This is a genomic window from Nocardiopsis sp. CNR-923, assembly GCF_001942255.1.
Taxonomy (GTDB): Bacteria; Actinomycetota; Actinomycetes; order Streptosporangiales; family Streptosporangiaceae; genus Nocardiopsis.
The window spans coordinates 1-50,537 of sequence record NZ_MKKC01000084.1 but is presented as its reverse complement, the minus strand read 5'-3'; the positions used below and the strand labels follow the sequence as shown (position 1 = coordinate 50,537).

43 protein-coding genes, 2 tRNA genes and 6 pseudogenes are annotated in these 50,537 nt (G+C 71.6%); 30 read left to right on the top strand and 21 right to left on the bottom strand.

Annotated elements, in window-relative coordinates:
- The first annotated feature begins 109 nt into the window (after nucleotides 1-109).
- From BJF83_RS13510 to BJF83_RS13490, 5 genes and pseudogenes are all read left to right on the top strand, one after another.
- The gene (locus BJF83_RS13510; RefSeq protein WP_075926586.1) at nucleotides 110-529 is read left to right on the top strand and encodes a (deoxy)nucleoside triphosphate pyrophosphohydrolase; all 420 of its coding nucleotides are present in this window, start codon (nucleotides 110-112) and stop codon (nucleotides 527-529) included.
- 109 nt (nucleotides 530-638) lie between these two features.
- Nucleotides 639-2,531 (top strand): translational GTPase TypA, encoded by a 1,893-nt coding sequence (gene typA / locus BJF83_RS13505; RefSeq protein WP_075926578.1) that lies wholly within the window; start codon nucleotides 639-641, stop codon nucleotides 2,529-2,531.
- A gap of 87 nt (nucleotides 2,532-2,618) precedes the next feature.
- Nucleotides 2,619-3,275, top strand: coding sequence for a DUF6758 family protein (locus BJF83_RS13500; protein WP_075926577.1), 657 nt, complete (start codon nucleotides 2,619-2,621; stop codon nucleotides 3,273-3,275).
- Between the two features lie 33 nt (nucleotides 3,276-3,308).
- Nucleotides 3,309-4,184, top strand: coding sequence for a PHP domain-containing protein (locus tag BJF83_RS13495; RefSeq protein ID WP_075926576.1), 876 nt, complete (start codon nucleotides 3,309-3,311; stop codon nucleotides 4,182-4,184).
- A 108-nt stretch (nucleotides 4,185-4,292) separates the two neighbouring features.
- Nucleotides 4,293-5,173, top strand: a pseudogene (locus BJF83_RS13490) (MBL fold metallo-hydrolase).
- Between the two features lie 177 nt (nucleotides 5,174-5,350).
- Here BJF83_RS13490 and BJF83_RS13485 read toward each other — a convergent pair.
- Both BJF83_RS13485 and BJF83_RS13480 read right to left on the bottom strand, forming a co-directional pair.
- Nucleotides 5,351-6,257 (bottom strand): annotated as a pseudogene (locus tag BJF83_RS13485) (alpha/beta fold hydrolase).
- 68 nt (nucleotides 6,258-6,325) lie between these two features.
- Nucleotides 6,326-7,855, bottom strand: coding sequence for a DEAD/DEAH box helicase (locus BJF83_RS13480; protein WP_075926574.1), 1,530 nt, complete (start codon nucleotides 7,853-7,855; stop codon nucleotides 6,326-6,328).
- Between the two features lie 590 nt (nucleotides 7,856-8,445).
- Between BJF83_RS13480 and BJF83_RS13475 the strand changes: the two genes are divergently transcribed.
- The 3 genes from BJF83_RS13475 (at nucleotide 8,446) to BJF83_RS13465 (ending at nucleotide 10,087) form a co-directional block, all read left to right on the top strand.
- Complete coding sequence (locus tag BJF83_RS13475) at nucleotides 8,446-9,141, top strand: ferritin-like fold-containing protein (RefSeq protein WP_075926585.1); 696 nt, start codon at nucleotides 8,446-8,448, stop codon at nucleotides 9,139-9,141.
- Between the two features lie 137 nt (nucleotides 9,142-9,278).
- Nucleotides 9,279-9,590 carry a DUF6401 family natural product biosynthesis protein gene (locus tag BJF83_RS13470; protein WP_075926573.1) on the top strand — a complete coding sequence of 104 codons (312 nt, stop codon included), beginning with the start codon at nucleotides 9,279-9,281 and terminating at the stop codon, nucleotides 9,588-9,590.
- Nucleotides 9,591-9,844: 254 nt separating this feature from the next.
- Nucleotides 9,845-10,087 (top strand): hypothetical protein, encoded by a 243-nt coding sequence (locus BJF83_RS13465; protein ID WP_075926572.1) that lies wholly within the window; start codon nucleotides 9,845-9,847, stop codon nucleotides 10,085-10,087.
- Nucleotides 10,088-10,200: 113 nt separating this feature from the next.
- On the opposite strand, the gene BJF83_RS13460 is transcribed toward BJF83_RS13465, so the two are convergent.
- The 3 genes from BJF83_RS13460 to BJF83_RS13450 all read right to left on the bottom strand — a co-directional run bounded on the left by BJF83_RS13460 (nucleotide 10,201) and on the right by BJF83_RS13450 (nucleotide 12,520).
- Entirely contained in the window at nucleotides 10,201-10,986 is a 786-nt protein-coding gene (locus BJF83_RS13460; RefSeq protein ID WP_075926571.1) for a hypothetical protein, read from the bottom strand.
- Nucleotides 10,987-11,489: 503 nt separating this feature from the next.
- The gene (locus BJF83_RS13455) at nucleotides 11,490-12,137 is read right to left on the bottom strand and encodes a TetR/AcrR family transcriptional regulator (protein ID WP_075926570.1); all 648 of its coding nucleotides are present in this window, start codon (nucleotides 12,135-12,137) and stop codon (nucleotides 11,490-11,492) included.
- Nucleotides 12,138-12,292: 155 nt separating this feature from the next.
- Nucleotides 12,293-12,520: a hypothetical protein gene (locus BJF83_RS13450; protein WP_075926569.1), complete on the bottom strand. Its 228-nt coding sequence runs from the start codon at nucleotides 12,518-12,520 to the stop codon at nucleotides 12,293-12,295.
- 285 nt (nucleotides 12,521-12,805) lie between these two features.
- Between BJF83_RS13450 and moeZ the strand changes: the two genes are divergently transcribed.
- The 5 genes and pseudogenes from moeZ (at nucleotide 12,806) to BJF83_RS13425 (ending at nucleotide 21,861) form a co-directional block, all read left to right on the top strand.
- Nucleotides 12,806-13,966, top strand: a complete 1,161-nt coding sequence (gene moeZ / locus BJF83_RS13445) for an adenylyltransferase/sulfurtransferase MoeZ (RefSeq protein ID WP_075926568.1) — start codon at nucleotides 12,806-12,808, stop codon at nucleotides 13,964-13,966.
- Between the two features lie 172 nt (nucleotides 13,967-14,138).
- Nucleotides 14,139-14,549, top strand: a complete 411-nt coding sequence (locus BJF83_RS13440) for an SPW repeat protein (RefSeq protein ID WP_075926567.1) — start codon at nucleotides 14,139-14,141, stop codon at nucleotides 14,547-14,549.
- Between the two features lie 250 nt (nucleotides 14,550-14,799).
- Nucleotides 14,800-15,123 carry an MGMT family protein gene (locus BJF83_RS13435; protein ID WP_143831883.1) on the top strand — a complete coding sequence of 108 codons (324 nt, stop codon included), beginning with the start codon at nucleotides 14,800-14,802 and terminating at the stop codon, nucleotides 15,121-15,123.
- Between the two features lie 93 nt (nucleotides 15,124-15,216).
- Nucleotides 15,217-18,381 (top strand): annotated as a pseudogene (locus BJF83_RS13430) (ATP-dependent helicase).
- Nucleotides 18,374-21,861: pseudogene (locus BJF83_RS13425) on the top strand (ATP-dependent helicase). Before BJF83_RS13430 ends, BJF83_RS13425 begins: the two co-directional pseudogenes overlap by 8 nt.
- Nucleotides 21,862-21,951: 90 nt before the next feature.
- Here the strand turns inward: BJF83_RS13425 and BJF83_RS13420 are convergent.
- On the bottom strand, nucleotides 21,952-22,497 hold the full coding sequence (locus BJF83_RS13420) for an EF-hand domain-containing protein (RefSeq protein ID WP_075926566.1): 546 nt from the start codon (nucleotides 22,495-22,497) through the stop codon (nucleotides 21,952-21,954).
- A 187-nt stretch (nucleotides 22,498-22,684) separates the two neighbouring features.
- On the opposite strand from BJF83_RS13420, the gene BJF83_RS13415 reads away from it, so the two are divergent.
- Both BJF83_RS13415 and nudC read left to right on the top strand, forming a co-directional pair.
- On the top strand, nucleotides 22,685-24,067 hold the full coding sequence (locus BJF83_RS13415) for a dipeptidase (RefSeq protein ID WP_075926565.1): 1,383 nt from the start codon (nucleotides 22,685-22,687) through the stop codon (nucleotides 24,065-24,067).
- A gap of 100 nt (nucleotides 24,068-24,167) precedes the next feature.
- The gene (gene nudC / locus BJF83_RS13410; protein WP_075926564.1) at nucleotides 24,168-25,118 is read left to right on the top strand and encodes an NAD(+) diphosphatase; all 951 of its coding nucleotides are present in this window, start codon (nucleotides 24,168-24,170) and stop codon (nucleotides 25,116-25,118) included.
- A 153-nt stretch (nucleotides 25,119-25,271) separates the two neighbouring features.
- Here the strand turns inward: nudC and BJF83_RS13405 are convergent, their stop codons facing one another.
- Complete coding sequence (locus BJF83_RS13405) at nucleotides 25,272-25,727, bottom strand: ANTAR domain-containing protein (RefSeq protein WP_075926563.1); 456 nt, start codon at nucleotides 25,725-25,727, stop codon at nucleotides 25,272-25,274.
- 159 nt (nucleotides 25,728-25,886) lie between these two features.
- The gene (locus BJF83_RS13400) at nucleotides 25,887-26,147 is read right to left on the bottom strand and encodes a mycoredoxin (protein WP_075926583.1); all 261 of its coding nucleotides are present in this window, start codon (nucleotides 26,145-26,147) and stop codon (nucleotides 25,887-25,889) included.
- 252 nt (nucleotides 26,148-26,399) lie between these two features.
- Here BJF83_RS13400 and BJF83_RS13395 point away from each other — a divergent pair, with 252 nt between their 5' ends.
- The gene (locus tag BJF83_RS13395; protein ID WP_075926562.1) at nucleotides 26,400-28,535 is read left to right on the top strand and encodes an ATP-dependent DNA helicase UvrD2; all 2,136 of its coding nucleotides are present in this window, start codon (nucleotides 26,400-26,402) and stop codon (nucleotides 28,533-28,535) included.
- 25 nt (nucleotides 28,536-28,560) lie between these two features.
- A complete protein-coding gene (gene tesB, locus BJF83_RS13390; RefSeq protein WP_075926561.1) occupies nucleotides 28,561-29,451 on the top strand; it encodes an acyl-CoA thioesterase II in 891 nt (296 codons plus the stop codon).
- 53 nt (nucleotides 29,452-29,504) lie between these two features.
- On the opposite strand, the gene BJF83_RS13385 is transcribed toward tesB, so the two are convergent.
- The 3 genes from BJF83_RS13385 to BJF83_RS13375 all read right to left on the bottom strand — a co-directional run bounded on the left by BJF83_RS13385 (nucleotide 29,505) and on the right by BJF83_RS13375 (nucleotide 30,799).
- On the bottom strand, nucleotides 29,505-29,816 hold the full coding sequence (locus BJF83_RS13385; protein WP_075926560.1) for a hypothetical protein: 312 nt from the start codon (nucleotides 29,814-29,816) through the stop codon (nucleotides 29,505-29,507).
- Between the two features lie 87 nt (nucleotides 29,817-29,903).
- Complete coding sequence (locus BJF83_RS13380) at nucleotides 29,904-30,275, bottom strand: hypothetical protein (RefSeq protein WP_075926559.1); 372 nt, start codon at nucleotides 30,273-30,275, stop codon at nucleotides 29,904-29,906.
- 200 nt (nucleotides 30,276-30,475) lie between these two features.
- The gene (locus BJF83_RS13375; protein ID WP_075926558.1) at nucleotides 30,476-30,799 is read right to left on the bottom strand and encodes a hypothetical protein; all 324 of its coding nucleotides are present in this window, start codon (nucleotides 30,797-30,799) and stop codon (nucleotides 30,476-30,478) included.
- A 299-nt stretch (nucleotides 30,800-31,098) separates the two neighbouring features.
- Here BJF83_RS13375 and BJF83_RS13370 point away from each other — a divergent pair, with 299 nt between their 5' ends.
- From BJF83_RS13370 to BJF83_RS13360, 4 genes are all read left to right on the top strand, one after another.
- The gene (locus BJF83_RS13370; RefSeq protein WP_075926582.1) at nucleotides 31,099-31,476 is read left to right on the top strand and encodes a hypothetical protein; all 378 of its coding nucleotides are present in this window, start codon (nucleotides 31,099-31,101) and stop codon (nucleotides 31,474-31,476) included.
- A 203-nt stretch (nucleotides 31,477-31,679) separates the two neighbouring features.
- Nucleotides 31,680-31,958: a WhiB family transcriptional regulator gene (locus tag BJF83_RS13365; RefSeq protein ID WP_075926557.1), complete on the top strand. Its 279-nt coding sequence runs from the start codon at nucleotides 31,680-31,682 to the stop codon at nucleotides 31,956-31,958.
- A gap of 51 nt (nucleotides 31,959-32,009) precedes the next feature.
- Complete coding sequence (locus tag BJF83_RS27475; protein ID WP_158070368.1) at nucleotides 32,010-32,171, top strand: hypothetical protein; 162 nt, start codon at nucleotides 32,010-32,012, stop codon at nucleotides 32,169-32,171.
- 317 nt (nucleotides 32,172-32,488) lie between these two features.
- Nucleotides 32,489-33,061 carry a M48 family metallopeptidase gene (locus BJF83_RS13360; protein ID WP_075926556.1) on the top strand — a complete coding sequence of 191 codons (573 nt, stop codon included), beginning with the start codon at nucleotides 32,489-32,491 and terminating at the stop codon, nucleotides 33,059-33,061.
- Nucleotides 33,062-33,423: 362 nt separating this feature from the next.
- On the opposite strand, the gene BJF83_RS13355 is transcribed toward BJF83_RS13360, so the two are convergent.
- The gene (locus tag BJF83_RS13355) at nucleotides 33,424-33,594 is read right to left on the bottom strand and encodes a DUF397 domain-containing protein (RefSeq protein WP_075926555.1); all 171 of its coding nucleotides are present in this window, start codon (nucleotides 33,592-33,594) and stop codon (nucleotides 33,424-33,426) included.
- Nucleotides 33,591-34,355, bottom strand: coding sequence for a Scr1 family TA system antitoxin-like transcriptional regulator (locus BJF83_RS13350; protein ID WP_075926554.1), 765 nt, complete (start codon nucleotides 34,353-34,355; stop codon nucleotides 33,591-33,593). The genes BJF83_RS13355 and BJF83_RS13350 overlap by 4 nt, the downstream gene beginning before the upstream one ends.
- Before the next feature lie 168 nt (nucleotides 34,356-34,523).
- Here BJF83_RS13350 and BJF83_RS13345 point away from each other — a divergent pair, with 168 nt between their 5' ends.
- Nucleotides 34,524-34,823: a hypothetical protein gene (locus BJF83_RS13345; RefSeq protein ID WP_143831882.1), complete on the top strand. Its 300-nt coding sequence runs from the start codon at nucleotides 34,524-34,526 to the stop codon at nucleotides 34,821-34,823.
- A gap of 325 nt (nucleotides 34,824-35,148) precedes the next feature.
- On the opposite strand, the pseudogene BJF83_RS13340 reads toward BJF83_RS13345, so the two are convergent.
- Nucleotides 35,149-35,737 (bottom strand): annotated as a pseudogene (locus BJF83_RS13340) (NUDIX hydrolase).
- 3 nt (nucleotides 35,738-35,740) lie between these two features.
- Nucleotides 35,741-37,156 (bottom strand): zinc-dependent metalloprotease, encoded by a 1,416-nt coding sequence (locus BJF83_RS13335; protein ID WP_075926552.1) that lies wholly within the window; start codon nucleotides 37,154-37,156, stop codon nucleotides 35,741-35,743.
- A gap of 123 nt (nucleotides 37,157-37,279) precedes the next feature.
- Between BJF83_RS13335 and BJF83_RS13330 the strand changes: the two genes are divergently transcribed.
- From BJF83_RS13330 to BJF83_RS13320, 3 genes are all read left to right on the top strand, one after another.
- The gene (locus tag BJF83_RS13330) at nucleotides 37,280-38,338 is read left to right on the top strand and encodes an NAD-dependent epimerase/dehydratase family protein (RefSeq protein WP_075926551.1); all 1,059 of its coding nucleotides are present in this window, start codon (nucleotides 37,280-37,282) and stop codon (nucleotides 38,336-38,338) included.
- 139 nt (nucleotides 38,339-38,477) lie between these two features.
- The gene (locus tag BJF83_RS13325; protein ID WP_075926550.1) at nucleotides 38,478-38,915 is read left to right on the top strand and encodes a molybdenum cofactor biosynthesis protein MoaE; all 438 of its coding nucleotides are present in this window, start codon (nucleotides 38,478-38,480) and stop codon (nucleotides 38,913-38,915) included.
- 101 nt (nucleotides 38,916-39,016) lie between these two features.
- Nucleotides 39,017-40,099: a PDZ domain-containing protein gene (locus BJF83_RS13320; RefSeq protein WP_187347142.1), complete on the top strand. Its 1,083-nt coding sequence runs from the start codon at nucleotides 39,017-39,019 to the stop codon at nucleotides 40,097-40,099.
- A 57-nt stretch (nucleotides 40,100-40,156) separates the two neighbouring features.
- Here the strand turns inward: BJF83_RS13320 and BJF83_RS13315 are convergent, their stop codons facing one another.
- On the bottom strand, nucleotides 40,157-40,702 hold the full coding sequence (locus BJF83_RS13315) for a PPA1309 family protein (RefSeq protein WP_262391521.1): 546 nt from the start codon (nucleotides 40,700-40,702) through the stop codon (nucleotides 40,157-40,159).
- Between the two features lie 293 nt (nucleotides 40,703-40,995).
- On the opposite strand from BJF83_RS13315, the pseudogene BJF83_RS13310 reads away from it, so the two are divergent.
- The 3 genes and pseudogenes from BJF83_RS13310 to BJF83_RS13300 all read left to right on the top strand — a co-directional run bounded on the left by BJF83_RS13310 (nucleotide 40,996) and on the right by BJF83_RS13300 (nucleotide 44,682).
- Nucleotides 40,996-44,006 (top strand): annotated as a pseudogene (locus BJF83_RS13310) (UPF0182 family protein).
- Nucleotides 44,007-44,202: 196 nt separating this feature from the next.
- Nucleotides 44,203-44,279 (top strand) — tRNA-Met (locus BJF83_RS13305).
- 326 nt (nucleotides 44,280-44,605) lie between these two features.
- A tRNA-Met gene (locus BJF83_RS13300) sits at nucleotides 44,606-44,682 on the top strand.
- A 248-nt stretch (nucleotides 44,683-44,930) separates the two neighbouring features.
- Here BJF83_RS13300 and BJF83_RS13295 read toward each other — a convergent pair.
- The 5 genes from BJF83_RS13295 to hisN all read right to left on the bottom strand — a co-directional run bounded on the left by BJF83_RS13295 (nucleotide 44,931) and on the right by hisN (nucleotide 49,426).
- A complete protein-coding gene (locus BJF83_RS13295) occupies nucleotides 44,931-45,560 on the bottom strand; it encodes an ABC transporter ATP-binding protein (RefSeq protein WP_075926549.1) in 630 nt (209 codons plus the stop codon).
- Between the two features lie 91 nt (nucleotides 45,561-45,651).
- Nucleotides 45,652-46,677, bottom strand: coding sequence for a peptidase M23 (locus tag BJF83_RS13290; RefSeq protein WP_075926548.1), 1,026 nt, complete (start codon nucleotides 46,675-46,677; stop codon nucleotides 45,652-45,654).
- 10 nt (nucleotides 46,678-46,687) lie between these two features.
- Nucleotides 46,688-47,917, bottom strand: coding sequence for an ABC transporter permease (locus tag BJF83_RS13285; RefSeq protein WP_075926547.1), 1,230 nt, complete (start codon nucleotides 47,915-47,917; stop codon nucleotides 46,688-46,690).
- A gap of 160 nt (nucleotides 47,918-48,077) precedes the next feature.
- A complete protein-coding gene (locus BJF83_RS13280; RefSeq protein WP_262391520.1) occupies nucleotides 48,078-48,608 on the bottom strand; it encodes a hypothetical protein in 531 nt (176 codons plus the stop codon).
- 17 nt (nucleotides 48,609-48,625) lie between these two features.
- A complete protein-coding gene (gene hisN, locus BJF83_RS13275) occupies nucleotides 48,626-49,426 on the bottom strand; it encodes a histidinol-phosphatase (RefSeq protein ID WP_075926546.1) in 801 nt (266 codons plus the stop codon).
- A 101-nt stretch (nucleotides 49,427-49,527) separates the two neighbouring features.
- Between hisN and BJF83_RS13270 the strand changes: the two genes are divergently transcribed.
- Both BJF83_RS13270 and BJF83_RS13265 read left to right on the top strand, forming a co-directional pair.
- Nucleotides 49,528-50,094, top strand: a complete 567-nt coding sequence (locus BJF83_RS13270; protein WP_075926545.1) for a TetR/AcrR family transcriptional regulator — start codon at nucleotides 49,528-49,530, stop codon at nucleotides 50,092-50,094.
- 15 nt (nucleotides 50,095-50,109) lie between these two features.
- Nucleotides 50,110-50,406 (top strand): DUF2087 domain-containing protein, encoded by a 297-nt coding sequence (locus BJF83_RS13265; RefSeq protein ID WP_075926579.1) that lies wholly within the window; start codon nucleotides 50,110-50,112, stop codon nucleotides 50,404-50,406.
- The last annotated feature ends 131 nt before the right edge of the window (nucleotides 50,407-50,537 follow it).

The window sequence follows — 50,537 nt, the reverse complement described above, 5'->3', positions numbered from 1 at the left end:
CTGGCGGCGGCGATCTGGCACAACTGGGAGACCGGGGCCCCGGTCAAACGGTCCCTGATCGCCTACGACCACTGACAACATCGGAATCACTCATCTAGGCTGGTTGACCGTGCGAGAGCCCCTGATCGTCGTCGGCGCCGCCATCATCCGTGACGGCCGCGTCCTGGCCGCCCAGCGCGCCGAACCCCCCGCCCTGCGCGGTCGCTGGGAGTTCCCCGGCGGCAAGGTCGACGACGGGGAGACACCCGCCGAGGCGCTCGCCCGCGAGTGCCGGGAGGAACTCGGCGTCACCGTCCGGCCCCTGCATCCGATCGGCTCCGACGCCCCCTTCCCCGCCCCCTCCGCGGCGCGCGCACGCGACGCCGTGCTGCGGCTGTGGCGGGTCGAGCTGGTGGAGGGCGAACCCGAACCGCTGGAACACCTGTCCCTGCGCTGGCTCGCCGCCGCCGACCTGGGCGACCTCGACTGGCTGCCCGCGGACATCCCCTTCCTGGAGCCGCTCGCACCGTTGCTGGTCGACCCATCGTGACCGGGCTGACCTGCACGTTTCCCCACCAGACACCTCTTACCGCATAAACTGGCGACGGGCCGTGGCACTCTGCGGTCTCTACCCAGTACCAGGAGATCGAGACTTTCCCATGTCCAGCGCCATGCCCGTCGAGGGCTCCGCACGCCGCAGCGACATCCGCAACGTCGCCATCGTCGCCCACGTGGACCACGGCAAGACGACCCTCGTCGACGCCATGCTCTGGCAGTCCGGTGTGTTCCGTGAGAACCAGGACGTCGACGACCGCGTGATGGACTCCAACGACCTGGAGCGCGAGAAGGGCATCACCATTCTCGCGAAGAACACGGCCGTCCACTACACCACGCCCGAGGGCGAGGACGTGGTCATCAACATCATCGACACCCCCGGCCACGCCGACTTCGGCGGCGAGGTCGAGCGCGGCCTGTCGATGGTCGACGGCGTCGTCCTGCTCGTGGACGCCAGTGAGGGCCCGCTGCCGCAGACCCGCTTCGTGCTCCGCAAGGCTCTGGCCGCCAAGCTCCCCGTCATCCTCGTCATCAACAAGGTCGACCGGCCCGACAGCCGGATCACCGAGGTCGTGGACGACACCTACGAGCTGTTCATGGACCTGGACGCGGACGAGTCGCAGATCGAGTTCCCGATCATCTACACCTGCGCCCGTGACGGCAAGGCCTCCCTGGAGCGCCCCGAGAACGGCCAAATGCCCGACAACGACAACCTCGTCCCGCTGTTCAGCACCATCCTGGACACCATCCCGGCGCCCGAGTACACTCCCGGCGCCCCCCTCCAGGCGCACGTCACCAACCTGGACGCCTCCCCGTTCCTGGGCCGCCTGGCGCTCGTGCGCGTCCAGCAGGGCGAGCTGCGCAAGGGCCAGCAGGTCGCGTGGATCCGCGCGGACGGCACCACCCAGCAGGTCAAGGTCACCGAGCTGCTCATGACCGACGGCCTGGAGCGCCAGCCCGCCGAGAAGGCCGGGCCGGGCGACATCGCCGCCATCGCCGGCATCCCCGACATCATGATCGGTGAGACCCTCGCCGACCCCGAGGACCCGCGCCCGCTGCCGCTGATCACGGTGGACGAGCCCGCCATCTCCATGACCATCGGCACCAACACCTCGCCCCTGGTCGGCAGGGTCAAGGGCGCCAAGGTCACCGCCCGCCTGGTCAAGGACCGCCTGGACCGCGAACTCGTGGGCAACGTGTCCCTGCGTGTGCTGCCCACCGAGCGCCCCGACGCCTGGGAGGTGCAGGGCCGCGGTGAGCTTGCGCTGGCCATTCTGGTCGAGCAGATGCGCCGGGAGGGCTACGAGCTCACCGTCGGCAAGCCGCAGGTGGTCACCCGCGTGGTCGACGGCAAGACGCACGAGCCGGTCGAGCGTCTCACGGTGGACGCGCCCGAGGAGTACATGGGCGCCATCACCCAGCTGCTCAGTGTCCGCAAGGGTCGCATGGAGAACATGGTCAACCACGGCACCGGCTGGGTCCGCATGGACTGGCTGGTCCCCTCCCGCGGCCTCATCGGTTTCCGCACCGAGTTCCTCACCGAGACCCGGGGCACCGGGATCGCCCACCACGTCTTCGAGAAGTTCGAACCTTGGTTCGGCGAGCTGCGCACCCGTCCCAACGGCTCCCTGGTCGCCGACCGCGCCGGGGCCGCCGTGGCGTTCGCGATGTTCAACCTCCAGGAGCGCGGCACACTGTTCGTCGAGCCGACAACCGAGGTGTACGAGGGCATGGTCGTCGGCGAGAACTCGCGCTCCGACGACATGGACGTGAACATCACCAAGGAGAAGAAGCTCACCAACATGCGTTCGGCCACCGGTGACGAGCTCGTGCGACTGGTGCCGCCGCGCAAGCTGTCCCTGGAGCAGGCCCTGGAGTTCTGCCGCGAGGACGAGTGCGTGGAGGTCACCCCGGAGAACGTGCGCATCCGCAAGGTCGTCCTCGACCAGAAGGAGCGCGCCCGGATGACCGCGCACAAGAAGCGCCAGCAGCAGTAGGTTCTGCACCCACCCGAGGGCGGCCGGTGCCACCGGCCGCCCTCGGCGCGTTTCTCGGCAGGTCAGGAGGGTAGACCGCATAGAGCGATGAAGTCGGAGCCCTCGTGTCCTCGATGCGGGCGCCCGGTCCAGCCTCCGGGGCTGTGGACCAGCGCCTGGCAGTGCGACGTCCACGGCTCGGTGGCGCCCCTCCAGGGGGTCAGAGCCCCCGGGAAGAGCAGCCTCGACGCCCTGCTTCCGCAGGCGCGGGTACCGATCTGGGTACCGTGGCCCCTGCCCACGGGGTGGGTGGTCACCGGGTTCGCGGAGGTCGGTGACGAGCGCAGCGGCGTGGTGGGCGCGGCGGTCGCCCTCTCCGGACCCAATCCGCTCGGCGGCATCGGCGAGATCGTGATCGTGGCCGAGGACCCAGGCGTGGGCCTCGGCGCGCGCATGTCCGGGCTGGAGGGGCCCGACCCCGGCGACGGGTTCGACTCCTCGGCCGCCGACGCCAAGGTCCGCTTCGACGGCCACGAGATCGCCCTGTGGAACCTCGACGTCGGCCGCGACCGGGCGGTCTACGCGGGCGAGGCCCTCGCCCACTGGCTGTGGTTCGTGTTCGCCTCACCGGACACCGCGCTCCTCATGTGCGAGATCAACGCACTTCGGGACCTACGCGACATCAAGGACGGCGGCGTCGCCTTCGAGCCGCCGTTCGGGGCGCTCAGTCCCTTCCTCACCCGGGGCCTGGCCCCCCAGGACTGACCTCCGGCGACCGGGTCTGAATACAATCGGCCGGTGACCCGAATCGACCTGCACTCCCACAGCTCCGTGTCCGACGGGACCGACACGCCCGCCGAGGTCCTCGGGTACGCGGTGACCGCCGGCCTCGACGTCCTCGCCCTGACCGACCACGACACGGTCGGCGGGATCGCGGAGGCGGCCGAGCACGTCCCCCCGGGCTTCGTCCTGGTCCCCGGGATGGAGCTGTCCTGCGCCTTCGCCGGGTCCAGCGTCCACCTGGTCTCCTACCTGTTCGACCCCGAGGCCCCCGGGCTGGCCGCCGAGTTGCGGCGGGTCCGCTCCGACCGCGCCTCGCGCGCGGAGGAGATGGTGGCCAAGCTGCGCGCGCTCGGCGTCGACGTCTCCTGGGAACGGGTCCTGCGCATCGCCGGGGCGGGCCACGACGAGTACGCCGACGCCAACACGATCGGCCGCCCCCACCTGGCGCGCGCGATCGTGGAGGCGGGTGCGGCCCGCGACGTCCAGGACGCCTTCGACCGGTGGATCGGGTCGGGCGGCCCGGCCTATGCGGCGCGCTACGCCCTTGATCCGGTCCGTGCCGTAGGGCTGGTGCGCGCCGCCGGCGGCGTCTGTTCCCTGGCCCACCCGGGCCGAGCCGAGGGTGCGCTCAACGGCGCGGTCCCCGTCGACCTCGTCGAACGCATGGTGGCCGCGGGGCTGGGCGGGATCGAGGCCGACCATCCCTCGCACAACCGGGCGCAGACCAAGGAGTGGCGGGGTGTGGCCGCCGACCTGGGCGTGGTGGTCACCGGGTCCAGCGACGACCACGGGAGCCTGACCGGACACCGGTTGGGCTGCCGGACCACCGCGCCAGAGGCCTTCGAGGAACTCGTGGCCCCGGCGACCGGCGCCGCGCTGATCCGAGGATGACCCGCGTGCCCGGCCTGCGTGTTCGATACGGTACGGACCACTGCCACAGGGCGCGACAATGGTCGCGGAGAACTACCCGAACCTGGACGATTCGAAAGGTCTGACGCCGTGTTCTGGAAGCGGAAGCCGAAGATACAGGACGGCCAGGAGGCCACCGACTCCGCTGCGGAGGCGGCGGTGGAGGTCGAGGACGAGGCCGTGGAGGCCGAGGACACGGCGACGGTCCCGGACAACGAGGGCGAGCGGGACTCCGCCGCGGAGCCGGAGAGGGACGCCGCGGAGACCGAGGAGGAGAAGGAGTCCGGGGACGGGGCCCCCGCCGATATCTTCGCCGACGACTCCGAGGAGGTCGGCGTGGTCGGCCCCGACGGCGACGGCATCACGCGCGTGCGCACCAAGGGCACGTTCGAGTTCGACGACCGGACCTACGAGGTCGTCAGCAACACCTGGATCGTGCGGGCCGACGACGAGGGTGTCGTCGTCATCGACCCTGGGCACGACCCCGAAGCGATCCTCAAGGCCGTCGGCGAGCGCGAGGTCTACCTCGTGGCCTGCACCAACGGCTACGCTCCGCACATCGAGGGCGCTCTCCGGGTCGCCGAGGAGGCGGAGGCGGACATCGCCCTCCACCCGCGCGAGATGCGCGCCTGGCGCCGCCTCCACGGCGCGAGCACCGCCCCGAGGTCGAGGTCGAGGGCCAGGGCGCCTTCGACATCGGCGACCTGCACATCGACGTCCTGGCGCTGCCCGGGACCTCGCCCGGCACTGTCGGCTACTACATCAGCCGGCTCGGCGTGGTCTTCAGCGGTGACACCGTGCGCAAGGGCGAGCCCGGCATGGTCGGCGACACCTACATCGACTACACGACACAGCTCGCCTCCATCGGCGAGGGCCTGCTGTCGCTGCCGCCGACCACCCGCATCCTGCCCGACCGGGGCCCGTCCACCACGTCGGGCGCGGAGAGCACCAACTTCGACGCCTGGGTCTGACCCGGGCCGGTTCCCGTCCGCCGCGCCGCTCCGGCGGCGCGGCGGATCCTGCGGGTTCGTTCGGGGACGTCGGGGTTTCTGGGGACGGGACCGCGCCGCGGGCGTCCGTTGAGGGCGTCGGCCCCCGTCGCGCGCGGCGCCCCATGGGCGGCGGGCGGACGCCCCGAGCGGACACGGCTAGCGGCGGCCCACGGACTCCGTCGCGTTCCAGAACGAGGTGAGCGCGCTCGACGTGGTCTCCGGAGCCTCCACGTTGGGGGAGTGCCGGCGCCGGGCACGACCAGGCGCTCAGCGTCGAGCCGTTGTGCCATCTCGGCTTGCTCGTCCGTCGACCAGGTGTCGTCGTTCTCGCCGTACAGCACCAGCGTGGGCAGGTCCAGGGCGGTCAGTTCGTCCACCCGGTCGGCCGTGCCCAGCAGGTCCTCGGCGGTACGCATGAGGCCCGTCGCGCTGCTCGACAGGAACCGTCGGCGCAGGAAGTCGTGGATGCGCGCATCGTTGGTGCGCTGCCACGCCTCGGAGTCGAACTGCTCGTCCCACAGCTCCCGCAGCGCTCGGCCGAGGGGTCCATGGACAGGGCGGCGATGAGGTTGCGGGCGCCGGTCGCCCGATCGCCCTCCAACGCTCCGGGGCCGCTGCACATGAGCGTGAGCGAGGCCAGGGACACGCGCTCGGCGAGGGCGGTCTCCCGGACCACCAGCCCGCCGAAGGAGTGTCCGACGACGTGGACGGGGGCCCCTTGGCCGACCTCGCGGACGACCTCGGCGACGACCGCGCCGAGGGAGGAGAGCCGGTAGTCGGGGAGTTGGACGTCCGGAGGCGCGGTCAGCGTCTCCGGACCGGGGGACTCGTAGGTTCCGGGCAGGTCGATCGCCACGACCTCCCGGCCGACCTGTGCCAGGCTCTGGAGGAGGGCGATGAAGTCCTCCTTGCTGCCGGTGAAGCCGTGCACCAGGACGGCGGGAGCCAGTTCGGCCCCTCCGGCGGTCGGCAGTGCGCGCAGGGCGGCCACCGGGCCGTGGGACAGGTGCAGGTCCACCCGCCGCACGCCGGGCGGCGGGTCGAGGAACGTCGGTGTACTCACGTCGGGCAACCCTAGGGCATCCCCGCCCACCCGTCCGCCACCTGGGCGGACGGCAGACGGTCAAGGGATCAGGTGTTCTCCGGGTCCCGGCGGGCGGCGCTGGCGCCACCTCGGGTGCGGCGGCGACGGCGGACCCGCTTGGCGCCCTCCTCGCCGGAGGACTGCGTGGTGGAGCGGGCGGGCGTGCTGGGCGCCTTCTCCGCCGGGGCGTTCTCGGCGGGCGTCACGCTTCTGCCGCCGCGGGTACGGCGACGCGGACGCCTCCGGCTCCGGCCCTCGCCGCTCGCGTCCTCACCGCGCGAGCCCTCGCCACGGCCTCCCTCGCCGCGGCCACGGCGTGCGCCGCGCTCGGCACGGGGCCCGCCGGTGTCGCCGATGTCCTCGACCTCCTCGGCCTCCAGACCGGCGTGCGTACGCTTCTCGACCGCGAGCTTGCCCTTGGTGCCCGCGGGGATGTTGAGCGCGCCGAAGAAGTGCTCGGAGGTGGAGTAGGTCTCCTCCGGGTCCGGGAACGGAAGGTCCAGGGCGGCGTTGATGAGCTTCCACCGCGGCATCTCCTGCCAGTCCACGAAGGTGACGGCGGTGCCGCTGCGCCCGGCCCGGCCGGTGCGGCCGATCCGGTGGGTGTAGGTCTTCTCGTCCTCGGGCGTCTCGTAGTTGACGACGTGCGTGACGTCGTCCACGTCCAGGCCCCGGGCGGCCACGTCGGTGGCGACCAGGATGTTGATCTTGCCGTTGCGGAACGCCCGCAGGGCACGCTCGCGCTGGCTCTGGCCCAGGTCGCCGTGGACGGCCGCGGCGGCGAATCCGCGCGACTTCAGGTCGGTGGCGACCCGGTCGCAGGTCCGCTTGGTCTGGCAGAAGACCATGCTCTGACCGTGGCCCTCGGCCTGGAGCAGCCGGGCCAGCATCTCGATCTTGTCCATCTGGTGCGTGCGGAACGCGTGCTGGGCGATCCGGCCGGTGATGGAGGAGCCGTCGATCTCGTCGTCGTCGCTGGCGCGCACGTGGGTGGGCCGGGTCAGGTACTTGCGGGAGAGGGCGACGATCTCACTCGGCATGGTGGCCGAGAAGAGCATGGTCTGGCGCTCTGACGGGGTCCTGGTCAGGATGCGCTCGATGTCGGGGAGGAACCCGAGGTCGAGCATCTTGTCGGCCTCGTCCAGGACCACGGCGGAGACCTGGTCCAGCCGCAGGTGCTTCTGGTTCTCCAGGTCCAGCAGGCGGCCGGGGGTGCCGACGACGACGTCCGCGCCCTCCTTGAGCCCGCTGATCTGCGGTTCGTAGGAACGGCCGCCGTAGACGGTCAGGACACGCAGGCCGTTGCGCTTGCTGGCGGTGGTCAGGTCCGCGGCCACCTGGATGGCCAGTTCACGGGTGGGGACCACGACGAGGGCGCGGGGACGCTTGGCCGAACCGGGCTCCGCCTGGGCCCGCTGGAGCAGCGGGAGCCCGAAGGCGAGCGTCTTGCCGGTACCGGTGCGGGCCTGCCCGATGATGTCGTTGCCGCTCAGGGCGATCGGAAGGGCCAGCTCCTGGATGAGGAAGGGCTCGATGATCCCCTCCGCCTCCAGCGCGTCGACGATCTCGGCGCTCAGGCCGAGATCGCGGAAGGTCGTTCGGGGCTGTGTGGTCTGTTGTGTGCTGCTCAGGGCTCAAGCCTCCATCTTGGCGGGCCGAGGCGTTGGCGTGGCCGCGGCGCGGTGCGGTCGCGGGCGGCTCCGGGCCGCCGCGTAGGGCGCGGCTCACCGCTGCTCCACCTTCCGGTGAGGGGCGCGGTGGCGCTGCCGTCTGGATTGGCGCGGTGTGGGCCATGCCCGTCCGCATACCGGTTCCATCCGCAGTTCTGTCGTGTACGAGGGGTCCGTCCCCGCGTGTGAGGGGCGCTTCGAGGGCCGCTGTGTTCCAGACCGGCGCGGATCGCCGTGCCATGGTGGCCGGGTGGCCGTCCCCGAAGGGGCGAGGGCTGGTCTGGTCGTCTGCACACGCCGGTCATCACGCAGAGTCTAGCCGGTGCCTCACCCGGTGGACATAGCAGTTCGCCGGGGTTGTGGACGGCCGGGGACCTACCCGCTTCCCAGCCGGTGCAACCGTGGTCGCGACGGGTTTAGTCCCCGGGGTGGTCCTCGGACTGCCGCGGGAGGTCCCCGGTTCGGTCCGCGGGGGACCGGACGCTACGCTGACGGGCATGACGCAAGGCGCTTCTGCCGACCCCGGTGTGATCGACCTCCTCGGGCTGCTCGCCTACGCCGAGCTCGGCTCCTTCTTCCGGCTCGCCGACGACGCCGGGCTCGCTCCGACCCTGCGCGCGAAGGGTCAGCTGGCCGCCCTCGCGGCCACGGAACAGGCGCACTACCAGGCGCTCCGCGACCGTCTTGAGGAGCTCGGCGCCGACCCGGAGGAGGCCATGGCGCCGTTCGTCGCGCCGCTGGACGCCTGGACGGAGCGGACCGAGCCGAAGAGCTGGCTGGAGAGCCTGGTCAAGACCTACATCGGTGACGGTATCGCCGGTGACTTCTACGCCCGCGTCGCCGGGCTGGCCGACGACGAGACCCGCGTCCTGATCGAGGGCGTGCTCGCCGAGACCGGCCGCGCCGAGTTCGTCACCGAGACCGTACGCGCAGCGCTGGAGGAGGACCCCAAGCTCGCGGGTCGCCTGGCCCTGTGGGCGCGGCGACTGGTCGGCGAGGCCCTGAGCCAGGCGCAGGCCGTGGCCGTGCAACGCCCCGAGCTGGCCACGTTGCTCGCCGGGGGCGCGGAGGGCGAGGACCGGCGTTCGAGGAAGCCCTCCGGCACGGGCGACCTGGCGGCCGTCAGTAGGATGTTCGCCTCACTGACCGAGGGGCACGCCGGGCGTCTGCGCGCGATGGGGTTGGCGGACTAGTTCCGCCGGACAGGGGCTCTCGCGGGTCCCGCGGATCGCCGTGGAGTCGTCTTCAACACTTTCATGACGATTCCTTGGTGCGTGCACGTATAGTCGATGACGTTTCCCGTCTCCTGACCACGCGAGTAGGTACTTCCATGCCCCGTGGGACCTCCGTGCGCCACCCGCTGGCCGGACTCACCCGTGACTTCCACAAGATCGGTCCGCTCGACGCCGCCATCGAGCCCGGCATGGCCGCTGAGCTGGATCAGCACGCCGCGGAGGTCTCCGCGGCGATCATCTCGTCCGGCCGGAGCGTCACCGCGCGCAGCCTCGGCACGTACCTGCACGGTTTCCTCGACGGTTGCCTGGAGCGCGGGTGGGACTCCGAGGCGGTCGAGTACGACTGGGAGACCCTCCGAGTCCTCGCGATCTGCCGCCTGGCCAAGGAACGGGGCTTCGTCCGCTAGGTTGGTGGCATCCGCGGGCGGTCGCCCAAGCGAGGACACTCGCTGTGACCGGTCCCACCCGTTCTCCAGCGAAAATCCGGATCCCGGCGTACGCTGAAGGTGGCTGGCGACGATCAGAGGCCGATGTGCGGCCCCGTCGCCGAAGCTGGCCCAGGGCCCCGCGGAAGGCAACGTGGGATGCGCGGTACCGGTCCGGAGGGTCCGGGCGCCGCGACTGGCGGAGCGGCCCGCAGAGCCGCGAGAAAGGAATCCGAATGAGGAGCGGTCGGCATGGGGCGGCGCGTCCACCGGTCGGCGTCCTGATCCAGCAGGATCGCGTCGACTTCGCGCTGTTCGCACTGATCATCGTCGTCGCGCTGGTGTCGATGGTCCTCACCGGACCGGGCAGCGCGGTCTTCTGGCTGGCGTTCGTCCCGATCATCGCCACGGGCGTCCTCGCGTTCCGGAGGATGGAGCACCTGTCGCGCCTGGAGCTGCGCGACTCCGAGCTGCTCTGACGTCCGCGCCGGTCCCCCGGCGTCCGGGCACGACGCGAGGGCGGGGTCTGACGGCCCCGCCCCCTACCTGCATCCCTCCGGCCGACTGACGCGGCCGCGGGCCCCGCGCGCGGCTACCGGGCGGACTCACCGCCGCCGCGCCGTCCGTGGGTCGCCTTCGCCTCCTCGGCGCCCCTCTCCTTCTCGGCGGGTCGCCTCATGGCGGCCTCGCGGCCGGCCGTGTAGCTGGCGCCCTCGCCCACATGGCTCGTCTCGCGCTCGACCGTGTCCAGCCACCGCGACCAGCGCGACTGCATCGGCCGGATCATGCCGCCGCCGACTCCGACGACGAGGATGCCGCCGACCGTGGCCAGCACGGCGATGAGGACCGGCATGGTGACGGTCAGCGCCACGCCCATCTGGTTCAGCGCGGCGATCACACCGAGCGCCAGGATGGCCACCGCAGCCACGTTGGCCAGGAGACGGCCGTACGAGAGGGCTCCGAGCGCCCCGCTGATGAGGTCTCGGGCGGCCTTGGCCAGCATTCCGGCCACCACCAGGATCACCAGGGCCACGATGCCGTGCGGGATCCAGGCGATGACGTCGTTGAGCAGGAGACTGATCGGGTTCGGTCCGAAGACGTTGAACGCCAGCGTGAGGACGAACAGGACGCCGACGTAGTAGACGATCTTCCCGCACAGCTCACTGGCGCTCCAGCGGCTGCGGTCGAAGTACTGGCCCACGCCGCCGCGGTGCAGCGCGCGGTCGAGGCCCACACTGTGCAGCCCCCGCGCGACGCCCTTGCCCACGACCCAGGCGACGAACCAGCCCACCACCAGGATCACGAGGAACCCGACCAGCAACGGCACGAAGGTCGCCACCGCCTCCCAGGCCGCGGTCATGCCCTGACCGATGTCCATAACGCCTTCACCCCCCAAAAGCGTCAACCGCCGGGGCGCGGAGATCGCCCGGACGGGTACGGCGAAAAAAGTGCCGTACGTCTCATGTCCGCGATACCCGACCTTCGGGGATTGAACCTTTTGCCCGCCTTGTCAAAGCGGCCTTGCCCTTTTCTTGGAATTCCTTCACGGAAAAATGGACGACGTCTCGGAGCGGGACGTGGACAGTCCGTTTCCCGCCTTCCGGAACGTCCTACGGCGCAACGGAATGCCTCCACGGCCAACAAGCACGCCCCGGGCGCGCGGTCCGCGCACCCGGGGCGCAGACGCCCCGGTCCGACGATGCTCCTGTGGATGTCAAGCGGCTTTGGTGAGGTCGCCTCGGGTGATTGGCTTGTCTGTGTCGGTGGTGTGCACCGACCGCGTCAGGGCGCGGTGCACCTCGCGGGCCACACGGCGTTTCACGCAGCGCATGACGTCCTTCTTGGACAGCCCGCCGGAGAAGCCACCGCACCTGCTCGCGGTCAGTCTTCGGAGTGCTCGCCCCGGTCCTGGCGGTGCAGGTCCCAACCGCTGATGCCGCGCCAGGCGAGGCGGGCGACGAGCAGTTCGGCGGCGTTCTTGGGAAGCTCGCCGTAGTTGTTGAGCCAGTACCGCGCGCTGGTCTCGGCCATGCCGACCAGGCCGATGCTCAGCAGCCGGGCCTCCTCGTCGGAGATGCTGGTGTCCTGGCGGATCACCTCTCCGATCAGCTCGGCGCAGCGCTGGAAGGTCTGCTCGCTCTTCTCGCGCACGGCGGGCAGGTTGCGCAGGTCGGACTCGAAGACCAACCGGAACGCCTCGCCGTCGCCCGCGACGAAGTCGAAGTAGGCCCGGAAGCTCGCGATCACGCGCTGGCGGTTGTCGTCGGTGCTCTCCAGCGCCTCGCGCTGCTTCTCGACCAGTGCCTCGGAGTGCTCCTCCAACAGGGCCAGGTAGAGCTCCAGCTTGCCTGGGAAGTGCTGGTACAGGACCGGCTTGCTGACACCAGCGCGGTCGGCGATCTCGTCCATGGCCGCGGCGTGGTAGCCGCGGGCGACGAAGACCTCCTGGGCCGCGGCCAGGAGCTGGCGTCGGCGCCTGACCCGGGGCAAGCGGGTACCCCGGGCGCGGGCGTCTGAAGGAGCTGTCACACCCACACCCTCCGAAATCGGCATGGCAGATGCACGCCAATACCGAACATCTGCGTGGCTAGTTCTGCCCGACGCGACACCGTGTCGTGCCCCACAGGCTTGCCCTCATCTTACTCCGGCGTAGGTTCGCCGTGGGCGATCGGCGGCGAGCACGGTCACCGGTGCTCCTCCTCGTCGTCGGCGCCCAGTTCACGCAGCTGTTCGACCACGTCTGCCTCGCTGGCCTGGTCCAGGGTGCGGCCGACGGGCCTGTCCAGCCACTGGTCGTCGGCCTCCTCGACGGTCACCGCGCTCTGCTCCGCCGCGTCGGCCTCGGGCACCTCGGCCGACGGGTCCTCCTCGATCTCGGGGCGTCGCTTCCCGGAACGCTTCTGTGCTGCCACGGGATCCTCCCGGCGTCGTCGCTGCGCGTACTGACGACACTACCCGTACCGGGAGTGCCGGGGACGGAGGCCGAGGCGACGAACCCGCAGGCGGCACGGGGTGTCGGCGGTACGTTGGAGGAGCGGGCCGACGGGGTGTGGTCCAGACCTCCCCGGGGTGGGAATGGGAAACCCCACCCGTTAGGTTGGGTATAAGTGCAAGCATGCTCCGCGCCCCGCCCCCTCGGCCGGACGCCCTCTGGTCCGGGCGGTGCGGAGCCACCTGAACAGACATGAGGAGTCACCGTGTCGCTGCCGCCGCTGGTGGAACCAGCTGACGAGCTGACCGTGGACGAGGTGCGCCGCTACTCGCGTCACCTGATCATCCCCGACGTGGGTATGGACGGGCAGAAGCGCCTGAAGAACGCGAAGGTCCTGGTCGTCGGCGCCGGCGGTCTGGGCTCCCCGGCACTGCTCTACCTCGCCGCGGCGGGCGTGGGCACGCTCGGCATCATCGACTTCGACGTCGTGGACGAGTCCAACCTGCAGCGCCAGATCATCCACGGCCAGAGCGACGTCGGCCGCCCCAAGGCCGAGTCCGCCCGGGACAGCGTCAAGGAAGTGAACCCGGGCGTCGAGGTCGTGCTGCACCAGGAGCGCCTGGAGTCGGACAACGCGCTGGACGTCTTCGCCGGGTACGACCTGGTCCTGGACGGCACGGACAACTTCGCCACCCGCTACCTGGTCAACGACGCCTGCGTGCTGCTGAACAAGCCGTACGTGTGGGGCTCGATCTACCGCTTCGACGGCCAGGTCAGCGTCTTCTGGAACGAGTACGGGCCGCAGTACCGCGACCTCTACCCCGAGCCGCCGCCGCCCGGGATGGTTCCGTCCTGCGCCGAGGGTGGCGTCCTGGGCGTCCTGTGCGCGTCCATCGGCTCCGTCATGGTGAACGAGGCGATCAAGCTGATCACCGGTATCGGTGAGCCGCTGGTCGGCCGCCTGCTCATCTTCGACGCCCTGGAGATGAGCTGGCGCGAGGTCAAGGTCCGCAAGGACCCCGACACCGAGCCGGTCACCGAGCTCATCGACTACGAGGCGTTCTGCGGCGCGGTGTCGGACGAGGCCGCCGAGGCCGCCGCCGGGTCCACCATCACCGCGGGCGAGCTCAAGGACCTTCTGGACAAGGACGAGAAGGTCTTCCTCGTCGACGTCCGCGAGCAGAACGAGTACGAGATCGTCAGTATCCCGGGCGCGGTCCTCATCCCCAAGGGCGAGTTCCTCAACGGGAAGGCCTTCGAGCGGCTGCCGCAGGACCGGCGGATCGTCCTGCACTGCAAGTCGGGCGCGCGCTCGGCCGAGGCGCTGGCGGCGGTCAAGGCCGCCGGCTTCACCGACGCCGTGCACGTCGGCGGCGGCGTGCTCGCCTGGATCAACCAGGTCGACCCGAGCCTGCCCGTCTACTGACCGGCGGCCCCGGGCACGAGGGGCGGCGCAGCCGGGTCCCTCCCGCGCTCTGCCGCCCCTTCGCCGTCGTCCACAACCTCGGACCGGCGCCGTCGTTCCCCGCTCCGAGTGGGTAGAACCTCCACGAGGCCGCGGACTCCACCGGGGCGGCCCGCCGCTGGGAGGTGGCGTGATGCGAGAGAAGGGACGCTGGGCGGACCGGGTGGCCGTCGTCGTCGGTCTGGCCCTCGCGGTGAGCTGGCTGTGGCACGGCATGCTCGGCTGGTCCGGCGGGCTGATGTTCGTGTTCGGGCTGGTCGTGATCATGGCCTCGGTCATCTCCCTGACCAGGCCGGGGGCCGTGTCCGGTGAGATCGCGGCGCTGGTCGTGGGTCTGCTGACGTTCGCCCTGCCCTGGATCCTGGAGTTCACCGACCGGCCCCTCGCCGCGTGGAGCGCGTGGGTGCTCGGGGCGGCGATCGCCCTGCTGGGCGCCTACGGGTTGGTGATGGCCACCCGGACCCGCAGGCGCGACCCCGAACTCGCCTGGACCGTGCACCGCAACGAGATCCCCGGGAGACCGGCGGGCCGAACCGGAGGCTGAGCGGCGCCGCACGGCCGTCCCGTCCCCGGTTCCCCGACGGCGGGGTGGGTCGGCGTGGCTCCCGCCGTGCTCGGTCCCCCGCGCCGCGGGGCCGCTCCGAGCGCCCGCGCCTCCCGCTTCCACGGAGTGGACGTCGCCGTCGCGCGCCGGGCGAGACGTGCGCCACGGCGCCGGGAACGGTCGGGGAGCCGGGCGCAGGCCCACCCGGGCGGGGCCCGCCCGGCGCCTTCGCGGCAGTAGGCTCTGCGGTGTGCTGGACGACGACCCCCACGCAGGCCCCGACGACTACGCCGAGGACGTCCTCGCTGTGGTCGAACGTATCCCGCCCGCCATGGTGATGTCCTACGGCGACATCGCCGAGTACGTCGGTCGGGGCGGCCCCCGGCAGGTCGGCGCCGTCATGTCCGCGTGGGGCGGCGGCGTCCCCTGGTGGCGCGTCGTGCGCGCGGACGGCCGCCCGGCTTCCGGCCACGAGGTGCGCGCCCTGTCCCACTACGCCGCCGAGGCGACCCCCATGCGCCCCGGCGGCGACCGCGTGGACATGCGGCGGGCCCGGTGGAACGGGCACGGCTGAGCCCCGTGGGGAGCACGGCCGCTCCCGGTGCGTCCGAGAAGGTCCCCGACCTCTGGTGAACTGATGCTCGTGGACCATGCCCGATACCGACTCGTGCGGCGCGCCAACCGGGCGCAGCCGCCGCCGGTGCTGGACGAGAACCAGCGGCGCGTGGTCGAGCACGCGGGCGGTCCCCTGCTCGTGCTGGCCGGTCCCGGCACCGGGAAGACCACCACCATCGTCGAGGCCGTCGTCGACCGCGTCGACAACCGCGGCGTCGACCCCTCCCGCGTCCTCGTGCTCACGTTCAGCCGCAAGGCCGCCCAGGAACTGCGCGAACGGATCACCGCTCGACTGCGCCGCACCACGCGCGAACCCCTCGCCCTGACCTTCCACAGCTACGCCTACGCCCTGATCCGGCGCGAGTTCCAGCGGATGGGCGACCTGCCGCCGCGGCTGCTGTCCGGGCCCGAGCAGCTGATGGAGGTGCGCGAACTGCTCACCGGCGAGGCCCGGGACGGCGGCGACGCCTGGCCCGAGCGGCTGCGCCCCGCACTGGAGACCCGCGGGTTCGCCGAGGAGCTGCGCGACTTCCTCATGCGCGCCCAGGAGCGCGGCCTGGGCCCGGCCGAACTGGACCGGCTCGGCCGCGAGCGCGGCAGGGACGACTGGGTGGCCGCCGCGGGGTTCCTGGAGCGCTACACCGGCCGGTTCGACATCGCGCCCGTGCCCACGCTCAACTACGCCGAACTCGTCCGCGTCGCCGCCAACATGCTCGCCGACCCCGCCGTCCAGGCGCGCGAGCGCGCGGCCCGCGAGGTCGTGTTCGTCGACGAGTACCAGGACACCGACCCCGCCCAGGAGGAACTCCTGCGCGCCCTGGCCGGAGACGGTCGCGACCTGGTCGCCGTCGGCGACCCCGACCAGTCCATCTACGCGTTCCGCGGCGCCGAGGTCGACAACATCCTGGAGTTCCCGCGCCGCTTCCGCGCCGCGGACCGTTCCGAGGCGCCCGTCGTCGCCCTGCGCACCTGCCGCCGCAGCGGCTCCGCGCTGCTGGCCGCCTCCCGGGGATGACCCGCGCCTGCCCGCCGTCGCGTCGGCGGGAGGGCACGTCAACGAGCACCGCGACCTGACCCCGGCCGAGCACGTCCCGGAGGGCGCCGTCCAGGTCCTCATGGCCGACAGCGGCACCCAGGAGGCGGCGGTCATCGCCGACACCCTGCGCCGGGCGCACCTGGTCGACGGCGTTCCCTGGTCGGACATGGCCGTCCTCGTGCGCTCCTCCACCCGTCAACTGCCGGTCCTGCGCCGGGCCCTGACCGCCGCGTCGGTTCCCGTGGCCGTGGGCGCGGACGACCTGCCGGTGGCGGCCGAGCCGATCGTCCGGCCGCTGCTCGCGCTCATCCGCTACGGGCTCTCCCCGGACGAACTCGACGACGACGCCGCCCGCGCTCTGCTCACCAGCCCGTTCGGCGAGGCCGACACGTCCGGCTGCGGCGGCTCGTGCGGGCCCTGCGCCGCCTCGACCTGGACCGGGTGGCCGCCGCCAGGTCCGACCGCGACGCGGACGCCCCCGACACCGGGGACGGGCCCGACGACGCCTACCGCCCCGCCTCCCGACTGCTCGTGGACGCCCTGCGCGACCCCCGCGAACTGGCCCTGGTCGACCCCGGCGTCGCCGCGCCCGCCCTGCGCGTCGCCGAGGCCCTGGCCACCGTCCGGACCCTGGCCGCCGGGGGCGCCGACGCCGAGCAGGTCCTGTGGCGGCTGTGGCGCGACAGCGGCCTCGCCGACCGCCTGCTGCGCGCCAGCCAGGCGGGCGGCCGCCGGGGCGCCGCAGCCGACCGCGACCTGGACGCCGTCGTGGCCCTGTTCGAGAGCGCCGCCCGCTACTGCGACCGCCTGCCCCCCGGCGCCCCGGCCGGGTTCCTGGAGGACCTCGCCGCCCAGGAGATCCCCGGGGACAGCCTCGCCGAACGCGCGCCCGAGGGCGAGGCGGTGCGCATCCTCACCGCCCACCGCTCCAAGGGCCTGGAGTGGGGGCTGGTCGTGGTGGCCGGGGCACAGGAGGGCGAGTGGCCGGACCTGCGCCTGCGCGGATCGCTGCTCGGGGTCGAGGAGCTCGTCGACGCCGACGTGCACTCCGCCGACACCTCCGGCGCCGCCCTGGCCTCCAAACTCCTGGACGAGGAGCGCCGCCTGTTCTACGTCGCCCTCACCCGCGCCCGGCACACCCTGGTCGTCACCGCCGTGGGCGGCGAGGACACCGACGAGCGCCCCTCGCGCTTCCTCACCGAGATGGGCGTGGGCGACCCCGAGCCGGTCAGCACCGGCCGCCGCTGGCTGTCCCTGCCCGCGCTCGTCGCGGACCTGCGCTCGGTGGTCACCGACCCCTCCGCCCCCGAACCGCTGCGCGAGGCCGCCGCGGCGCACCTGGCCCGCCTGGCCGAGGAGGGTGTGCGCGGCGCCGACCCGGCCGAGTGGTACGCGCTCACCCCCTTCACCGACGACGGCCCGCTGGCGGGGGAGGAGGACACCATCCGCGTCTCCCCGTCCCAGGTGGAGAGCTTCACCAACTGCCAGCTGCGGTGGCTGCTCGAACGGGCCGCCGGGGCCTCCTCCGGCGACTCCGCCTCCGCGCTGGGCACGGTCGTGCACGCCGTCGCGGTGCTGGTCGCCCAGGGCAGCTCCCCGGACGAGATCCGCGAGCGCATGGACGAGATCTGGTCCGACCTCGACTTCGGCGGGCCCTGGCAGGCCGCCAAGCAGCGCGAGCGCGCCGACGAGATGGTCGGCAAACTCCTGGACTGGGACGCGGCCAACGACCGTGAGCTGGTGGTCACCGAGGAGGGCTTCCGCGTGGACGTCGGCGGTATCGAGGTCACCGGTCGCGTCGACCGCCTCGAACGCGACGACCTGGGGCGGGCTGTCGTCGTCGACATCAAGACGGGCCGGAACAAGGCCGACGACCTGGCCCGCCACCCCCAGCTCGGCGTCTACCAGATGGCCGTGCTCAAGGGCGCCTTCGCCAAGCTCGGCCTCACCGAACCCGGCGGCGCCTCCCTCGTCCAGGTCGGCGAGAAGACCAGGAAGTGGCGCGAACAGCCCCAGCCCCCGCTGGGTGAGGACCCCGACCCCGAGTGGGCCGGGACGCTGGTGCGCGAGGTCGCCGCCGGGATGGGCGGCGCCCGCTTCACCGCCACACGCAACAAGGGCTGCAACGCGTGCGCCGTGCGCGCCTGCTGCCCCGTCCAGGACGAGGGACGCCATGTCTAGACTCCGTACCGACCCCGCTGACGCCCCCGCGGCGTTCCCCCGCCTGACCCCCGCCGAACTGGCCCGTCTGCTCGGCCAGCCCGAACCCACCGCCGAGCAGTCCGTGGTCGTCTCCGCACCCCTGGAACCGGGCGTGGTCATCGCGGGCGCGGGTCGGGCAAGAGCGAGACCATGGCCTCCCGCGTCGTGTGGCTGGTCGCCAACGGACACGTGCGCCCGGAACAGGTGCTCGGACTGACCTTCACCCGCAAGGCCACCGCCGAACTGGCCGAGCGCGTCCGCAAACGGCTCGACCAGCTGCGCGCCACCGAGCAGCTGCCCCCGGAGGTGCTCGACGGCGAGCCGACCGTGTCCACCTACAACGCCTACGCCGGGCGGATCGTCTCCGACCACGCCCTGCGCGAGGCGGTCGAGCCCACCGCCCGCCTGCTCAGCGAGGGACAGTCCTGGCAGCTGGCCGCGCGGATCGTCGGGGACTACGACGGCCCGATGGACAGCATCACCGTCGGGGCCGACACCGTGACCCAGCGGGTCCTGCACCTGTCCGGGGAGATCGCCGACCACCTGACCACCACCGACCGCGTGCGCGGTATCGGCCGGTGGATCCAGACCGAGGTCGACGCGATGACCCGCAAGGTCACCAGGGAGACCCGCGACCTGGTCGACGCCCAGCGCCGCCGCGAACAGCTGCTGCCGCTCGTGGACCGGTACGACCACGCCAAGCGCGCCCGCGAGGCGATGGACTTCGGCGACCAGATGGCCCTGGCCGCGCGCATCGCGCAGAACCACCCCGAGGTGGGCCTGATCGAGCGCGGCCGGTTCCGCGTGGTCCTGCTCGACGAGTACCAGGACACCAGCCACGCCCAGCTCGTCCTGCTGCGGTCCCTGTTCGGGGAGGGGCACCCGGTCACGGCCGTCGGCGACCCCTGCCAGTCCATCTACGGCTGGCGGGGCGCGATCGCCGCCAACCTCACCCGCTTCCCCACCGACTTCCCGGTCGCCCCCGGCCGTCCCGCTCCCGTCCGCCGCCTGTCCACCAGCTTCCGCAACGGCGAACGCGTGCTGGGCGTGGCCGAGCGGATCTCCGAGCCGCTGCGCGCCGAGGCCGCCGAGGTCCCCGTGCTCCACCCGGGGCCGGCCCGACGGGGGCGCGGCACCGCTCTGGCCGCGCTCCTGCCCACGGAGACCGAGGAGGCCGCGTGGATCGCCGAACAGGTGCACGGCCTCGTGCACGCCCGACCGGGTGAACCGGGCGACGCGCACACCGCCCCCGACTTCCTGCCCTGGCCGGACGGGGAGTCGGGCGGCGGCGAGGACGGCGGGATCAGCCCGGGCGACGTCGCCGTGCTGTGCCGCAAGCGCGCCCAGTTCCCGCCGCTGCGCGAGGCCCTGGAGGCGCGGGGGATCCCCGTCGAGGTGGTCGGGCTCGGCGGGCTCATGCTCGTCCCCGAGGTGCGCGACATCATCGCCACCCTGCGCGTGGTGCACGACGCGTCGGCGGGCAACGAGCTTGCCCGCCTGCTCACCGGGCCGAGGTGGCGGCTGGGCCCGCGCGACCTCGCCGCGCTGGGATCCCGCGCCGCCGAGCTCGCGCGGCACACCAGACGCGACCTGACCGCCCCCGAACCGGCGTGGGAGCAGGGAGCGGACGCCGCGCCCGCGGCGTCCGTCGGGGGAGGCGGCCCGTCCTCGCCCGAAGCGCTCCCGGCGGATGACGGCGGGCGCGACGTCCTGCGGCGCACGGTCCTGGACCTGACCGCCGAGAGCGGCAGTCTCGTGGACGCCGTGGACGACCCCGGACCCGCCGGGAACTACTCCGAGGCCGCCTACGAACGCCTGGGCCGCCTGGCCGAGGAGCTGCGGTCGCTGCGCAAGCTGGTCGGCCAGCCCCTGCCGGACCTGGTCACCGAGATCGAGCGGATGCTCGGCCTGGACATCGAGGTGGGCGCCCGCACCGGTCGCGACCCGCTCTCGGCCCGCGCCGACCTGGACGCCTTCGTCGACCACGCGGTCCGCTTCGTCGGCAACAGCGAGGACCCCACCCTCGGCAGCTTCCTCAGCTACCTGCACGCGGCCGAGGAGAACGAGAGCGGTCTGGCGCCCGGTGAGCGGGTCGGGGGTTCGGACAGCGTCAAGCTCATGACCGTGCACGGGGCCAAGGGGCTCCAGTGGCCGGTGGTGGTCGTGCCCGGATTGAGCGGGGGCCGCAAGGCGCCGCTGTTCCCGGCCAGGGCGCGCGACGCCCTGGCCTGGCTCAAGGGCGACCACCTGCTGCCGTACCCGCTGCGCGGCGACCGCGCGAGCCTGCCCGCCCTGACGGGCGTGGCCAGGGAGGACATCGCCGACTTCAGGGCGGCCGAGGAGGCGCGCCACCTCATGGAGGAGCGCCGCCTGGCGTATGTGGCGGTGACCCGTGCGTCCTTCGCGCTGCTGTGCACCGGCCACTGGTGGGGGCGTACCGGCGGCACGCCGCGCGGCCCCTCGGTGTTCCTGGAGGAGGTCCGCGAGGCGTGCGAGGGGGGCGCGGGATCGGTCGTGGCCTGGGCGCCGCCGCCGGACCCGGAGGAGTCCAACCCGCACGACGACGAGGAGCACGCCGCCGTGTGGCCGCCGGTGCGCGCTGACACGGGGGACGCCCCCGAGGGAACCGCCGGGTCGACGCGCGAGGCGGCCGAGGCCCGGCGCGCGGAGGTCGTGGCGGGCGCGGTGCTGGTCGAGCGCGCCCGGGACCGGCTGCGGGCGGGGGAGAGCGCCGCCGAACGCGCCCCGGCCGGACTGCGGCGACGGCTCCAGGGGTGGGAGCGCGACACCGAACTCCTGCTGGCCCACCGCCGGACCGCGGTGTCCGGACCGGGCGAGGGCCCCGTCGAGGTCGAGCTGCCCGCCCACCTGTCCGTGTCCTCCATGGTGTGGCTGGCCCGGGACCCCTCCGCCCTGGCGCGGCAGATCCGCCGGCCCCTGCCCCGGCCGCCCGCGCCGCACACCCGGCGCGGCACCGCCTTCCACACCTGGCTTGAGCAGCGGTTCGGCCGCGACATCGCGCTCATGGAGGAGCTGCCGGGGGCCGCGGACGAGACCGCCGGCACGGACGAGGACCTGGCGGAGCTCCAACGCCGCTTCGAGGAGAGCGAGTGGGGCGCGCGGGTCCCGGTCGAGGTCGAGGTCCCGTTCGAGACGGTCATCGGCGACCGCCTCATCCGGGGGCGCATGGACGCGGTCTTCCACGACCCCGAGACCGGTCGCCACGACGTCGTCGACTGGAAGACCGGAAGCCCGCCCAGCACCGAGGTCGAGCGCCGCGCGGTGGGCGTGCAGCTGGCCGCCTACCGGCTGGCCTGGGCCGAGCTGGCGGGCGTCGAGCTCGACGAGGTCCGCGCCGCCTTCCACTACGTCCGCGCGGGGGAGACGGTCCGCCCCGCCGACCTGCTCGACGCCGGGGGGCTGGCCGCGCTCATCGCCTCGGTCCCCGAACCGGGGTGAGGGAACCGCCGCGCCGGTCCCGCCACGCGCGTCCACCGACGTGTGGATCCGGGGACGGCGCGGACGCGGTCCGGGCCGCCCCCATCCACGTCAGATGACGCCGAAGACGAACCCGCCCGCGGTCTCGGCGCCGTCGCCGAACAGGTAACGGCGGGCCGAGAGGACGAACTCCTCGCGGCTGATGAACCCGTCGCCGTCGGTGTCCAGGGCCTTGAACCGGTCCCACGCGATGTCGACCGCCGCGCCCAGGACCTCCGCGTACTCCACGTACTCGGCCTCGCTGACCGCGCCGTCGTCGTCGGCGTCGAGGAGGTCGAAGGCGGCCTCGGCCACGCCCTCGGTCACGTTGGCGCTGCTCCGGTCCTCCGAGGCGGCGTGCATCGCGGCGACGAACGCGTCCCGGTCCAGTCGGGCGCCGTCACCCGCGTGGCCGACCAGACCCCGCCACAGCCCGAGGTAGGCGGCGCGGATCTCCCTGACCCGGGCGCCGTCCGCGTCCAGGGCATACCCCTTGGCGTACCGGTCGACCAGGCGCTGGTAGTCGTCCCAGGTGAGGGTCTTGTCGTTGTCGGAGTCCAGCGTGTCGAAGAGCGTGCCGAAGCGCTCGGCGATCGCGGCGGAGGGAGCGGAGCCCACGGGCGTTCCTCTCGTCGTGGGGCGGGGCTGTCCCGCCCGCTGCACCCGAGTCTGCCGCTCGGCGAACGGTTCCCGGTACGCACGCGGCGTCCCAGCCGCGGGTACCGCCCGGACCGCGTTCCCGAACGGTCGGCGCGCGTCCTAGGCTCGGATCGGACGAGGACGTCGAGGAAGGGACGGAACGACCATGGACGTACGCGGGTACATCGAGGCCCATCGGGATGAGTTCCTCTCCTCCCTCAAGGAGTGGCTGGCCATCCCGTCGATCTCCGCCGACCCCGCCCGCGCCGGCGACGTGCGCGCCTCAGCCCGCTGGCTCGCCGACCACCTCACCGCGACGGGTTTCCCGACCGTCCAGGTGTGGGAGACCCCCGGCCTGCCCGCCGTCTTCGCCGAGTGGCCCGCCGCCGACCCCGACGCACCCACCGTGCTCGTCTACGGACACCACGACGTCCAGCCCGTCGACCCGGTCGAGGAGTGGGACACCGACCCCTTCACCCCCACCGAGCGCGGCTCCTCCCTGCTCGCGCGCGGCGCCTCCGACGACAAGGGCCAGGTGCTGTTCCACGCCCTCGGCGTGCGCGCCGCCCTGGCCGCCTCCGGCGCTGACGCCCCGCCCGTCACCCTCAAGCTGCTGGTCGAGGGCGAGGAGGAGTCCGGCTCGGTGCACTTCGCCGAGCTGATGCGCGCCAACCGCGAGCGTCTGGCGTGCGACGTCGCCGTCATCTCCGACACGACCATGTGGGCGGCCGACACCCCCTCCATGTGCGTGGGGATGCGCGGCCTCACGGACGTCGAGATCTCCCTGCACGGTCCCTCCCGCGACCTGCACAGCGGCTCCTTCGGCGGCGCCGTGCCCAACCCGCTCAGGGCCATGAGCGATCTGCTGTCCGGCCTGCACGACGCCGACGGCCGGGTCGCCGTCCCCGGCTTCCACGACGGCGTCGTCGAGGCCAGCGAGGAGGAACGCGCCCTCATCGCCCAACTGCCCTTCGACGAGAGGGAGTGGCTGGAGACCGCCGCCTCCACCGCCGCCGCGGGCGAGGCCGGATACAGCACCCTGGAGCGGATCTGGCTGCGGCCGACCGCCGAGATCAACGGCATGTGGGGCGGGCACACCGGCGCGGGCGGCAAGACCATCGTCCCCCGCTCCGCGCACGCCAAGGTCAGCTTCCGCCTCGTGCCCGGCCAGGAGCCCGCCCACGTCCAGGAGTGCGTCCGGGCGTTCGTCGCGGACCGCGTTCCCGAGGGGCTGCGCGCCGAGCTGGAGTTCGGCGGCCCCGGCGTGCGCGCGTGCGCCTCGGACCTGGCCTCGCCCGAACTGCGCGCCGCCCGCACCGCCATGGAGCGCGCCTTCGGCACCCGCGTGCTGTACACCCGCGAGGGCGGCAGCGGCCCGGAGGCCGACATCGCCGACATCCTGGGCGCGCCGCTCGTGTTCGTCGCCGTCGGCCTCGACGAGGACCGCATCCACGCGCCCAACGAGAAGGTCGAGGTCCCGCTCCTGCTCAAGGGTGCCGAGAGCGCCGCCTACCTGTGGGAGGAGCTCGCCGCCGCCCGCCGCGGCTGACGGGGATCGCCGCCGCGGGCATGGGCCTCCGCCGCGTGGTGTTACCTGTAGAGCGAGGGCCGTGCCCCCACGGCCGCCCGAGCCGTCATCGGAAGGACCCATGGACGCCGACACCACCCCCTCACTGTCCCGATCCACGGTCGATCCCGCGGGCCACCGGCGCGCGGACGCCGCGTGGCTGGAGAGCGCGTGGGCGGCTCCCGACACGAGAGTGCTCGTCCTGGAGGGCGGCGACCCGGGCAGCTACGGGTGGCGGGCGACCGTGAACAAGCAGTCGCGCGCGCTCGTCACCACCGGGGGGACGCCCTCACTCGTGCTCACCGGCCCCGACAAGGCGCCCGAGGGGGAGCGGTACCTGCTGGGCGTCCAGGACGGCACGGCCTACTTCGCGGTGCGCTCCCTCCAGGACCTCGCCGCCACCCCCGCAGCCGAACCGGCGTCGCTGCGCGAGGTCGGCGCCCTGCTCGACGACCGCGACACCGGGCTGCTGACCCGGGCGGTCGCACTGGCCAACTGGAACGCCTCGCACGGATTCTGCCCGCGCTGCGGGGCGCCCACGACCATGGCCGCGGCCGGCCACGTGCGCGTCTGCGAGGAGGAGGGCACCGAGCAGTTCCCCCGGATGGACCCCGCCGTGATCATGCTGGTGCACCGCGAGCGCGGCGGTCGCGAGGAGGCACTGCTGGGCAACAACCCCAAGTGGGGTCCCCAGCGGTTCTCGGTCCTGGCGGGCTTCGTGGACGCGGGGGAGTCGCTGGAGCAGGCTGTGGTGCGCGAGGTGGCGGAGGAGGCCGGGATCGTCGTGGCGGAGCCGCGCTACCTGTCGTCGCAGCCGTGGCCGTTCCCGCGCAGCCTCATGGTGGGGTACACGGCGCGGGCGGTGGGCGAGACGCAGCGCACCGACGACGAGATCGCCGAGACCCGCTGGTTCACGCGTGAGCGGCTCTTCGCGGAGGTGGACTCCGGGGCGGTGACGCTGCCCGGCCACGCCTCCATCGCGCGCACCCTGATCGAGCACTGGTACGGAGGCGTCCTGCCCGGCCAGTGGTGACCGTTCCCGCGCACACCGGAACCGCGGCCAACTCCGGTCCCCCGGCGCCGAACGCGCGTTGGCGCGAGAGAGCGGGCCCCGCACGTCCGCCCCCCCGGGATCGGCCGTGCGGAGCCCTGAGTCCGGCCTCGCGTTCCCTCGCCGCCGGCGGCCTCAGTGCACGCTGGTCGAGGTGTTCAGCTCGTCCGGCAGCGCGGTCAGGGGGCTCGTGCTGCTCTCCACCACGTCCCGCGCGAGGTCGGCGACCTTGCGCCCCCGGGACCGCGCGGACGACCGTAGCCGCTCGAACGCCTCTCTGGGCAGCAGCGTGTGCCGTTCCGCCAGGACCCCGATCGCCTGCTCGACCGTGACACGCGAGTGCAGGGCGTGCTCCAGCTGCGCGACCGTGTGGCGCAACCGCTCCACCTCGGTGGCGTCGTCCGGCGCGCGCCCGGGCGACTGCGCGCGCGGCTTCGGTACACCGGCCTCGTCCGACAGCAGGTCCGCCAGCACCATGGCGCTCACCAGATCGGGCACCTCCTGTGCGCCCTCGACCCGCCACCCCCTCGGGGTGCGGCGCAGCGCGCCGACGTCCAAGGTGTCGGCGACCGCGATGTCATGAGGCCTCATGTCGTCCCCCAAGTCAACACTCCCCGTCGTGTTCGTCCAACCAGTGGTTGGCCGTGCCGGTCGCCGGACGGTGTGCGGACACTCCGGGGCCGGGCCCCGAGGGAGGAGTCGCCGCGGTGCGGACCGTGTCCCCGAAGGGCGCGCGGTCCGCGCACCGACCTACGCCAACTCGGTCAGTTTTCTCTTGACCTGAGCGAGCGACGGGTTGGTCAACGCCGCGCCGTCGCTGAAGACCAGCGTGGGAACGGTCTGGTTCCCGCCGTTGACCCTCATCACGATCTCAGCGGACTCCGGGTGCTCCTCGATGTCCACCTCACGCCCGGCGATCCCCTCGCGGGCGAGCTGGCTCTTCAACCGCCTGCAGTACCCGCACCACGGGGTGGTGTACATCGTGAACAGTTCGGTGCCCGTCTTCGTCATGTCGCTCACGTCTACTTCCTGTCAGGCGTTCGTGGGATCGGTCGATCCCCCAGATGTCAACACCGAGTGGTGCGACCCGCTTCCCACGACCGTCGGACACACCGTGGGATGCCTCACCGCCCGGACTGGTTCCGGATTGTCTGGCGACGCTCCGAACGTGCCCGGCGCCGATTCGCTCCCGATGACGGCCGATACTTGAGAGACTGTGCCCCCGAGAACCGCTCAGCCTCCCCAACCACACGCAGGAGCACCATGGATTCCGACCGCGTCCTGGAGGGACTGGACCCGGAACAGACCCAGGCGGCACGTGCCCTGCGCGGGCCCGTGTGCATCCTGGCCGGAGCCGGGACGGGCAAGACCCGCGCCATCACCCATCGGATCGCACACGCGGTCGCCAGCGGGGTCGTCGAGGAGCAGCAGGTCCTCGCCGTCACCTTCACCGTGCGCGCCGCCGGGGAGATGCGCGGCCGGCTGCGCGGACTGGGCGCCCCCCGCGTGCAGGCCCGCACCTTCCACGCGGCGGCCATGCGCCAACTGTCGTACTTCTGGCCGCAGGTGATCGGCGGCTCGCTGCCCACCCTCGTCGAGAGCAAGATCAAGGCGGTCGCGCGCGCCGCCCACTCGGTCGGCCTCCAACCGGAGGGCTCCACCGGCCTGCGGGACCTGGCCAGCGAGATCGAGTGGGCCAAGGTCACCCAGGTCCGCCCCACCGACTACGCCAAGGCGGTCGTCAAGGCGGGCCGCCAGACCCCGATCCCCGCGGGCGAGGTCGCGCGGGTCTTCGAGGCCTACGAGGAGCTGCGCCGCGAGCACAACCTCCTCGACTTCGAGTCCATGCTCGAACTCACCGCGGGCATGATCACCGAGTACCCGGCGATCGCCCAGCGGGTCCGCGACCAGTACAGGTACTTCGTCGTCGACGAGTTCCAGGACGTCAACCCGCTCCAGAAGCTGCTGCTCGACGCCTGGCTCGGCGACCGCGACGAACTCTGCGTCGTCGGCGACCCCAGCCAGACCATCTACTCCTTCGCGGGCGCCACCCCCGCCTACCTCACCGGCTTCGGCGCGCGCTACCCGCACGCGACGGTCGTCGAACTCGTCCGCGACTACCGTTCCACCCCCCAGGTCGTGCGCGTGGCCAACCACGTCATCGGGCAGGCGCGCGGCGCCAGCGGCCACCTCACGCTCCAGGCCCAGCGGCCCGACGGCCCCGACCCGATCTACCAGGAGTACGACGACGAGCCCGCGGAGGCCACCGGCGTCGCTCGCAAGATCAGCCTCCTCGTCGAGCGGGGCACCCCGGCCAGCGAGATCGCCGTCCTGGTGCGCACCAACTCCCAGTCGGCCGCCTACGAGCAGGCGCTCTCCGACGAGGGCGTGCCGTTCACCGTGCGCGGCACCGCCCGGTTCTTCGAGCGCCCCGAGATCAAGCAGGCCGTGCACACCCTGCGCGGGGCCCGCCACGGCGCAGCCGGGGAGGACGACGAGCCGCTCGTGCACACCGTCCGCCAGCTGCTCGGGCCGCTCGGCCTGACCGACCAGGCGCCCGAGGGCCGCCAGGCCCGCGAGCGGTGGGAGTCGTTGACGGCGTTGGCCCAGCTCGCCGAGGACATGGCGGCCACGCCCGGTCCGGGCGGACGGGCCGTCACCATGGCGCACTTCGTCGAGGAACTCGACGCGCGCATGGCCACCGAGCACGCCCCCGGGTTCGAGGGGGTGACCATCGCCTCCCTGCACTCGGCCAAGGGCCTGGAGTGGGACGCGGTGTTCCTGGTCGGACTCACCGAGGGCATGATGCCGATCATCTACGCCGAGACCGACGAGCAGGTCGAGGAGGAGCGCCGCCTGTTCTACGTCGGGGTGACGCGCGCGCGCAGCGATCTGTCGATGTCGTGGGCGCTGGCCCGGTCCCCCGGAGGCAGGCGCACCCGCAAGCCCTCCCGTTTCCTGGACGGGCTGCGTCCCGCCTCCCCGTCCACCTCCACCCGCCGGGGCGAGCGCCGCAAGGGGGGGCCGGTGCGGTGCCGCGTGTGCGGCGTGACCCTCGCCGACGCGGCCGAACGCAAGCTCGGCCGCTGTCTGGGCTGCCCTTCCAGCTACGATGAGGCGCTGTTGGAGCGCCTGCGTGAGTGGCGTCGGGCCACCGCTCGGGAGCAGAAGGTCCCCGCGTACGTGGTCTTCACGGACGCCACCCTCCAGGCCGTCGCCGAGCAGGAACCGTCGAGCGTGACCCAGTTGTCCGCCGTGTCCGGTGTCGGCCAGGTCAAGCTCGACCGCTACGGTGAGGCCGTACTCGCGCTGGTGGCCGGGGCCGACCTCGCTGACCTGCTGGGGGAGTTCGCATCGGACGGCGGGGAAGCGGACGGCGCCGGCGGCGCGGAAGGATAGGGCGAAGGACGGGGAGGACCGACCGATGGGCGAGGGCGCGGACGCCGATCGCGGGGAGCAGTCGCTGGCGGATCTGCTGGAGGTGCTCGACCTGGAGCGGATCGAGGAGGACATCTTCCGGGGGAGCAGTCCGGAGGAGGGGCCGCAGCGCGTCTTCGGCGGTCTGGTCGCGGGCCAGGCGCTGGTGGCGGCCGGGCGGACCGTGCCCGACGAGCGCCACGTGCACTCCCTGCACGCGTACTTCATCCGTCCGGGCGATCCGCGGGTGCCGATCGTCTACGAGGTCGACCGGGTCCGCGACGGACGGTCGTTCACCACCCGCCGGGTGGTCGCGGTCCAGCACGGGAAGGCGATCTTCACGCTGTCGGCGTCCTTCCACAAGGACGAGCCGGGGCTCGACCACCAGATCCCGATGCCCGACGTCCCGCCGCCCGAGGACCTGCCGACGGCGCGCGAGCGGCTCCAGGAGGCGTTCGGGAAGGTGCCCGGCTTCGTGCGCTGGCACCCGATCGAACTGCGCCCGGTGGGACCGCTGTCCTTCGAGGCGGAGCGGAACCCGCAGTTGCGCACGGCGTCCAACCCGGTCTGGCTCAAGGTCGACGGCAAACTGCCCGACGACCGCCTGAGCCAGGTGTGCCTGATGACGTACGCCTCGGACATGACCCTGCTGGACACCGTGCTGCTGCGGCACGGGCGCTCGTTCGCGGGGATATCGATGGCCAGCCTCGACCACGCGATGTGGTTCCACCGGCCGTTCCGGGCCGATGAGTGGCTGCTCTACGCGCAGGAGGCCCCGACCGCCCAGGGAGCGAGGGGGCTGGCGCGCGGTCTGGTCTACACGCGCGACGGCCAGTTGGTGTGCTCGGTGGTCCAGGAGGGCCTGATCCGCGTCGTCGACGCGGAGGGCTGGGCCTGACCCGTCCCGGTCCGGTCGGGCGCGCCGCGGCTAGGACTTGGGGATGCGCACGCTCACGGTGAAGGGTCGTTCCACCCGGAGTCCCGCGCTGGCGGCAGGGTCGAGCTGAGGCCGAGCTGGGCGGAGAAGGCGCACTCGGCGCTGTTGAGCAGGACGAAGCCGTCGGTGCCGTTGTACACCGCCCTGGTGTTCTCGGGCAGGTCGACGCACCTGTCGGCGTCGCCGTCGTGGAGATGCAGGACGATGTTCGCCTCGTCCGTGACGAGGATGAGGCGTCCCGTCGCGGCTTCGGCGGGGGCCGCGGCGGCCAGAGTGAGCACGGTCGCGGCGGCGAGGCCGGCGAGGGCGGTGGCGGGTCGACGCATGTCTGCTCCTCGCGGAAGGCGGGTGTCGGCGGGACGGTCTCCGGGCTCCGCCCCCGTGCCGGACGGGTGGGGGCGGAGCGGCGGCGGCTACCAGACGATGAGGCTCTTCGCGTGCCGGGACAGCTTCTCCTCCTCACCGGGGCGCACGACGTCGATGATGTGCGGGCGGTAGGCGCACGGCTTGCTGGACACGAGGACGCGGCGGTTCGTCTCGTTCTCGACCTTCTTGGCCTTCTCGGGCAGGAGGATGCAGCCGACCGGCTTCTTGTACTCGATCTCGACCTCGGACTTGCGCATCTCGTCTCGATCGCGCTTGAGTTCGACCTCGATCTTGCCGCGGGCCGGGCGCGGGTGCGACGTCTCCCGCTCCGAGTCGTAGGCGGTGGCGGGCACGGCCGTGGCCAGGCTGATCGCGGCCGTGGCGGTGAGCGTTCCGAGGATCGTGGCGATGCGACGCACGTCGACTCCTTATTGTGTTCCAATGGTGACGCTGAGTTGTCATCCCTGTGTGGAACACCTATCACCCCTCGTGGCGCCGCGCACGTACCGGCGCGGCACGTCGCGAGGGGGATCCCCCTCGCGACGTGCCGCGCTCCAGTCGAAGCCCCTGCTCCCGGGCGCTCGCGTCGGCTCGACGTGACCGCCGCCCGCCCCGAGGACTACGAGGGCTGGTCGAGGACGACCAGGCTCCGCGCCTCGGGCGGGATGTGCTCGGCCTTGCCCGGGTAGACGATGACCCGCGGCTCGATGTCGGCCCCGCACGGCGCACTCGACTGGACCACGCGGGCGTCGGTCTTGTTGTAGACGGCGTTGGCGTCGTCGGGCAGGGCGATGCAGTCGGTGGGGTCGGTGTAGCGCACGTCGTCGCTCCCTTCAACGCGCAGGTGCAGCGTTCCCTTGGCCGCGGTGGCCGGTGCCGCGCTGGCCAGGGTCAGCGCGATCGCGCTGACGAGTACCCCGATGGTGGTGATAGGGCGACGCACATCGCCTCCTTATCGTGTTCGTGTCACGACACAGCGTCATGACTCCAGGTGAATGCCTATCACCTCGGAGCGCGGTCGCGTGCACGGTGGTGGCGGCGCGCCTTGGTCGCCGGTCGCGCGACAACGCTCGCGCGGGCGCGGGAATTCCCTCGACGCGTGGCCGGATGCGGACGTTATCGCAGGTCAAAAATGGGTTGCCGTTCTTTGTGGCCACCCCTAGTCTGTACATCGTCGTCATGACCGCCACTGGCCCAGGTGAGAGACCCTGGCGCCCGATCGTGAGGGAGGTGCCCCATCTCATGAGCAACATCACAGACAACACCGGCTTCGTCGCTGTCTTCGCCATGTCCACGCGTCAGCGTCCGATCGATGCTCAGGGCACCGCCCTGTCCGGTCACAGGGACGCCGGCGTCGTGTTCGGCGAGTTCACCACCATCGGTAGTGCTGTCCCCGGCGGTCGCGAGAGCGGCCTCGGCGGCTTCCTCGGCACGGCTGTTCTCCAGGGGTTCCGCCCCTGCGGGGCCCAGGCCGCCAAGGTCGATGCCCGTACCGGTAGCGGTGTCCGCGCTGAGCGTGAGCTGGCCCTGCCCTGGGGCGAGCCGCTGGCGAACCACGCCGAAACCACCCGTCGCCGTTATGGCGCAGTGGGTAAGTGTCCACGGAGGATTCCGGCCTAGAGCAGGACAGGCCGAGAGTTTCGACCGTGGCCGCGGACCCCACACAGGGGCCGCGGCCTTCTTTGTATCTCCGTGACCGGACTCCGTCCCCCAGGGGCGGCGGACGGGGGCGGCCGCATCGCAAGTCCAGGTCCCTCACCGGACTCGTCCGGTGTCAGCAAGCACCGACCGCGTTGTACGAAACGAACACATGGAGGGCACCGATGCTTGCGTCGGTCCTGGAAACGCCCTGGCTGGGTGAGACCGAAGTTCCCTGCCGCTTCAAGCCCGACCTGTTCTTCGCCGAGGCGCCCGCCGACGTCGATGCGGCCAAGGCCGTGTGCGGCGCCTGCCCCGTCATGGCGCAGTGCCTGACGGACGCGCTGGAGCGCAAGGAGCCGTGGGGGGTCTGGGGCGGGCAACTGCTCGTCGCCGGCCAGGTCGTGGCGCGCAAGCGCCCGCGTGGCCGCCCCCGGAAGAACGCCGCTCCGGTCGCCGCCTGACCCCCAATCCCGCCGACCCGAACACACACTTCGAAGGAACGAGACGAGACGATGATGATGCAGGAACTCATGCGCGTGGTCGAGAGCATGGATGTCGAACCCCGTGACCGCGAGAACCTCCGGCTCGGGGCGCGCCAGCTGCGCGCTCGCCAGCGCCAGGAGCGCCGTCTGGAAGAGGCGCTCATGGAAATCGCGTGGTCGAGGCTGTGTTGACGCACGGCTGACCGGTGGGAAGGCGACGGATGCCGAACCTCCACCTGATCACTCACGCGCGGTGCGGGACTGGGCGGTGACCTTCGGGAAAGGTCACTGTCCAGGCTCTTTTGTGTTGCGAAAAGATTAAGGGAGCGTCGCTTGAAGGGTCCGTGTGCTGCTCCCAGCCGCCGATGCGCCGCCCAGGTCAGAGTGGAATCCGCCACATAGTACGGCTTTTCGTGCGCATCAGGTCACCCGGTCATCACGGAATCAACCGACAAATCTGCGCAAGACACACCTGTGCTAAGGGGCCTGCCTCGGCTACCGTAAACTTCGTGCCCTCGAACACCAAAGTCGAGGTACGCCGCAGTCCTCGCCGCCGACGCACGGTGTCGGCTTACCGGGACGGGGACACCACGGTCGTCCTCGTGCCCGCGACGTTCTCCCGCGCTGAGGAAAAGCGCTGGGTGGGCCGGATGCTGCAACGGCTGGAGGCTCGTGAGGGCCGACGACACTCCAAGGACGCGGAGCTGCACGAACGCGCACTGGAGTTGGCACGTCGGTACCTCGGCGGGGCCCGGTTGCCCGAATCCGTGCGTTGGGTGGACAACCAGAACGCGCGCTGGGGTTCGTGCACCCCCGAGGCCCGCACGATCAGGATCTCCCGACGTCTGGTCGGCATGCCCTCGTGGGTCGTGGACTACGTGCTCATCCACGAACTCGCGCACCTGTTCCACGCGCACCACGGCCCCGGGTTCTGGGAACTGGTCCGACGCTACCCGAAGGCCGACCGCGCCCGGGGGTACCTGGAGGGGTTCAGCGCCGCGTCCCGCCTGGAACCGTGTGACCAGGGTGACGCTGTCGAGGACGTCGACGAGGACCTCGCCGAGATCGCCGCCGAGGACTGACCGCCGCTCCGGCTCTCAGCCGGCCAGCCCTTTCTCCAGCTCCGCGCGGGCCTCGGCGAACGCGGAGATGGCCTGTGCCTCGTTGCATGGAGAGCCGAGAGCTCCCCGTTCGCATGTGGGTGGCGGGACATTCTCGCACCCGCTCACGGACAGGGCACGGGCTACGGCGACGGCCGGGGCGGGCAGTCGGATCCGCACGCGGTACTTCCTCGGGGTGCGGCGGAATCACGTCCCGAAAGATTGCAGAAAGTAGTTAAATGACCGCGCAAAGTGCTTGATCTGTTGCAGGGGTGGTGATCGGGTGGGCGGTCGCGCCGGAGCGGTCCGGTACGGCCGCGAATCCGTGGCGGCGGGTGTGGGGGTCAGGCGCGCCCGGCGAGGGTGACGAGGGCCCGCCACTCGTCCTGGGGGAAGGACAGGTGGCCCGCCTCGCGGTTCTGGGTGTCGCGAACGTCAGCGCCCGCCGCGTGCTCCCGTACTTCCACACACTGAGAACCGTTGGGCGAGTAGGAGGACTTGTGCCAGTCGCTCACGTGCTTAGCTCCTTCAACGTGCGGATGGACTCGTCGACTGGGAGCGCGCTTCCCAGCGCGGACCGGGCGAGTTCCTGTAGCCGTGTGACACCGGAAGTTTCGTTGATCACGATAGCCCCGTTTGTGTGATCGCAGGTGGCCGCTCGGGAGCCGTCCCGAAGCTGGTAGATCTGGAACGGTGAGATCACCCCGGCCAGGATGGAGGCGCGGGGAACCAGGTGGATCCGGACCCTCCCCGAGTCGATGAGCCTCAGCAGGTGGAGTGCCTGTTCCCTCCTCGCTGCCTCAGGAACACAGATCAGTCCGATTTCCGGAAATGTCGCGAAGACTCGCAGATCGGATGTGAGTGATTCCAATCGCGCGCACCGGACTTTCACGAGACAGTCGATCACGGACATGGGGTCGTTGAGCCGACCCTCGCAGAACACGTGCCGTGCGTACAGGGGCGACTGGAGTAGCCCCGGCGCCAGCAGGTTCGAAACGATTTCAACTGACACGGCACGCTCTGCCAGCTTCTGATCATCACGCAGCCACGGCGGGAGGCCGCCCGTTCGGGTCCGCTCCTCCCAGAGCTTGACCAGCCCGCCCTTCGCTTCGAACAGCTCGTCCAGCATGCGAGCGGTATCGATCGTCGGTGTGGTTCTGCCCTTCTCCCAGTTCGAGCACGCCGAGGGCACGTAGCCAGCCCGCGCGGCGACTTGAGCCTGTGTGAGACCGGCACGCCTGCGAAGTCGACGAAGTTCTTTGGGGAAGTCACTCATAGTTGAGAGAATGTCACACTTAAATTCGGGTCAGACAGTGTCTTCGGAGGGAGTTCACCCTTACTGGATTCACTGGTCCGGGGTGGCAAGTCTGGAAGCATGACAGACGCCATTCGGACTCTGAGTGAACTTCAGAGCGCATTCACGCGACGTGGTCTGAGCAGTGCCATGTCCGACAAATCCCACTGGTTCTCCGCCGAACCCATCCCCACCCTCACGTGCTGCCCGTACCTGGGGAACTGCGAGATCACCATGAGCGGGTTCGGCTGCTACACGTGGCTCGACGGTCGCGGTGTCCGCATGTACATGGACACCGAGTTCCCCGAGGCCGTGGTGGGCGAAGTGGTGGCCACGCGGGCTGGGTTGGCGGGTGGTCTCGGCTGCCTCGCCGTGCCTCCGTCGCTTCCGGTCACGCCCGTTCCCCGGCCCAGGTTGCCGCCGCTTCCGCGTCGGACCCGAAAGCGGTGAATGCTGTTATTTCCGGTATGTGGCATGGGGGCAACGTCGATATTTCGGGCATTCAGCGCTTATGCCTCGGCAATAGGTGCGCGATCCGAGAAAAAGCCGTACTCTCTTCGCGCACCACCAACGTCAAAGACCCCGCGACGGTTAGACACCGCCCGGGGTCGTGGCCAGCAAGAAAGCATCTTTCAAGGAAAAGGAATGCCAGCGTGCGCAAGTTTACCGCTGCCCTCGTCGCCGTCGCCAGGGCCTACCTGAACGCCCTGGTCACCCCCGCTCGCGGACGCCACTCCGCCGCCGCGCGACGCCGCCGTTCCACCCGGGTCCGTCCCTACGCACCGGTCCCCGAACAGGCCGTGGACGCCCGGCCGGCGGCCAGGTGCTCCGCCACCGCGGAGGCGGCGGCCCGCACCAGGCGCGGCACGGCTCGTCGGACGGCTCCGGCACCGCGTCGACCGGGAACCAGCCGAGGTCGTGCGACTCCTCCGGATCCAGCACCAGCACGCGTCCGGCGGCGCGATGACCGCGTACTGGACGTCCAGGTGGTGGCTTCCACCGCCGCACGGCACCGCGTGGCGGTCGAGCCGGACGGGCTCGGGCAGCAGGGTCAACCCCGCGATCCCCGACTCCTCGGTCGCCTCCCGCAGCGCCGCCCCGGCCAGCGTGGCGTCCTCGGGCTCGCAGTGTCCCCCGGTCTGCAACCACAGATTGTGGACACCGTGCAGCACCAGTGCCACCCGGGAGCCGTCCGCCGAGATGATCGCCGAACTCGCCGTGACGTGGCCGGGCAGGCACCCGCGCCACATCGCGTCCTCGTGCGCGCCCAGATGCTCCAGGTACGACCGGCGCAGCTCCTCCTGCCGGGCGTCGGGCGCGCTCCACGCACCCAGCACCGCCCGGGCGTCAGCGTGCAACGACACGGCCTAGGCGCCCTCTCCGCGGTCGTCCCGGTCGTCCTTCGCGTCGTCCGCGTCGCCGGTCAGCTTCGAGATGTCGAAGTCGGCGTCACCGAACTCCCCGCCGCCGCTGACGAACGCGTCCGGGTCGTCCAGGTCGGCGCCCGTGGGCATCAGGTCCGGGTGCTGCCACACCGCGTCGCGCCCCTCGACGCCCCGCGCCCGCTCCAGCGCGGTCCACAGGGCCGACGCCTCGCGCAGACGGCGCGGTCGCAGCTCCAGCCCGACCAGCGCGGCGAACGTGTGCTCTGCGGGCCCACCGGTCGCCCGGCGCCGCCGGGTCGCCTCGGCCAGCGCCCCCGACTGCGGCAACCGGTCGGACACCGCGTCCGACACCACCGTGGACACCCAGCCCTCGATCAGCGCCAGCGTGGTCTCCAGCCGGCCCAGAGCCGCCTTCTGCTGGGGGGTGTCCTCCGGCTGGAACAGGCCCTCACCGCCGATACCGCCGGACAGCGCCTCCTGGAGGGCCTCGGGGTTGGTGAGGTCGATCTCGCCGAGCCGGTCCTCCAGGCCGCTGACGTCGAAGGACATCCCGGCCGCGTACTCCTCGACCAGGTTGGACACGTGCGAGCGCAGCCACGGCACGTGCGAGTAGAGCCGGTGCACGGCGGCCTCGCGGGCGGCCAGGTACAGCCTCACCTCGTCCTCGGGGATCTCCAGCCCCTCGCCGAACGCCGCCACACCGGGCGGCAGCAGGGCGGCGTTGCCCTCGCCGGCCAGCGGCACCCCGATGTCCGCGGTGCCGATGACCTCGCGTGCCAGCTCACCGATGGCCTGGCCCGCCTGCTGGCCGACCATCATGCCGCCCATCTGCTGGACCATGCCCAGCAGCGGACCCGCCACCGAACGCATTTCCTCGGGCAGGTTCTGTCCCATGGCACGCACGGTCTTGGACGTGAGCGGGTCGCACAGCTGCGCCCACGCGTCCATCGTCTTCTCGATCCACTCCGACCGGCTCCAGGCCTGCGCGGTGTGGAGGCCCGACGGCAGGTCGGTAGCCTGGTCGAGCCACAGGTCGGCGAGGCGGAGCGCCTCCTCGACCTTGGCGTAGTCGTGCGGCGGGATGCTCGGGTCGCCGTGCTGGGACACCGTGTGCCGCGCGATGTTCTTGGCCATGTCCCAGTTGATCCCCGACGCCGACGCCTCCTCGCCGGCGCCGGTGGCGCCACCGGGGCTCGGCTGGGCGGACATCATGTCGGCGAACTGCCGGAGCATGTTGGCCATCTGTTGGGGGTCGCCGAACGGGAAGTCGCTCGGCGTTCCGGAGTCTCCCCCGCCCGGGCGGCCGCTGCCGGCACCCGAGCCGGAGTCGCCTGAACGGCGTCCGGACTCGTCATCGGGGTCGTTCGGCATGCTGAAACCGAATGGCAGGTCGCTCACGATCAGACCTCAGGCAGGATTAGGTTTGGTCTCCACTGTCACGTTAGCTGGGAGTCGCCCGGAGTGAATACCGATAGCAGCCAGGTTCGCCCAGAGCACAGCCCGTCCGAGGGCGAGGGGCCGGTGGTCGCGGTCACCGGCGCCGCCTCCGGTGTGGGTCGGCTCCTCGTGCAACGCCTGACCGAGCCGATTGGTTCCGTGGCTGCCCGGGAGATCGTCGCGATCGACGACGGGTTCTCCGACCTGCCCGGCGTCACGTGGCGCATCGCCGACGTGTGCGATCCGGCGCTCGTCTCCCGGCTCGACGGGATCGACGTCCTCGTGCACACCGCCGACGACCGTTCCCTGGACACCAAGCCCGCCAAGCGGCGCCAGCACAACATCCGCGCCGCGCAGACCGTGCTGACCGCCGCCGCGGCGTCGGGCGTGCCGCGCGTCATCCTGGTCACGGGCACGATGGTCTACGGCGCCGCCCCCGACAACCCGGTGCCGCTGCCCGAGGACGCCCCCCGGGTGTCCGACAACAGCGCCGCGCTGACCGGTGACCTCGCGGAGATCGAGGCCCTGGCCGAACGCGCCCACCGCGCCCACCCCAGTCTGTCCGTGACCGTGGTCCGCCCTGCGCCGCTGGTCGGACCCGGGCTGGACACCCTGCTCAGCCGCCACTTCTCGGCTCCGCGCCTGCTCACGGTCAAGGGGAACGAGCAGCGTTGGCAGTTCTGCCACGTCGACGACCTGGCCAGCGCGCTGGGGTTCTGCGCCCTGCACGGCGTCGACGGCGTCGTCACGGTGGCGTGCGAGGGCTCCCTCGCCCAGGAGGAGGTGGAGGAGATCGCGGGCATGAAGTCCTTCGAGGTCACCGCCAACCTGGCCTTCGGCGCGATCCGCCGCCTCCACCAGGCGAAGATCACCCCGGCGGCGGAGGGCGAGCTCAAGCACCTCGTCTACCCCTGTGTCGTGGACTGCGCCGCCCTGCGCGAGGCTGGGTGGAAGCCCCTGTACGACAACCGTGACGTGCTCACCGCGCTGCTGGAGTCCCGGAGCGGCAAGCCCGCGCTGGTCGGCCGCGAGCTGGGGGCCAAGGAGGTCACCATCACCGCCGCGGGTGCGGCCGGTGCGGCGGCCGCGGCGATCGGCACCGCCGCAGCCATCCGCCACCTGCGCCGGCGCGGCCGCAGCTGACCCGTGGGCGCGGCCCTCGCATGGACGGCGGCGCGGCCTTGGTGCCGGACGACGAGGAGGGCCCGCGCCGTACTGGAGGACCGCACAGGGCTTGCGTCGAATCCGGGGTCGGGCAGGTCAGAGTTGGTACCGTCGAGTCGTGCAAGAAATCACTCTCGCCGCCGTGCGCGCCACGCCCCTGTCCGTCGACGAGGTCCTCGCCGCCGTCGCGGACCCCCACGCCGGGGGGACCGCGGTCTTCATCGGCACGGTACGGGACCACGACCACGGGCGCGAAGTCGCCAGGCTGGCCTACTCCGCGCACCCCTCGGTCGAGGAGCGGCTGCGGGCCGTCATGGAGAAGGTCCTCTCCGACACCAGTGTCCCCGGTCGGCCGGTCGTGCGGATGGCCGCCGTCCACCGCGTCGGCGACCTGGAGATCGGCGACGCGGCGGTGGTCGTGGCGGCCGCGGCGGCACACCGCCAGGAGGCCTTCGACGCCTGCCGCCGGCTGATCGACGACCTCAAGGCGGAGGTGCCGGTCTGGAAGCACCAGTCCTTCGAGGACGGCCGGGACGAGTGGGTCGGCACGCCGTAGGACCGCACGCGGACGGCTTCCTCCGGTCCCTGTTCATCCCTCATCGCCGATGATCGGATCGGGCGCGCGCCCCGGTTCCGCACGGGCCATAAGGTATGGGCATGCTTCGTCGCGTCCTGACCCTCGTCGTCGCGCTCGTCCTGCTCGTGGGACTGGCGGTCGGCAGCCTCTACCTCCCCATGCCCTACATCGTGGCCACCCCCGGCGTCACGGTGAACACCGTGGGCGAGTTCGAGAACGGCCCGGTGATCCGGATCGAGGGCGCGCGGACCTACGAGCACGAGGGCGCGCTCTCCATGGTCACCATCCAGTACGCGGGCGGCCCCCAGCGGCGGCTCAGCACACTGGAGGTCCTCACCGGATGGCTCTCGCCGAGCAACGCGGTCATGCCCGAGGAGCTGCTCTTTCCAGCCGACCGCTCGCCCGAGGAGGTCAGCGAGCGGCAGACCGTCCAGATGAACGACTCCCAGACCGACGCCACCGCCGCCGCCCTCAACCAGCTCGGCATCGGTTACCAGGCGGTGCCGATCGTCGCGGGCACCGTCGAGGACATGCCCGCCGAGGGCCTGGTCGAGTCCGGCGACGTGATCGTCGAGATCGACGGGGAGCCCGTCCCCACCGACACCGGTGAGGTCGACGGCGACCAGGCCGTGGGCAGCGCCGCCGTCGTGGACACGGTGAGTGCGCGCGAGCCCGGCGACCCAGTGGGGATGGTGGTCGACCGCGACGGCGAGACCGTCGAGGTCGAGATCACCACCGCCGAGGGGGAGGACGGCACCGCCGCCGTGGGCATCCTCATCGCCGACGAGACCGATTTCCCGATCGACGTCGAGATCTCGGTCGGCGACATCGGCGGACCGAGCGCCGGGATGATGTTCGCCCTCGGGATCATGGACCGGCTCAGCGAGGAGGGTCTGACCGGTGGCGCCCGGGTGGCCGGGTCGGGCACCATCAGCGCGGACGGCCGGGTCGGCGGGATCAGCGGCATCCCGCAGAAGATGGTCAGCGCCCAGCGCGACGGCGCCGAGTACTTCCTCGTGGCCGCCGAAAGCTGCTCCCAGGTCGTCGAGTCAGCCGCCTACGGGGAGCTGGAGGTGGTCCGGGTGGAGACGCTCGACGACGCGGTGGGCGCACTGGAGGCCATCCGCACCGGCCAGGGCGAACTGCCCCGCTGCGCGTCGTAGGTGAGGCCGCGGGAACCGGTGGCGGCCGGGACGCCGCCCCGGCCGCCGACGCTCCGGTCAGCCCTTCGCGGACCGGTCGCCCCGCTCCCCGCCATCGTCCTCGTCGAGGTCCAGGGTCAACGCGAGCGCCGAGGTCAGCGCCGGGATGAGGTCGGCGCCGTTGAGGACCTCGGAGTCGCTGTCGTGGCTGCGCATCCGCATCGCGCAGTGGCGCGAGCCGTCGCGCATCACTCCGGCGACCATCCGGATCTCCTCGGTCTCCCGGCCCGACTCGACCGGGCCCTCGCCCACGGCCAGCGTCTCGTCGGAGCCCTTGACCACCAGACGCTCCATCACCAGCGCGCAGCCGGCCACGTCCTCCGGCCACAGGATGCGCCCCAACGCCTCCTCCAGGGGGACGTCGTCGGGCAGGGGCTCCTGCTCGACCGGGGTGAGTTCGTCGGGGTCGACGGGGGAGTCGATTCCCAGGAGGCTGGCCAGCGCCGGTTCCGCCTTCAGCAGGTCGGCGGTCGGGACCAGGGCGTACAGGCCCAGTGGCCGGTCCCACCCCTGCTCGGCGGCGTGGCGTTCCAGGTCCATGACGGCTTCGCGAATGTTCGACACGCCTCCATGGTGACCGATGCCAGACCCTCACCGGTCCGTTCCCGGACAGTAGGGTCGCCATGGACGTGGGGGTTGCCGCTCCGATACCCCACCGATGCCGGCTCGTCACCCGGCCGGGGGGATTTCGGGAACCCGGCGGCCTCCGCATAAGTTCTCAGTAACAAGGCGCCACACGCGCACCGAACGCATCTAGCAAGCCAGAACGAGGGGGAGGCGTGAGCTTCCGATCGCCCGGCGCACCACCTGCGCGTATGCCTCGCCGATCAAGGTTGCTCGCGCCTGTCGCGGCGACCGTGGTCGTCATCATCGCGGGCCTGGCGCTCGCCGCGAACTTCTGGACCGACTACAAGTGGTTCAGCTCCGTCGGGTTCACGACGGTCTTCCTGACCGAGCTGTGGACGCGCGTGCTCCTGTTCGCCGTCTCCGCGTTGGTCATGGCCGTCATCGTCGGCGCCAGCATCTTCTTCGCCTACCGGTCCCGACCCGGTGTGCGACCCATGAGCCTGGAGCAGCAGGGACTCGACCGCTACCGGCAGTCGATCGACCCGCACCGCAAGCTGTTCTTCTGGATCGCGGTCGGTGCCCTCGCCCTGCTGGCCGGAGCCGCGGCCAGCGGTGACTGGCGCGCCTACCTCCAGTTCGTGCACGCGACCGACTTCGGTGCGCTCGACCCCGAGTTCGCCATGGACATCGGGTTCTTCGCGTTCGTCTACCCGTTCCTGCGGACGCTGCTCGGGTACGTCTACGCGGCGGTCATCCTGGCGTTCATCGCCGCGGTCATCGTCCACTACCTGTACGGGGGCGTGCGCCTCCAGAACGACAGCGGCCAGCGCGCCACCCCCGCCGCCCGCGTGCACCTGTCGGTGCTGCTGGGCGTCTTCGTGCTGCTGCGCGCCGGGTCGTACTGGCTGGACCGCTACGGCCTGGTCTTCTCCGACCGCGGTTACACCTTCGGCGCGTCCTACACCGACGTGAACGCGGTCAAGACGGCCCTGACGATCCTCACGGTCATCTCGGTCATCTGCGCCGTGCTGTTCTTCGCCAACGTCTACTTCAAGAACACCATGGTCCCCATGGCCAGCCTCGGACTGCTGGTCCTGTCCGCCGTGCTGGTCGGTGTCGCCTACCCCGAGATCGTCCAGCGCTTCCAGGTCGGGCCCAACGAGCTGCGCCTGGAACAGCCCTACATCGAACGCAACATCGAGAGCACACGGAACGCCTACGGGATCGCCGACGCGAGGTGACGGACTACGACGCCACCACGGAGCTGACGCCGCAGGAGCTGGCCTCCGAGGCCGACACCATTCCCAGCGTCCGTCTGGCCGACCCGTCCGTCATCTCGCAGACCTTCCAGCAGATGCAGCAGGTACGCGGCTTCTACCAGTTCCCGGACGTGCTGGAGGTCGACCGCTACCCCGACACCGAGGGCAACCTGATCGACACGATCGTGGCCGTCCGCGAACTCGACGGTCCCCCCGCCGACCAGGACAACTGGCTCAACCGCCACCTGATCTACACCCACGGCTACGGCATGGTCGCCGCCGCGGGCAACCTGATCGACCCGGAGGGACGCCCGGTCTTCACCGAGTACAACATCCCGCCCCGGGGCGAGCTGAGCGAGGTCACCGGCCAGTACGAGCCGCGGATCTACTACGGCCGCGAGGGCGCCGAGTACGTCGTCGTCCAGGCCGAGAACGAGTACGACTACCCGCTGGACCCCGAGGAGGAGACCGAGGAGGTCCCCACCCTGGAGGACGCGCAGGAGCCGACGCCCAGCCCCACGCCGGACGAGGCCCGCGCCCCGCTCGACGCGGACGCGGACGCCGACGCCGAGGCTGACTCCGGCTCCGAGGGGAGCGCGCAGGACGAGCCCACGCCGGAGGCCACCGAGGACGGGGCCACCGAGGACGGGGCCGGCGAGGACGGGGCCGGCGAGGACGGTGAGGACGGCGAGGACGGCCAGTCCCAGGCCTACAACCGTTACGAAGGCAGCGGCGGCGTCCAGCTGAGCAGCTTCTTCGACCGGATCCTGTACGCGATCAAGTACCAGGAACCCAACATCCTGCTCAACAGCGCCATCACCAGCGACTCGCGCATCATCTACGAGCGCGACCCGCTGGAGCGCGTGGAGCGCGTCGCCCCCTTCCTGACGGTCGACAGCAGCCCCTACCCGGCGGTGGTGGACGGCCGGATCCAGTGGATCGTGGACGCCTACACCACGTCCAACGGCTACCCGTACGCCAACCCGATCGACTTCAACCAGGCGGTCACGGACACGTTCACGGACGGGACGGCGCAGCAGGTCGGCGCTCTGCCCGGCAACGAGGTCAACTACATCCGCAACTCGGTCAAGGCGACCGTCGACGCCTACGACGGCACCGTCACCCTGTACGCGTGGGACGAGGAGGACCCCGTCCTCCAGACCTGGATGAGCGCGTTCCCGGACATCGTGACCCCGCGGTCGGAGATGAGCGAGGAGCTGCTCCAGCACGTCCGCTACCCGGACGACCTGTTCAAGGTCCAGCGCGAGATCATGCGCCAGTACCACGTGACCAACGCGGAGGCCTTCTACGGCGGCCAGGACTTCTGGACGGTGCCGACGGACCCGACCCGCGACACCGACGACCCGATGCCGCCGTACCGGCAGACGATCAACTACCCGGGCGGGGACACGGCGAGCTTCTCGCTGACCACCACGTTCGTCCCGCGGGGTCGTGAGAACCTCGCGGCCTTCATGGCGGTCAACAGCGACGCGGAGTCGCAGGACTACGGTCAGCTGCAACTGCTGGAACTGCCGCGCAGCACGGTCAACTTCGGTCCCGGCCAGGTGCAGAACGCCTTCGACTCCGACGCGGCGGTCCGCGAGGTCCTGCTGCCCCTGGAGCAGTCGAACGCGGAGGTGACGCGGGGCAACCTGCTGACCCTGCCGTTCGCGGGGGGTCTGCTGTACGTCGAGCCGCTGTACGTGCAGGCGGGCGGCGGAGGCGCGGCCTCGTTCCCGCTGCTCCAGCAGGTGATGGTCGGGTTCGGCGAGGACGTCGCCATCGGCAACAACCTCCAGGACGCGCTGAACAACCTCTTCGGTGAGGGTGAGGCTCCGCTGCCCGACCCCGAGGAGCCCGCTGAGGGCGAGGAGTCCGCCGAGGGCGACACGGAGACGGAAGAGCCCTCGGGCGACCAGGCACTCACCGACGCGCTCAACGAGGCGGTCGAGGCCTGGGAGGAAGCGCAGGAGAACCAGGACCAGGCCAACGAGGACCTCCGTGAGGCACTGGAGGCCATCGAGGAGGCGCTGAACGAGTAGCCGCCGAAGTCCGACCGGGGCCGGGCCCGGCCGGGTCGGCGGAGGACGGGGCGGGGTCTTCGGGCTCCGCCCCGCCCGTGTGCGGGGACGACGGGATCCCCCGGCCCCGTCACCGCCGGTGCACCGGGGTGGGCCACGTCTCGTGGTTTCGATTTGGGTTCACGGCCCGGACACGCTACTGTTGGGAACACAACGACGCGGGGTGGAGCAGTTCGGTAGCTCGCTGGGCTCATAACCCAGAGGTCGCAGGTTCAAATCCTGTCCCCGCTACCAACCGAGAGGCTGGTGGAGTCGGAAGCCAGGCTTCCTTCCCCACCGGCTTTTCGCTTTTTCGCGGGGTGACCCCCAAGTCGCCGAGGGAAACCAGGGCGGGAAGACATTTCCGGTCCGGTGCTTTTCGCCCGGTGTCTCGCTCCGGGCGTGGCGCGGTGTCAATTCGGCCGGATGGCGGTAGGGGTGCTCGCCGCGGTCGTTCGGGGCTTCGCGCCCTGGTAGGATTGGCGAAGGCCTGGTCGGAAGATCAAGCCGGGGTGGATCCCGATCGGTAAAAAAACCGATTTGCCACCCGGGGGGAAACCCCCTAAAGTAGGGGTCAACGACGCGGGGTGGAGCAGTTCGGTAGCTCGCTGGGCTCATAACCCAGAGGTCGCAGGTTCAAATCCTGTCCCCGCTACCAACCGAGAGGCTGGTGGAGTCGGAAGCGAGACTTCCTTATCCACCGGCCTCTCGCTTTTCCTGGGATCGATCCCGCACCCCTGAGCGAACGCGGACCGGTTCGCTGGGTTTCGTCTTCCGAACGCGGCCCTTCGCATTTCCCGAACACGTCCGACGACGCCGCGAAACAGCGCTGGTCTCCGGGGCATTTCGCTCGGAGGAGCGGGTCCGGGCCGCGGCGTCGCCGCCGCGGCCCGGACCCGCGTGGGCTCAGCGGGTGCGGCCCTCGACGAGTTCGACCACGCGGTCGGCCCGCTCCGCGACCTTGGGGTCGTGCGTCACCACCACCACGGCGGCGCCGCGCCGCTCGGCCTGCCCCAGGAGTTCGTCCATGATCATCCGGCTGCTGGCGGCGTCCAGGGCGCCCGTGGGCTCGTCGGCGAGGATGAGCGCGGGCTCCCGGCTCAACGCCCGAGCCAGCGCCACACGCTGCTGCTCACCGCCGGAGAGCTGGTGCGGGTGTGAGTTGAGCCGGTGGCCCAGGCCGACCGATTCCAGCAGTGCGCGGGCCCGGGCCCGGCGACGCAGCACCGGGACCCCGCCCAGCACCAACGGCACACCCACGTTGGCCAGGGCACTGCGCCGTTCCAGCAGATGGAACTGCTGGAAGACGAAGCCGATGCCCTCGCCGCGCAGCCTCGACCGGCGTCCCTCGCCCAGACGGGTGGTCTCCACACCGTCGAATGTGTACGCGCCGCCGCTGGGCTTGTCGAGCAGGCCGAGGATGTTGAGAAGGGTGGACTTGCCCGACCCGGACTGCCCGACGATCGCCACGACCTCGCCCCGGGCAACCTCGAACGTGCAGTCGTGCAGCACGTCGATTCGGGCGCCTGACACCATGAAGTACCTGGTCAGGCTATCCACACGGAGGAGCGCCGAAGTGTCGGCCGGGGGGGCGCGCGGCCTCCGGCGCGGGTGAGTCGACCGACATCTACTCCACCTCCATGAAGAACTCCTCCTCGGAGAACTCCTCCTCGTCCGTGCCCGGAACGTCGAACCGGGGGTCCAGCGGAACCGGGTCCAGGATCTGCTCGCCGACGCTCAGGCCCTCGGCGACCTCGACCATGGATCCGTCCGACAGGCCCAGGCTGACCGCCCGCGTCTCCTGGGAGCCGTCCTCGGCCACGACCACGACCTCGCCCTCGTCAGCACTCCCGCGCACTGCGGTCACGGGGACGGCGACGACGTTGGAGACGTCGTCCACCGCCACCGACAGGTCGCCCTGGACGCCCTCGTAGGCCTCCACGTCGGCGGGGACGCGGCAGACCAGTTCGGTGCCGCCTTCGCCTCCGGCCTCGCCGTCCTCGGCTCCTTCGCCGCCCTCGGGCGCGCCCTGGTCGGCCGGGCCGAGGGAGACGAACTCGCACGGGGTGGGAGCGGGGCCCTGGTCGATGCTCAGTTCGATGTCCCGGGGCTCGTCCCCGAACCGGTACAGGTCGTTGGACGGGATGGACGCGACGGCCCGGAACTCGTCCGGGGCGACCGCGGCCACGACCGTCCCCGGTTCGAGTACGTCACCGTCGCGCAGATCGCCGAGCCCGGAGACGTCGCCGGCTCGTGGAGCGTGCAGCGTGACCTCGCGCGTGGCGGAGGCCTCGGCGCCGTCCTCGCCCTCGGAGCCCCCGTCCGTACCCGGGACGGACAGGGTCACGATCGGCGCGCCGTTCTCGACCGGCGCGCCGTCACCCACCCAGACGCGGGTGACCGTGCCGCCGTTGCGTGCCGCGACGTCCTCACCGGGGGCGGCTCGGACGGTGGCGTCCAGCACCATCACCGAACTGATCGAGCCCAACTCCACCGTGAGCGGCACGCTCGACTCCAGGGCCGCTTGCTCCACGGGGACCTCCGGGCCGCCGCCACCGCTGAGCACCAGCGGCAGCACCGCGAAGGCGCCGCCGCCGAGCCCCGCGAGGAGCACGAGCCCGGCGCCGGCGATGATCCACTTCTTCTTGCTCATCTTGAGTCTCCTACTCGCGGAGTCCGGCCACGACGGACGCGCGCAGCGCCCGGGCCGCGGGGATGATCCCCGCCAACAGTCCGACGCCGGAGGCGCTGCCCAGTCCGAGGAGCACCCCGTTGGCGGGTACGCGCACGTCGACGCCGGGTGGCACCAGACCGAGTTCGGTGATGACCGCGGAGCCCAGGGCGGCCAGCGCCCAGCACCCGGCGAGGGCGATGACGCCGGCCACGAACGCCACGACCACGGCTTCCATCACCACGGCCACGAAGAGCGTGAAGCGACTGGCGCCCAGGGCACGGTAGGTGGCCAGCTCGCGGCGGCGCTCGCGCACGGTGACCAGCCCGACGTTGAGCACACCGAGCAGACCGGTGCCCAGGGTGATGAAGGCGATGCCCAGGAGGCCCCAGGTCATGTAGCGGAGGGGTTCCACCAGCAGGTCGGCGCTGTCCACGCGGTAGCTGGAGATCGCTTCGGGGCTGTCGACCCCCCAGCGCCAACCGGCGGAGGACAGCGTCCTCGCGAAGCCCTCGCCGAACTCCCCGATACCCGGGTGTTCCGGGTCCAGACGCACGACGTAGGTGGTGTGGACGTCGTCCGAAGGCGCCTGCGCCCCCGCCGAAGCGAAGAGCATCTCCTCGGTGGCGGGGGAACGCAGCAGGTAGGCGGTCTGCCAGGCGAAGTCCAGATTGGTGTCGGCGACAACGCCGACGACGCGCGCGTCCACCCACTGGCCCTGGCCGATCTGCACGCGCGTGACGTCGGACAGTTGGCTGGCCAGGGACTCGTTGACCACCAGGACGGGGGCGAGGGACTCGGTGTCCTCTTCGGCGAACCAGCGTCCCCGGGCCACGTCGAGGCGGCGGATGTCGCCGAGTTCGGCGTCGACTCCGAGGAAGTCCACGTCGGGCACGGTCGCGTCGCCGGACCGGATCTGGATGGTGTCGCTCGGCATCTGGTAGAGGGAGACCTGCTCCCCGCCGGAGCGGCGCAGATCCTCCTCCAGGGCGCCGCGATCGGTGACGTCATCGTCGACGACGACCTCAAGGGTCGCGGGGAGTCCTCCCTGGATCTCGCTGTAGGCCACGGCGTAACGCTGACCGAAGTCGCTGGCCATGACCACGACGATCAGGGCGCCGACACCGATGACAACGCCCGCGCAGGACAGGATGGTCCGGGCGATGTTGGCCCGGGAACCGGCGAAGGCGAGCACGATCCCGGCAGTCAGGGAACGTAGCATTCGGTCCCTTCCCGTTTGTGGGCCCTGCGCCGTCGATGCGTCGGCCGGGCCAGCGTGAATCGAGTGGTTTCACGACACCCAACGTGGGGAAGGCGGTTTGCGGTTCACCGTGCGGAGGGGTTTGCGGTCGAGTGTCACTCGACCGTGAAGCCGTCGCAGGTCAGAGCGGCTCCGGAGGCGCTGTCGGACCAGATAACGGTATGAACACCCTGAGAGGGCCCGTCGGCGCTGGGGGTGAAGTCCTGGGGATATTCGACGTGGGACCAGGAGCCTGGACGAGGTCGGCCTCGGCGGACGAGGCTTCGTCGGCGGCGAGGACGGTCACGGTCACGTCGGAGACGTCGGTGTCCCCGTCGGCCAGCACCCCCAGGCGCACCGGTTCGCCCGGCGTGGTGCCCGAACGGGGCGCCTCCGTGCGCCAGACGTCCGACGCGGGGGAGTCCACGGCGGGGGAGCACATGAAGGTGTCGGGGTCGAACACCGCGTCCGGCAGCGCGGAGGGGTCCGCCTCGGCGGAGGCGCGCACGGTGTCGGCGATCATCTCGTCGAGCTCTTCGGGGGTGTGCCCGTGCCCGCCGCCGCAGCCGGTGAGCAGGAGAGCCGAACCGCACAGCGCGGCCAGGAGGGGTTTGGAGGTCTGCACACCCGGCAGGCTACTACGACGCGCGCCGATGGAGGAGTGAATCGTCACGCAAACGACTCGGGTCGTCACCGAACGGGTATGGGTCCCCCGTTGAGCCACGTCAGAGCGGAGTCGTGGAGGGCGCCGTTGCTGCACACGAGCGGGCCGCCGTCCTCGAAGTCCTCGCCTCGCAGGTTGGTGGCCCGACCGCCGGCCTCCTCCAGGATGATCGGCAGCGGCGCGGCGTCCCACAGGGAGAGCTCCGGTTCGGCGGACACGTCCACGACGCCCTCGGCGACCATCACATGGGACCAGAAGTCGCCGTAGGCGCGTGTGCGCCAGACCGATCGGGTCAGGCCGAGGAACGAGTCGAGCAGGCCGCGTTCCTCCCAGCCGGTCAGCGACGAGTAGCTGAACGAGGCGTCGGTGAGCTCCGACACCCGGGAGACCTGGCAGCGCGACGCCTTCGAGAGGCTGCGCCCCGCCCACGTGCCGCCGCCCTTCGAGGCCCACCAGCGCCGGTGCAGGGCGGGGGCGGACACCACGCCGACGACCGGACGGTCACCCTCCAGCAGGGCGATGAGGGTCGCCCAGACGGGGACGCCGCGGACGTAGTTCTTCGTCCCGTCGATGGGGTCGATGACCCACACGCGGTTGCTGTTGCCCGTCTTGCCGTACTCCTCGCCCACGACCGCGTCGCGGGGGCGGGCACGCGAGAGCACACCGCGCAGGGTCTCCTCGACCAAGCGGTCGGCCTCGGTCACCGGGGTGAGGTCCGGCTTGGTGTCGACCACAAGATCCAGCGCGCGGAACCGCTTGAGCGCGATGTCGTCGGCAGCGTCGGCGAGCACGTGGGCCAGTCGCAGATCATCGTCAAAGGACGCCATGGCCGGTAACGCTACCTCGCCGGGGGCGCTGATGGCGATGCGGGCACCCCGCGTGACCAGAGTGTTAGTCACACGGACGGCGGTACGGGAAGAATGGGGGCATGGAGACCGAGAGGGGGACGTCGGCGCGGGAGCGGTTGATGGACGCCGCGTACGCCGAGGTCGTGGGTGGGTCGTGGCCCGGGCAGCGGATGGCGGACATCGCCGCGGCCGCCAGGGTGTCCCGGCAGACCCTGTACAACGTGTTCGGCAGCAAGGAGGGACTGCTCCAGGCGGTCGTGGTCCGCGAGGTCGACGGACTGCTGGACACCGTGGTGCGGTCGTTGGAGGCGGAGGAACGGGACCCGGCCCACGCGGTGAGCCGGGCGACGCGGCTGGTGCTGCTCGCCGCGCGGGACAACCCCTTGATGCGGGCGGTGGTCACGGGGGACCGGGACCTGCTGCCGGTGCTCACCACGCGGTCGGCGCCGCTCCTCGAAGTGATGGGGGAGCGGATCGCGTGGCGGCTGGGCGAGCGTTGTCCAGATGCGGACGCGGCCCTGGCCGAGGTTGTGGCCGACGTGGCGGTGCGGCTGACGGTCTCCTACGCCCTCCAGCCGATCGACCCGGAGCAGGCGGCCGAGCGCGTGGAACGCGTGGTGCACGGGATGCTGTTGGTGAGCCGCTGAGAGAGGGTGCCGCTCGTGTGGGAGGAGCCGCTGTCGGAACGGGATCGACGGAAGGTGCTCAAGGAGTGCCTGTCCGACGGGCGGATCACGGCGCTTCCGGTGCGCCGGTCCGAGCGGATGGTGCTGTTGGACCTGGTGGCCCGTGCCTTCGAACCCGGCGTTCGGTATACGGAGGACCAGGTCAACGCGGTGCTGCGGCGGTTCACCGCGGACCTGTCGGTGCTGCGGCACTGCTTGGTCGACGAGGGATTCATGGAGCGGGACCGATCGCGGTACTGGCGTTGCGGAGGGACCGTGGACCTTGAGGACTGAGCCCCGCGCCCCGGTCGGCTCACCGGTGGTGGGTCTCGTCCCGGGCGGTGCGGCGCGGAGAACGCGGCACCGCCCGACACGGGTCCGCCGAGACGACGAGGAGCGCGTATGCCGCTCGATCCACGTGCGAG

Coding starts and splice junctions, on each gene's coding strand:
- typA (WP_075926578.1), top strand. CDS start 639: ATGTCCAGCGCCATGCCCGTCGAGGGCTCCGCACGCCGCAGCGACATC.
- BJF83_RS13500 (WP_075926577.1), top strand. CDS start 2,619: ATGAAGTCGGAGCCCTCGTGTCCTCGATGCGGGCGCCCGGTCCAGCCT.
- BJF83_RS13475 (WP_075926585.1), top strand. CDS start 8,446: ATGACGCAAGGCGCTTCTGCCGACCCCGGTGTGATCGACCTCCTCGGG.
- BJF83_RS13470 (WP_075926573.1), top strand. CDS start 9,279: ATGCCCCGTGGGACCTCCGTGCGCCACCCGCTGGCCGGACTCACCCGT.
- BJF83_RS13465 (WP_075926572.1), top strand. CDS start 9,845: ATGAGGAGCGGTCGGCATGGGGCGGCGCGTCCACCGGTCGGCGTCCTG.
- BJF83_RS13460 (WP_075926571.1), bottom strand. CDS start 10,986: ATGGACATCGGTCAGGGCATGACCGCGGCCTGGGAGGCGGTGGCGACC.
- BJF83_RS13440 (WP_075926567.1), top strand. CDS start 14,139: ATGCGAGAGAAGGGACGCTGGGCGGACCGGGTGGCCGTCGTCGTCGGT.
- BJF83_RS13415 (WP_075926565.1), top strand. CDS start 22,685: ATGGACGTACGCGGGTACATCGAGGCCCATCGGGATGAGTTCCTCTCC.
- nudC (WP_075926564.1), top strand. CDS start 24,168: ATGGACGCCGACACCACCCCCTCACTGTCCCGATCCACGGTCGATCCC.
- BJF83_RS13405 (WP_075926563.1), bottom strand. CDS start 25,727: ATGAGGCCTCATGACATCGCGGTCGCCGACACCTTGGACGTCGGCGCG.
- BJF83_RS13400 (WP_075926583.1), bottom strand. CDS start 26,147: ATGACGAAGACGGGCACCGAACTGTTCACGATGTACACCACCCCGTGG.
- BJF83_RS13395 (WP_075926562.1), top strand. CDS start 26,400: ATGGATTCCGACCGCGTCCTGGAGGGACTGGACCCGGAACAGACCCAG.
- tesB (WP_075926561.1), top strand. CDS start 28,561: ATGGGCGAGGGCGCGGACGCCGATCGCGGGGAGCAGTCGCTGGCGGAT.
- BJF83_RS13385 (WP_075926560.1), bottom strand. CDS start 29,816: ATGCGTCGACCCGCCACCGCCCTCGCCGGCCTCGCCGCCGCGACCGTG.
- BJF83_RS13370 (WP_075926582.1), top strand. CDS start 31,099: ATGAGCAACATCACAGACAACACCGGCTTCGTCGCTGTCTTCGCCATG.
- BJF83_RS13365 (WP_075926557.1), top strand. CDS start 31,680: ATGCTTGCGTCGGTCCTGGAAACGCCCTGGCTGGGTGAGACCGAAGTT.
- BJF83_RS27475 (WP_158070368.1), top strand. CDS start 32,010: ATGATGATGCAGGAACTCATGCGCGTGGTCGAGAGCATGGATGTCGAA.
- BJF83_RS13350 (WP_075926554.1), bottom strand. CDS start 34,355: ATGAGTGACTTCCCCAAAGAACTTCGTCGACTTCGCAGGCGTGCCGGT.
- BJF83_RS13345 (WP_143831882.1), top strand. CDS start 34,524: ATGTCCGACAAATCCCACTGGTTCTCCGCCGAACCCATCCCCACCCTC.
- BJF83_RS13320 (WP_187347142.1), top strand. CDS start 39,017: ATGCTTCGTCGCGTCCTGACCCTCGTCGTCGCGCTCGTCCTGCTCGTG.
- BJF83_RS13295 (WP_075926549.1), bottom strand. CDS start 45,560: ATGGTGTCAGGCGCCCGAATCGACGTGCTGCACGACTGCACGTTCGAG.
- BJF83_RS13290 (WP_075926548.1), bottom strand. CDS start 46,677: ATGAGCAAGAAGAAGTGGATCATCGCCGGCGCCGGGCTCGTGCTCCTC.
- BJF83_RS13285 (WP_075926547.1), bottom strand. CDS start 47,917: ATGCTACGTTCCCTGACTGCCGGGATCGTGCTCGCCTTCGCCGGTTCC.
- hisN (WP_075926546.1), bottom strand. CDS start 49,426: ATGGCGTCCTTTGACGATGATCTGCGACTGGCCCACGTGCTCGCCGAC.
- BJF83_RS13270 (WP_075926545.1), top strand. CDS start 49,528: ATGGAGACCGAGAGGGGGACGTCGGCGCGGGAGCGGTTGATGGACGCC.